Origin of the sequence: Candidatus Contendobacter odensis Run_B_J11 (assembly GCF_000531125.1) — a bacterium.
Lineage (GTDB): Bacteria > Pseudomonadota > Gammaproteobacteria > Competibacterales > Competibacteraceae > Contendibacter > Contendibacter odensensis.
Window position 1 is genome coordinate 1 of record NZ_CBTK010000113.1, and the last position, 57671, is coordinate 57671.

Below are 57671 nucleotides of genomic sequence, written 5' to 3' on the forward strand. Positions count from 1 at the left end.
CGTGACTGGAGTTCAGACGTGTGCTCTTCCGATCTCAACTGGCCGGCGCTGGCGCAAGCCATTGAGTTCGGTGCGGGCTTCCTCGATGTCCTTGGCCGCCACGCTGCCGGCCAGTTGTTGCAACCGGTTCAGCCGCCGCGTGGCCAGATCAAGCTGGCTGTCCAGCTCGGCCAACAATGCTCTTTGGCCGGCAGTTTCGATACTCGCGGCCACCGGAATCACATAGCCGAGTACCTGATCGGCGTTCACCGCCTGCCCCAGATACGGTAAGCCATCGCTGGTCGGCGTGATGCGCCCGGTCTGCGTGGCTTGCACCCGACCGCTTTGGTTGGGATCAGCGACGAGATGCCCATTCAATTCCACGGTGCGCGGCAGTTCCTGCCGCGTGGTCAAGGTGGTGCGCAAACCGAGCACCCGTTGCACCGGCTTGGGGACGAACAGGCTGCCGTCGGGGAATCGTTGCGCCCGCTCGCCGCTGGTGGGCAGGATCGCCGCTGGCGGGTCGGCGCTGTGGTCTTCGCCGCCATGCGCCAACGCCGGTGGGCTGGGCAAGCTCAACCCCAGCAATAGGGGTAACAGCGCGACGGCAGTCGCCGGGCCGCCCCGCCCCAGCAGCAATCCGAGCAGCAGTCCGACCGCGCCTGCGCCGAGCCATTCCAACCATCGTCGCCACCCGCCGGAGATCGATGCTGGAGCAATGGCAGGCGGGGATGGGATCACCAGATTGCCGATGAGAATATCGCTAACGCCTTCCGCGTCCACGGTCACGATCAGCTCGTGAGCGCCCGGCGTGGTCCAGGCGGCGATATCGTGCACTCGATACGCGCCGTCGGCACTCGCAACAGCAGGCCGCGATTGTCCATCGCTTTCTACCGTGATTCGGGCGTTGAGAACCGGTTCATTGGTAGCGTAGCGGTCGAGATAGAGATCCAAGGTTCGATCATGCAGGATCGCGACGATTTGAAAGTCCGGGCTGCTGGCTTCCAAACGGGGGCGAGCGGAGGGCGCGGCAGCAGCGATCTTGGCGTCGCCGTGATCCTCCCCACCATGCGCGAAGACCAGCCCTGGCAATACCCACAACAGTCCGAGCAATCCAAACAGTCCGAGCAGACGCTGATAGCGCTTCATGGCAAGACTCCTTGCGCTTGGTTCAGGCGAGCGCGGGCGCGAGCGACGCGCAACTGCTGGCGGGTAAAGTCGAGTTCGGCAGCGGCGGCGCTGCTGCGGGTTCTGAGCAGGGTCGGCAAATCGAGAAAGCCCAGATCAAAGCTTTTCTGGAGGAGTTCCAAATGTTCACGGGCGATGGCTTGCCGTTCGCGGGCGGCGGCCAAGCGTTCGGTTTCATGGGTCAACTGGGTCTGCGCGGTGGCGACGGCCAGCGGGAGCCGGTCATCGGCCAGCGCCTGGGTGGCGGCGGCTTCATTCAGTTCGGCCTGGGCCGCAGCTACCTCGGGCCGTCGGAACCGGTCTCCGCCCAACGGGATGGCGATGCCGATGCGCAGGGATGTCTCGCCGTCCTGGCCGTATTCGGCGCGGTCGTATTTAGCGCCCAGGAGCAGCGCCGGTCGTTCGTTCAGGGCTTTGCCCGCCAGCCGCACCTTGCCTTCGGCGGCGGCAGCAGCGGCGTGCGCCGCTTGGCGTTCGGGATGTTCGTCGGGCGCGCTGGCGACAGCTTCTTCCAGCGGCGAGGGGAGTTCGTCGGTGCCGGTGAGTTGGCGATACGCCAATCGGGCCTCCTGCAATTCAATCGCTTTTTCCAGGGTTGCCTGACGAGCAGTAACCGCTTCATCGCGAGCCAGCAGCGCATCGGCGCTGCCGAGTGCGCCCGCCTTGACCCGTCGGCTCACATCCTGCTTGAGTCGTGCGGCGTCGCTTTCCTGCTGCTGCGCCAACCGGTGTTCCGCTTCAGCGAGCTTGACCGCCCAGGCGGCTTCGCGCAGCTTGCCGGCCAGTTCCAACCGTAATGCCTGACTGGCTGCCGTCACACTTTCGCTTTCCCGATGAGCCAGCGCGGTGCGCGCCGTCCGCTCGCCCGGCCACCACAGCGGCAACGCCAGTTCCGCCTCCAGTTCCTGAAACCCCCGGTTCTCGGTCAATCGATCCGAGGTGACCTGGGCGCCGAGGACTGGCGGCGCCGCCAGCCAACCGGAGGCGATGGCGCCTTTGGCCGCCGCTTCGTCCTGCCGCGCCGCGACCGCTTGGGATGAGGGATAACGGAGCCAGGTTTGCTCCAGAATGTCCTTGAAACTGGCTGCGTTCGCCGCAACGGCAACGCAACCGGCTAACAGGCTAATCAATAAGCGCATGACACCCTCACGCTGACGTGAACGTTACGGATTACCTACCGCTGGCGGATGCTATCGGCATCGCCACGGCGAATAACCACGGGACGGCAATCGGGTGGGGATTCAGGCGCGGGGAGGGCGCTGGGGCGGATCAGGGGTGAGAGGAGGCAGAAGAAATACGACTTGGCCGGGCGGTTCGGCCTGCGGATCATAAGCCAGCATGGGCGGTACGCCGGATAGCGCGTAGACCATACCCCAATCGCCGTTACTCTCGTCGAGCAGCGTGCCGTTAGAGTCGGCAGGGGTGGTATCGGGCGAGTGAGGGGCGACCACCACGACCGAATGTACCTTCACCCCATCCGGGTGCAGGTGCATCAAATGATCATGAGCGGGGACGGTGACCGATGAAGAGGCATGACTGTGCGGCAACCAGGAAGGCATCAACGCCGCCAGTGCCTGGAACGGCACAGCGAACATCAACGCGACCAGTAGCCAGTTACGACGTTGCGCGGCAGTCAAGTCAACGGCTTCCTTGGAAATTTATAACAGATTTTGCGGCGGTATTTTTTCAACCTACCGAAAAGCTATGGTACTTGTCAACCAAGCTGTTTTTCAGAACCCGACCACGCCTGGATCTCCCCCGTTGCTTGCGGGGGGAGAATTAGAAACTCCCGTCATGACTCCCGCCGGCAGCTAGAGTGCCGCTGTTTCGCCAAACCGTTAGTGCGGGTTTGAGAGCGCTGCCACCAAAAACATCGCCCCGGCGCTTTCCCATCACAGGGAAAGCGTCGGGGCGAGGGAAGTCATGCCCGGATCAGGCAATTTCGTCGAGTACGGCTTGCACCCGCTGCCCGATTTCCTCGACGGTACCCGTGCCCTTGATGTTGCGTAGCAGGCCCTTGCGGGTGTAGTACTCAATCAGCGGCGCGGTTTTCTCCTCGAACACCCGTAGTCGGTTACGAATTGTCGCTTCGTTATCATCAGCGCGACCGCGTCCCAGCAGCCGTTTGACGATCTCCTCGTAATCCACCTCGAAAAACAGCACCAGATCGAGCGGCTGGCTGATCCGATCCAGAATTTCGTCCAGAGCTTCAGCCTGCGCCAGATCGCGCGGGAATCCGTCCATCATGAAACCCTTGGGATTCGTCTTGGCAAGGGTTTGCAGCCCATGTTCGATCATACCCAGCACGATGTCGAACGGCACCAGATTGCCGGCGTCCATGTGCGGTTTGGCCCGCAGGCCCAGCTCGGTGCCAGCAGCCACTTCGGCGCGCAATAGATCACCGGTGGCGACCGTAGTGACCCCATAACGGGCAATGATGGCATCGGTTTGGGTTCCCTTGCCGGAGCCAGGGGCGCCTAGCAGAACGATTCTCATAGTGACTTCACTCTCGTAATTTTGGCAGGAACAACAATAGGGAGTTCGGCTGGAAATCCGGTGAGGGTCGAATCTGTCTTGTTCATCCACTGGATCCGCGCCGGGAAGCGATCCCGGTGGGAGGATACCCACTCGCGACTCGCGACTGTGGCTGTCAAGCATTCGGCCTTGTTGTAGTATAGGCATTCTTTCATCCATCAACCGCCGCACGAAAGGTCAACACCATGATTCTGGACAGAGTGGACGCCGGTCACAATCTCCCCGATGAATTCAATGCCATCATCGAAATCCCGGCGCATTCGGATCCGGTCAAGTACGAAGTGGATAAGGAGACCGGTGCGTTGTTCGTGGATCGCTTTATGACCGCCGCGATGCACTATCCTTGCAACTATGGCTATATCCCGCACACTCTGGGTGAGGACGGCGATCCATTGGATGTGATGGTGGTGGCTCCGCTGCCGGTCATCAGCGGCTGCGTGGTGCGCTGTCGGCCTCTGGGCGTACTGAGGATGACTGACGAGCAGGGCGGCGACGCCAAGGTGCTGGCGGTGCCAATCAAGAAGGAGTGCCCCCTGTACGATCAGATCGAGTCGGTCGAGCAGATGCCGCAGTCACAACTGAACCAGATCGCCCATTTTTTCCAGCATTACAAGGATCTCGATTCCGGCACCTGGGTTCAGCTTGACGGCTGGGGTGGCCTGGAGGAAGCCAAGACCGAGATCTTGCTGAGCGTGGAGCGCCATAACAACAGCCGTTCGTGAACCAAACGGTTATTTTCAGACCTTGCCGATGTCTCCAGACATTCGATTTGACGACCGAGATTGTCTTGGCGCTAGCATCGCCTATCCTTTAGGAACGTGCGGCACGCCAGATCCAAATCTTTCCCGCAGGATCTCCGGCATGGCGCGTTGCTGCCCATCAGTGTGCGCCACGTCCGCCGAGCAAACCCGTCTTTATCAACGACAACGAGCAGAACGAGGAGGAACTATGCAGTCCATTGATCTACTCTCGGGAGGGTTCACGCCATGGTAGCGATCAGCTTGATCATCGCGTTACTTTGCGCCGTGGGCGCCCTGGTTTACGGGGTCCAGTCAATCCAGTGGGTGTTATCCAAAGACGCTGGCAATGCCCGGATGCAGGAAATCGCTGCCGCCATTCAGGAGGGTGCCCGCGCCTACCTGAACCGGCAGTACACCACTATTGCAGTGGTAGGTGTCATCATCGGCGTGGTGATCTTTTTCACCTTGGGCGCGCTGTCCGCCATCGGCTTCGTAGTCGGTGCAATCTGTTCAGGTGCCGCCGGCTATATCGGCATGTACGTCTCAGTGCGCGCTAACGTCCGTACCGCTCAAGCTGCCCATAACGGTTTGAATGCGGCGCTGGAAGTCGCTTTTCGCGGCGGCGCCATTACCGGGATGCTGGTAGTCGGCCTCGGTTTGCTCGGCGTAGCTGGCTACTACATACTGCTGTACCTGTTTGCCGGCGCCGCTCCCGATCTCGGCCCACTGGTTGGACTGGCCTTTGGCAGCTCGCTGATCTCGATCTTTGCCCGTCTCGGCGGCGGTATCTTCACCAAGGGCGCGGATGTCGGCGCTGATTTGGTCGGTAAGGTCGAAGCGGGTATTCCTGAGGACGACCCGCGCAACCCGGCGGTGATCGCCGATAACGTCGGTGACAACGTCGGCGACTGCGCCGGAATGGCGGCGGATCTGTTCGAGACCTACGCGGTTACCATCATTGCCACCATGCTGGTGGGCAGTCTGAGCGTGCAAGTGTTTGGCGCAGACCTCGTCCAGAACGCTATTGTCCTGCCGCTGCTGATGGGCGGCGTGTCGATCATCGCCTCGATCATCGGCTGTAGTTTCGTCAAGGCCCGGGAAGGCGAAAAAATCATGAACGCGCTGTATCGCGGTCTGGCGGTGGCTGGGGGAATTTCCGCCGTGGCCTTTCTACCGGTTATCTTCGTGCTGATGGGTAGCCAGCATTTTTGGGGTCTTTGGGGTTCGGCGCTGGTGGGACTGGGTTTGACCGCAGCGATGGTGGTCGTCACCGAGTACTACACCGCCACCGAGTTCAGCCCGGTGCAAAAACTCGCGGAAGCCTGCACCACCGGTCACGCCACCAACATCATTGCCGGGCTGGCCGTCTCGATGAAGGCGACGGCATTGCCGGTACTGGCGGTCTGCCTGAGCATCGGTCTGTCCTTTCACTGGGCTGGGCTGTACGGCATCGCTATCGCGGCTACCTCCATGCTGTCGATGGCCGGCATTATCGTCGCCCTGGACGCCTACGGCCCGATTACCGACAATGCCGGCGGCATTGCGGAAATGGCGGAGATGGACGAGAAAATTCGCCGTATCACCGACCCGCTGGATGCAGTAGGCAACACCACCAAGGCGGTTACCAAGGGCTACGCCATCGGTTCAGCGGCGCTCGCGGCGTTGGTGCTGTTCGCCGATTTCGAACACAAGCTGAAAGTCGCCAATGTCAACGTCGATTTTTCCCTGACGGACCCGGTGGTGATCATCGGCCTGTTTATCGGCGGCATGATCCCGTTTTTGTTCGGGGCGATGGCGATGGAAGCGGTTGGTCGCGCTGCGGGCAGCGTGGTGGTCGAGGTGCGCCGGCAGTTCCGGGAAATCCCCGGGATCATGGAAGGGACTACCAAGCCCGACTATTCACTGGCGGTGGACCTGCTGACCAAATCGGCGATCAAGGAAATGATTGTGCCGTCGCTGTTGCCGGTGCTGGCGCCTATCGTGGTGGCGTTCGGCATGGCGTGGCTGCTGCCGGGTGAAAACGCCGGGCCGAAGGCGTTGGGTGGCCTGCTGATGGGCACCATTGTCACCGGTCTGTTCGTGGCTATTTCCATGACCGCTGGCGGCGGCGCCTGGGATAACGCCAAGAAGTATATTGAGGATGGTAATTTTGGCGGCAAGGGTTCCGAGGCGCACAAGGCCGCAGTCACCGGCGACACGGTCGGCGACCCCTACAAGGACACCGCTGGCCCAGCGGTCAACCCGCTGATTAAAATCATCAACATCGTCGCCCTGCTGATCGTGCCGCTGTTGGTGGCGATGAAGTAGGGGCTGTGGCTGAACTAAGCCACTTCAACGCCGCCGGCGAGGTCCACATGGTGGATGTGGGTGACAAGGAAGTCACTCACCGGGTGGCAGTCGCCGAAGGTTGGATTCAGATGCAGCCGGCCACGCTCGAACGGATCGTGGCCGGTTTGCATTTCAAGGGCGACGTTCTCGGCGTGGCGCGCATCGCCGGCATCATGGGCGCCAAGTGCACCGCCGACCTTATTCCTCTTTGTCATCCGCTGGCATTGACCCGGATCGCGGTCGATTTGCAACCGCTGCCGGAACAGAGCGCGGTCCGCTGTCGGGCTACGGTGGAAACTTTTGGCCGCACCGGGGTGGAAATGGAAGCGCTGACCGCCGTGCAGGTGGCGCTGCTGACCGTCTACGACATGTGCAAATCGGTGGATCGCGGCATGATTCTGACCAATATTGGCTTGCTGGAGAAATCGGGGGGTCAGTCTGGCGTCTGGCGGCGCGAGTGAGCGATCTCTACATCTTGGATCAACCGGCGCTGGTGGCTTTCTGTACCAGTCTGCAAGGCACACCGTGGCTGGCGCTGGATACTGAATTCATCCGCGAACAAACCTACTATCCGCAACCCGGCCTGATCCAGGTCGCCAGCGCCGACCGGGTGGCGAACATCGATCTGATGGCGCTGCCGTCGCTGGACCCATTGCTGGAACGGCTCTACGACCCGACGATAACCAAGCTGCTGCACGCTGGGCAACAGGATCTGGAAATCTTCTTTCATCTGCGCGGTGCGGTGCCGGCACCGGTGTTCGATACGCAACTGGCGGCGCTGGTGCTGGGGCAGGGAGATCAAATCGGCTATGCCTCTCTGGTCCGGCGAATGCTCGGCGTGGAGTTGGACAAGGCCCATACCCGTGCTGACTGGCGCCGCCGGCCATTGGAGCCGGAATGGCTGCGTTATGCGGCCGATGATGTGCGCTATCTGCCGGAACTGTACCGACAGCAGCGTACAGCGCTGGAGGAGCGCGGCTGGCTGGATGCGCTGGCTGAGGATTTCCAGAGGCTTTGCCATCCTGACCGTTATCGCTTGCAACCCTGGGAGAGCTGGCGGCGAATTCGGCAGCATTCCCGGTTGCATGGCGTACAGCGGGCGGTATTGCGGGAATTGGCGGCTTGGCGTGAGGAACAGGCCAGCACCCATGACCGGCCACGCCGCTGGATTTTGGACGACGCTGTTCTCATCGAACTGACCCGGCAGATGCCGAAAACGATGGAGGATCTGCAACGCATTCGTGGGTTGCCGTCGGCAACGGTACAACGAAAGGGCGAAATGCTGCTGGCGCGGATTGCTGCTGCCCGCGCCGAACCGCCGGAGCAATGGCCAACTTCGTCGCGCCGGCCAATTCTCACCTCGGATCAGGCGGCGCAAGTGGATGTTCTACTGACACTGATCGCAGCGCGGGCGAATCAATACAACATTCCACTTCGGTCGGTCGCAAATCGAGAAGATGTGGAACGGCTACTGATCGGTGAGGATTCGCCGCTGCGTCATGGCTGGCGAGCGGCGCTGGTTGGGCGGGAATTACAGGCCGGGTTAGACGACGATTTCAGCCACTGACCGCATTCGCCGCGCCTGACAGTGAACGGCAGCAAAATTCAGAATATCCGAAGCGCTGCCGCCCAGTGAAAGGGTCGCCACCGGAGGTTGCCGGTGGCGGAAGTGCGGTTTACAGATTGGCCGAACGCCACCACTGATTATGTTCCCGACGCAGCACTTCGTGCGAAGGCATCGGATAGAACGCCAGGTCGGGGCCATTACCCATGTAAAAACCCCTCTTGACCATCCGGTACGGGAATTCCAGTGAATGCACCCGATGCACCAGCTTGCTTTGCTTGGAATTGGGGTCCACTTCCAGCAGAGCCTCGCGCAGGTGGTGGATAAACGAGTAGGGGAGATCACCCAGCGCCCCGTTTTCGGGGTCCGTCGCCAGCGCACCCAAACCCAATTCGACGAAACAGAGACCGGGGAAGCGGATGAATTTGGCCGGCTGCTCGGTGACGCCGGTATAGTAGTCCACTGCATCGAGCGCACTGACCACCAGGCTGTTCACCGGGGCCAGATCCTGATACATGTGCAGGCCCGGCCCTTCCCGTGGCGTAATCTTGCCCGGCTCAAGACCCAGGGTATGGCCGTAGGCGGTGGTCAGGTAAAGCTTGCCCAATGCGCTGACCGGAATGTGTTCCAGCACCCGGTAGACCGAAATGTAGACCGAGTTTTTTGGCGTCCCATCCGGGTGTGCGGTGCAACGGGTCAGTCCCTCATCGATATTGAAAAATTCGTGACGGAACGCGGGATCAACCTCGAAAAAGATCGCTTGTCCCTTGGACTTGTATTTGTGGCCGGTGGCGTAGTACTGACCGAATTGTTCCGGGGTGAGCATGGACGCGATCAGCGCTTCGGGGATGAGCGAGAAGTAAAGATGCATGGTCATGGTGGTATTGCCCTCTCCAGGGTTTGGGAATGGTTTGACAGAAAACCTTTGCTTTAGGACAGCGAATTGTCGCAGGGGCGTCAAGGTAGAGTGTTCGCGCACGGATGGGGAAGGTCTCCTTTCACCCTGAGCAACAGGCCCCGGTTCGTTGCGAACGGCGTCGCTAAACTTAATTATGGTAGTTCATTGCGTGGATACGGTGAAGCAATCCTTAAATGGACACGATCCAAACCTACCGCATCAATCCTTCGATTTCAGCCTGAGTCTCCATCCCGTCCTCTCGGTTCAGGGAATGGTCGCCCCGGATCGAGCCAGTTCAGCGTCCAGATCGGCCAGTGTCGTGATCGGCGGCAGACATTTTAACCCGCTACAGAGATAAGCCGTCACCGGCGCAGCACTCACTCGTCGCTCGGCCAGCAGTCCAGTTGGCACGCGGGCATCGGTGGGAATGGCCAATGTCAGTCGGTGCGGCGCGTAGGATCTGGCGCAACGATCCCGCCATGCTTCCAGCGCTGCCGCCTCACTGCCTCGCAGCACGATGATCTGCACGGGATCCAGGTAGTCTTCCAGCGCCATCAACAGCGAGTTACAGGCGGTGGGAATCTGCTGGAGCGCCGGCCAGGCCCAGCGCAGGGTTCGTTCCGCCGCTTCCAGATACGCCATCCGCCCGGTGAGATGCCCCAGTTTTAACAGCACTTGCGCCGCGACGCCATTGCCGGACGGCAGGGCGTCGTCGTGTACCGGTTTGGGCCGCTGAATCAGCGCTTCATGATCGCTGGTGGTGAAATAAAAGCCGCCCGCCTCGCGATCCTCGAATTGATCGAGCAACACCTCGGCCAGCGTCAGGGCGAAATCCAGATCACCATCCCGCCAGCGACATTGCAGCAGTTCCAGAATGCCGTCTATCAGGAAAGCGTAGTCATCCAGATAGGCATTCAGCCGCGACTGCCCGTCCTTGTAAACCGCCAGCAAACGGCCATTTTTCCATAACTGGGCGCGGATAAAATCGAGGGCGCGTTCCGCCGAAGCCACCAAGTCCGCTCGGTCCAGATGGCGGCCCGCTATCGCCATGCCTCGAATCATCAGCCCATTCCAGGCAGTGAGAATCTTCTCGTCGCGACCCGGCCAGATCCGTTGCGAGCGAGCCTCGAACAGCCTCTGCCGAGCCGATCTCAGCCACTCGGCGACTTGCACCGGGGGGACACTCAACCGGCGAGCCAGTTCGGAAGCCTCGGCAGTGACCCGCAAATGCCAGGCGTGGTTTTCAAAATTGGGCGGCTGTTCCAGTCCGTAACAGACGGCGAAGGCGAGATATTCCTCAGTGCTGTTCAATAGTGCGCGGACCTGATCGGGGGTCCACAGGTAGAACGTGCCTTCCTTGCCTTCGGAGTCGGCGTCCAGCGTGGCGTAATAGCCACCGTCCGGCGCTTGCATCTCTCGCACCGTCCAGTCGCCGGTTTCCGCTGCGACCGTGTGGAACAGCGGTTCCTGAGTCAGTTGCCCGATCTGGCTGTAAAGCGCCAGCAGCGGGCCGTTGTCGTACAGCATTTTCTCGAAGTGGGGAATCTGCCATTCGGCATCCACCGAGTAGCGGCAAAAGCCGCCGCCCAGATGGTCGTAAATTCCGCCCAGCGCCATTTTGCGCAGAGTGAGCGACACTGCGGTTTCAGCCTGCGGGTCCGGTTCACCGCGCTGGATGCTACCAGCCCAATGCCGCAGCAGCCGTTCCAGATTGACGGGATGCGGGAATTTGGGGGCGCCGCCGAAACCGCCATGCACCGGATCGAAGCTGCGGATGAGTTGCTGGTATCCGACCTGGAGCGGCGCTGCGGTCAGCACCGTATCGGCGGCGGCGGATGGGGTGGCGACTTCGGCGCGCAGGGCCTCCAACAACGCCCGATTCTGCTGGCGGAGTTCGGGCGCGTGCTGGTGGTAATGGTGATTGACCCGTTGCAGGATTTCGACGAAAGCCGGCATTCCGTAGCGGGGCGTTTTGGGAAAATAAGTGCCACCAACGAAGGGAATCTGATCGTCGTGGGTCAGAAACAGGGTGAGCGGCCAGCCACCGGATCGCTGATGCAGCATGTGGAAAGCAGTCTGGTAAATTTTGTCGAGGTCGGGCCGTTCCTCGCGATCCACCTTGATGTTGATGAACAGCTTGTTCATGACTTGGGCGGTAGCTTCGTCCTCAAACGACTCATGCGCCATGACGTGGCACCAGTGGCAGGCTGAGTAACCGATGGACAGCAGGATTGGTTTGCCTTCGCAGTGGGCTTTTTCCAGCGCTTCCGCACCCCAGGGATACCAGTCCACCGGGTTGTGCGCATGTTGGCGCAGATAGGGACTGGTCTGGTGAATCAAGCGGTTGGTGTGCGAGTGTTCGGACATGGCGGGTTTCCAGTGGGCGGCGCGGCAGAGGGAACGCAACGGTTTCCATGAGTCCGTGCGGGGTGGCGGATGGTTCCTTGTCTAAGTGCCATCGGTGTCAGCGGAAGTTGCTAATGTTTGCTAGTCCAAAGCTGGCGGCGATGCCGCTTTCGACTGTAAAAAATTCTGACGATTAAGTATAAACCCGTATGTCAACGCACACCTTGCGTTCGTGGTATCGTTCCCAAACCTTTAGCACTACGGGTATCCCCAGAAATAGCAGGTATTATTGCGGGTATAAACCGCTGTAACTGGAAATAGATTTTAATGACAGGACTTTCGCCCGGCAGGCATCCTGTGTCATACCAGTGGAAACCGGTAGCCACGGTTTTTAACCGATTACTGGATTCCTGCTTTCGCCGGAATGACGGAAAGCGAAAGTCCTGAATTAAAAAAATGAGGTAGCCGCGCCATGCTGCTGATGATCGATAACTACGATTCCTTCACCTACAACCTGGTGCAATATCTCGGTGAGCTGGGCGAAGACGTACAGGTGGTCCGCAATGACCAAATCACCCCTGCTGAAATTGCCGAAATGCGCCCGGAGCGCATTGTGTTATCTCCCGGTCCCTGCACCCCCACTGAAGCGGGCATATCGCTGGCCGCGATTGCACGCTTCGCCGGTGAAATTCCATTGTTCGGTGTCTGCCTCGGTCACCAGAGTATCGGCCAAGCCTTCGGCGGCCACATCGTTCGCGCCGGTCAGGTGATGCACGGCAAGACCTCTGCGGTTTACCATCACGGCCAAGGGGTGTTTACCGGGCTGCCCAACCCGTTTACCGTGGTGCGCTATCATTCGCTGGTGATTGAGAAAGCCACCGCGCCGGACTGTCTGGAGATCACCGCCTGGACCCAGACCCCGAACGGCGAGATCGACGCAATCATGGGGGTGCGTCATAAAACCCTACCGGTCGAAGGAGTGCAGTTTCATCCTGAATCGATCCTGACGGAACACGGCCATGCCCTGCTGCGCAATTTCCTCACCCGGCATTGAACGCTCTGGAGAACCGCCTGATGTCCATCACTCCGCAGGAAGCCCTGCAACGCGCTATCGAACACCGCGAGATTTTCTACGATGAAATGCTGTCGCTGATGCGGCAGATCATGGCGGGCGAGATTTCCCCAGTGATGACCGCCGCGATTCTTGCCGGCCTGCGGGTCAAGAAAGAAACCATCGGCGAGATTACCGCCGCCGCGACGGTGATGCGTGAATTGTCCACCAAGGTTCAGGTTCCGCCGCCACATGAGCATTTCGTAGATATTGTCGGCACCGGCGGCGATGGCTCGCACACTTTTAATATCTCCACCGCCGCCATGTTTGTCGTCGCCGCTGCCGGCGCTCGCGTCGCCAAGCATGGCAATCGCGGCGTTTCATCCAAATCCGGCAGCGCCGACGTGCTGGAAGCGCTGGGCGCACGGATCGATCTCCAAGCCGAACAGGTGGCTGAGTGCATTCAAGCCACTGGCCTCGGCTTCATGTTCGCGCCCAACCATCATTCGGCGATGAAAAACGTCGCGCCGGTTCGCCGCGAGATGGGAATACGCACTATTTTTAACATCCTCGGCCCGTTGACCAATCCGGCAGGTGCGCCCAATCAGTTGATGGGGGTCTTTCATCCCGATCTGGTCGGTATCCAAGTGCGGGTGATGCAGCGGCTCGGCGCGCATCATGTGCTGGTAGTGTGGGGCAAGGACGGCATGGATGAAATCTCGCTGGGCGCGGCGACGCTGGTGGGCGAACTCAAAAACGGCGAGATTGTGGAGTACGAGATTCACCCGGAAGATTTCGGGTTGGCGATGATGTCCAATCGCGGCCTCAAGGTCGAAACCGCCGAACAATCAAAAGCGATGTTATTGACGGCATTGAATAACGAACCCGGCACGCCCCGCGATATTGTGGCGCTCAACGCTGGCGCGGCGCTGTATGCGGCTAACCTCAGCGACTCGATTGGCGAGGGTATTCGGCTGGCGCAGGAAACGCTCGCCAGCGGCGCGGCGCGAGCCAAGCTGGACGACTTCGTGCGCTGCACTCAGAAACTGGCGTCATGAGCGACGCGCCCGATATTCTGAAAAAGATCCTTGCGCGCAAGGTTGAAGAAATCGCCGAGCGCAGCAACCGGTTGAGCTTGCAAGAGTTAATCCGACGGGTTGAGAAGCTGCCGCCGCCGCGTCCTTTGCTGGATCGACTGGAACAGACGATTGCTCTAGGTCGACCAGCGGTCATTGCTGAAATCAAGCGAGCCTCGCCGAGCAAGGGCTTGTTGCGCGATCCATTTCTGCCGGCGGAAATTGCGCGAAGCTACGCCGCCGCCGGTGCGGCGTGCCTGTCGGTACTCACCGACCGCGATTTTTTCCAAGGTCATGAGGATTATTTGCAGGAAGCGCGGGCGGCTTGCGAACTGCCGGCGCTGCGCAAGGATTTCATCATCGATCCGTATCAAGTCTATGAAGCGCGACGGATCGGAGCCGATGGCATCCTGCTCATTGTCGCGGCGCTGGAGGACGCGGCGCTGCGGGACTTGGCGCGACTGGCGGCGGATTTGAAAATGGATGTGCTGGTGGAAATCCACGATGCTGATGAGCTGGAACGGGCGCTGGCGATTGACGCGCCGCTCATCGGCATCAACAACCGCAACTTGCGCACCTTTGCAACCCGGCTGGACGTGACGCTGAATCTGTTGTCCCGGATTCCGCCGGATCGCGTCGTGGTCACTGAAAGCGGCATTCATACCCCAGCGGATGTGGCGCTGATGCGCGCACATGGCGTTCATGCTTTTCTGGTGGGCGAGGCGTTCATGCGGGCGGATGACCCCGGCGCGAAACTGGCGGAATTATTTGGCGTTTGAAGGCGTCCCTTCATCATTTTCAGGAGCGACCCTGATGAAAACCCGCGTCACCTGGCTGGAAGATATGACCTATGTGGCCCAATCTCCGAGTGGACATGCCGTGGTGCTGGATGGCCCGCCGGAATTGGGCGGGCATAATCTTGGGCCACGCCCGATGGAAATGCTGCTGATGGGAATGGGCGGCTGCACTGCGATTGATGTCGTCAACATCCTGCGCAAAGCACGGCAGGATCTACGCGGCTGTGAAGTGCAACTCGAAGCCGAACGGGCTGATAGCGATCCCAAGGTGTTTACCGCTATCCATGTCCATTTCATCCTGACGGGCAAAAACCTGAGCGCCAAGCACGTCGAACGCGCCATTCAACTGTCGGCGGAAAAGTACTGCTCGGCCTCGATCATGCTCGGCCAAACCGCCAAAATCACCCACACTTCTGAAGTCCACGACGCCTGAGCGCCTCCGCTGCAAAATCTTGGTACTCAGAGGTGGCTCCGAAAATTTGGACCGGCTGATAAGTGCAATTCATCAGCGATTACGTCCAGTAAACTCGGGGCCATGCGGCGACATTCCTGCTACTGGCCCTCTTCCTCGCCCTGCGGCAAATTGCGTTGTTCCCATCCCCATGTCCACGAGAGGTTTTGAAAGTGGCCGCGCAGCCCGTTGTTGAATCGGACGACCGTCCACATCAATCGCCCGGTAGGGTCGGGTGGGACAGGCATTCTCGCAAGCGCCGCAGCCAATGCAGAGCGCCTCCCGTACTTCCGGGATACTCAGGCCATCGTGATATGGAACCCTGTGAACAGCCTGAGTAGGACAGGCTTCTTCGCAGACACCGCAAGCGATGTGGTCAGTATGGACCATGCAATTGATGCGGATGAAGTGGGCCACGCCGAGTTGAACCGTTTGCTTGACGGTTAGATCCAGCGGACGGATCGCGCCGGTCGGGCAAATCTGGCCGCAACGATTGCATTCGTAGCTGCAATAGCCGGCGGCAAAATCCAGGCGAGGTTGTAGCAACCCGGACAGGCCGTATTCCAGCAGCGCCGGCTGCAATACACCATAGGGACAGGCGCTCACGCACAAATGACAGGCGATGCATAGATCGTTGAAGCGGGCCAGATTTCCAGCACCGGGTGGTGCAACCGGCCAAGTCTTGCGATTGGCCTGCACGGTCGGAATCCGGTTATACGGTGTCGCTTCGCCGCTGCCGGATCGGGACAGCCCCGCCAGTCCAACCAGCGCTGTCGCACCCACCCGCAGCAACGCTCGCCGCGAAACTCTCCTCTCCTTGTGAGAGGTTGGGATGAGTGAAGGTGAGGGGTGAGATAGCACCGGCGTTGAACGGGCATAGCCGATGCCCTGGGCCTCACACACTGCGATGCAGTCGAAACAGGCTACGCAACGGCTGAAATCCACTTCCTTGGTTTTCAAGTGAATGCAACCGGCTTTGCAATGGATCGAACATTGGGCGCAAAGGATGCAGGCATCTTTGGGAATGCGGATTTTGAATACCGCGAAGCGCGATACCAGACCCAGCAGCGTACCCACAGGACAGAGTGTGTTGCAGAACAGTCGGCCCTTGGCCGCACTCAACCAGACCAGCCCGATCAGGAACAACACTGGAAAAACCAGCGTCGTCAGTAGCGGCGCTTTCCAATGCAATGGAAACGGCCCGCGCAGTCCCACTGCTTCCAGCAGCGATCCCACGCCATTGTGGGCGAAAATATAGAGCGGTCGCAGCAGATCGCCGACGATCCGGCCAAAATTGCTAAAAGGATCCAGCAGAACGACCGCCAGAATGCTGCCGCTCAGGAACAGTCCTACCGTCAGCGCCAGCACTGCGTAGCGCAGCGCGTCGTGCGGCTTCTGGTATTTGAACTTGATCTTGCGCGGCTTGCGAAGCTTGTCGGCAATGCGGATCACGATGTCCTGAAGCACACCGAGCGGACAGAGCGCTGAACAATATACGCGGCCAAATAACAAAGTTAGCGCCAGCACCGCCAGAAAACCGGTTCCCGCCCACGCCAAAGTCTGGCTGAATTTCAGCAGCGACGGCACAAATTGCGGGTACAGCACTACGTTAGCCCCCGGCGCTTCTCCGATTTGCGCGAAATCCATAAACAGTAGCGTAGTCAACACCAGGAACGTCAGCGCCACGATGACCCGGATTCGTTTTAGCTTTATCTGCTTCATGGTGATCCGCTCTCCGTTGCATCAACCATAGACAAATAATCCATGCGTGATTTCTTGCTTCAACGAGGCCGGTTTCGCCGGGGTCTTGCGACCGACGCCAGCGCCTTCCTCTCCACAGGCGTGACTTCCCGTCCAACTGACGGTAGCCAGCGCTTCACGCTGGATATTCAACGCCGCGTTCACGTCGCGGTCGTGTTCCGCGTCGCAGTGGGCGCAGGTCCATTCACGAACGGACAGCGGCATGGATTCGTGATAACCGCCGCACGCCGAGCACGTTTTGCTACTCGGAAACCAGCGATCCACCACCACGACCGTGCCGCCCGACAACGCGGTTTTGTACTCCAACTGGCGGCGAAACTCGTAAAAGCCGATATCACTGATCGCGCGAGACCGTGTGGCGTTCGCCATCATCCCTTTGACGTTCAGGTCTTCGATGCCGATCAGACCGAAGCGCTGCGTCAACTCGGTGGTCGTTTTGTGCAAGAAGTCCTGCCGGACATGGGCGATGCGGGCGTGGATCTTCGCCAGTTGGACCGCCGATTTGCGCCGGTTGGCGCTGCCTTTTTGCGTGCGGGAATGCTGCCGGGAACGCCGTTTCATCCGCTGGAGATGCTTTTTCAGCGGTTTAGGACTGTCGATCTTTTCTCCGGTAGACAAGGTGATGGCCGTGGAAATGCCGAGATCAATCCCGACCGTCGCTTGGCTTTCGCCGACGGGTTCGGGACGGTCCATCTCGACGGGAATGGAAATGAACCAGCGGTCGGCTTCGCGGCTCAAGGTGGCCGACAACGGCTTACCGTCCAATCGCAATTCTTCACGCAGCCGCACCCCACCGATTTTCGGTAATCGAATCCGTTGACCGTCAAAAGCGAAGGTGCCAGGGCCGTTGTCCAGCCGGGCGGAATCGTGAATGCCGCGTTTTTTGAAGCGCGGGAATTGGGATTGTTTTTGAAAGAAGCGCTGATAGGCGCGGCCCACATTCTTGATGGCTTGCTGCGGGACGGATTTGGGCAGATCGAGAATCCAGGGAAACTCGACCGGCTTGATCGCGTTGAATTGGCGACGCAAGGCCGCTTCATTGGGTTTTTCGCCCGCCTCAAACTGCCGTTGCCATTCCGCCAGCACCCAGTTGTAGGCCAACCGGGATGCGCCGACGCACTGCCGGAACCGCGCCTCTTGAAGTTTATTGGGCTTGAGTTCAATCCGGTGGGTCAGGACGGTTCGCATTGCATCGCCTCCAGCGCCCGTTTCGCCCGGCTTTCTGCCGCTCGCCGCCCATATAACCGAGCGCACATCGAGGTCAACACCTCGGTCAGGTCGCGCACGAGGTCATCCGTGACTTCAGCGGCATCAACAACAATCAGCCTCCGACCTTGCGCTGCGAGTGCGGATTCGACGTATTCAAACCCAAACCGCATCAGCCGGTCGCGGTGCTCGACCACCACGGTCGTCACGGTGGGCGTCCGCAACAGCCGCATTAAACCGCGCCGGTGGCCGTTCAGACCCGAACCCACTTCCTTGACCATTTCGGTCACACGCCAGCGGTTTTCGGCAGCGTAGACCGCCAGCCGGGCTATCTGGCGTTCCAGGTCGGCCTTTTGGTCGGCGCTGGAGACGCGGGCGTACAGCGCCACACCGCTCTCGGTCGCCGTCACCGGCGGATGCACGATGACCGTCCCGGTCAGTAGTTGTTCCGATGGAATCGGCAGCTTGCCGTCTCGCCACAACCGCCAAGCGGTTTTGTACGACAATCCTTGCGATTTAGCCCATACACTGAGTTTCATAGCGGCTATTCTGCCATGAGTATCAATGTATGTCTATATTTCCTTCAACTGTCGCTAACCCTGCTAGGGCTTTCGTTTGGAGTTGCGCAACCTCAATAATCTGACAGGACTTCTGCCCGGCAGCTATTTTGCGTTATACCTGCGGAAGCCGGTATCCAAGTTCCTTAACTGATCACTGGATTCCCGCTGATGCCGGAATGACGGAAAGTGAAAGCCCTGATTTTGTGTAACTACCCCGGAAGATGCCAGAGCCTAACGTTTCATTGACATCCTCCCCGCCTCCCGCCTACGCGGGGGCAGGCTCTAAAGGACGGGGATTCCTGATTCACTTCAGAGCCAGCGATTGATGCCCCAATCGGAGAATGTTCAGTGCCGCGTTGACATCGCGATCATGGACCGCGTGGCATTCGCCGCACACCCATTCTCTGACCCCAAGACCCTTTCGACCTTTGGGGCCGCCCATCGAACCGCAACCGGAACAGGTTTGGGTTGAGAGATGTTCCGACACCTCTCGATACACCACTTTCCGCGCAATCGCTTTATAGTCAAGAAAGTGCCGAAACATAGACCAACCGGCGTCGTTTACCGATTTCGCCAAGTTCGCTTTCGTCAATTTGGAACTGCTGATATTTCCAATCACGATCAACTCGCATTCCTGAGTCAACCGATGCGATTCCTTATGCAGAAAATCTTTGCGTCGATTCGCAATTTTGGCGTGAAGATTCCGGGCGTGGCGCGAACGCCGCTTGCGTTGATGCTCCGCAATGCGTTTCTGCTGACGGCGATACCACTGGGGCGCTTCAATCTTGTGTCCATCAGAACACGTCGCCAGCGTTTTCAGCCCCAAGTCAATGCCAATATGCTTTGTTCCAGTAGTCGCTTCGGCTTCTGGGACTTCGCAGACGAAATTGACGTACCAGCGTTGGCGGGAATCCTGACTGAAACTGCCACATTTAACCGGGCCGGGGAGTTCGCGACGGTTCCAAAATCGGAACGTGTGACCGGCATAACGCACGGTATCGTCAATCACTTGAACGCCAACCGCCTTGAACGGAATCCAGCCCGGCGACCGCTTCCCACGCCAGCGCAATTTGCGCTTCTTGAATTGCTTACGGCGGGTTTCGTACTGTTCGCAGACCGCCTGCACCGTTTGCGAATGCAGACCCAGTTCCTTGCTGCTGCCCGTGGTGAGTTTGCACAGGTCTTGATACGTCGGCCAGCGCTGATTCCAGCGCAGCGCGTGGTCTTGCGACTCGTTGCAGAAATTCCACACCTGATTGCACGCCCGTGCCAAAGCCGTGAGTTCGGCGGCGCAACCGGAATCTTTGATGCGGTACTGGAACGTCTTGATCATGAGCAACATTTTAACCAAAAAGTGGGTGCTCTACGAGCGCCGCGCGCTCCATCCCCGGCCTAAAGGCCGAGGCTTTTCGCGCAAATCCGGGTAAAACACGGCCAGCCAGACGGCGGGGCGCGAGGTGAACGTCACCCGGTGGCGGGTGTGCGCTGGCAGGTTGAGCGTATCGCCTTGGCGCAGACGAACCCGTTCGCCGTCGGCAAATTCGATTTCTCCTTCGCCGACGAGCAGCAACACCCATTCATTCTCGTCCTGGTCATACCAGAAGTCGGCGGGGGAAACGTGGCCGTTCGATCCGCACCGCGCCCTGCCGGATCAGTTCAGTGAACACTTCATCGGTGAGGTCGTTGGGGAGTGGATGGAGCAGGTTAGTTGTGGGCGACATCAGCGCCCTTCCGCACGAGCCAGGTTCAGTTCCAACAGCCGCCGTAGTACTTCCTCATCACTCAAATCGGTCGGCCAGCCGTAAGCCGCCACGACGGCTTCGTCCAAATCCCGATGGGCGTTCGCCAGCCAAGTGGGACGTTCGTTGTAGAGATTGGTCAAAGTGCGCTTCTTGAGCAGGGCGGCGGCTTCATCGTTCACCGGCAACAGTCGGTCGGGATAACCGGGCACGATTTCCGGCACGCGCCGAATCCACTCCGGGGGATTAAGCCAGTTTTCCCGAAGCTCGTTTAATTGGTGGGTGGCTTGGGCAACCTTGGGAAAGCAGGCGTCCGGGTCTGGATCAGTCAAGACACCTTCCGGGAACGGGAAGGTCTCGAAGCAGGTAGTGGGCGTATAGCGAGGATCGTTGCCCGCACCATGCCAAGTGCAGCAGGCCAGTGACCAGAGTTGGTGAATCTGCGAATGCAGAATTCCAAATGTGGTGTCGTCATCGCGGGCAACAACAATGAGTTTCTTATCGGGCAAAACGCTGGTCGGCAACCAGACGAAAACACGATATTTGGCGACTTCTGGCGTGGCGATACAACGCGCCAGCGGCATCAGGGCGGCGCGCATTGCAACTCTCGGTTCGCCATGCCGCCACCAGAACCGGCGATAAGCCTCTCGATTATTTTGTTCCCGCTCCGGTTTAACCAACCTTAAAACGTACTCAAACGGCGCTTCATACAGCATCGCCTCGTGCTCGGTCGCCGCAGTGCCAAAATCAACGATCCAGCCGTCGCGGAGCCGGCGAGTCACATCCAGCCCATTCCAACTGGGCTTGAGCACATCGCTATTCGGGCGTCCGTGTGGATTGGGTAACCGTAGCCATTGCCGCGCCAAGTCGCCGGGAATGTCGAATGCGCCGATTTTCTGCGAGCCTTGGAACGATACGCCCGCATTTTCCCTGAGTGGTTTGGTTTGGGTTAAATCCGTACCACTTCCAACCGTCAGCACTCGCCCGGTCAGGTCGGCATAAATCTCCGCGACGGGTTGCCCGTCAAGAATCGCCGCCTCCGCTATCCGCCCGAACGCCACCAGCGACACCCGCACCGCTGCACCTTCGTTGATCCACGGCTCATCACTCCAAGCGTGAGTGATTGCACCGGTTCGCTGAATCCGTTCCAGCACCTTGCGATTGGTCCCGCCGCGAATGGAGTTGGTCGCCACCAGTCCCACTTGTTGCGCGTGCCCATTTTCCAATTGAGCGCGGGCTTTCTCGAACCAGTAGCACACCAGATCAGCGCCGCCGGGCACTCGTCCGGCATAGGTCTGGCGCAATTGCGCGGCGTAGTCATCGCCCAATTCCCGCAACAGCTTGGAACCGCCCAAAAACGGCGGGTTGCCGACGATAAATTCCGCCTCCGGCCAAGCGGCTTCGCTGCCGTCCGGGTTTAACACCGCGTCCCGGCACTCGATGGTGTCCAGAGGCCGCAAAATCGGCTGGCGGGACACATCGAAACCGTTGCGGCGCATCCATTGGATTTCCCCGATCCAAATCGTGGTTCGGGTCAGTTCGGCGGCGTAGAGATTGATCTCGATCCCCTTGACGCACTCCGGCCCAACCGAAGGAAACTGCCGATCCAGACCGAGCGCTTCAGCATCGACGTTGATGTGATGTTCAAAATCCTTGAGGGTTTGCAGCGCCAGATACAGAAAATTCCCCGACCCGCAGGCGGGATCCAGGATTCGCACCTGCCGCAGCCGTTCGAGAAAGCCGTTATGCAAATCCTGGGCGGATTTACGCAGCCTGGTCGCGGTCGCTGGACTTTTGGCAGCGCGGGCTTTATCCATCTGCTCGGTGATTTGAGCCTTGACCCCTTCCCATTCCGCTTGCAGGGGCCGGACGATCACCGGCTCCACCAGCAACATGATTTTGTAGCGGTCGGTGTAGTGCGCCCCCAATTGGCTGCGCTTGTCCGGATCCAGGCCGCGCTCAAATAACGTGCCGAAAATGGACGGGTCGATTTCGCTCCAATCCAGCCGGGCGGCCTTCAACACCTCCAGAACAGCGGGACTATCCAGCGGTAGCGCCTCGTCGCTATCGAACAGCCCGCCGTTGAACCACTCGACATCCTCGAAACCAATTCGGCCTCCCGACCGCATCCCTCGGAACAAATCTCGCGCCATGTCCGCCGACTCGGCGGGGTGGGTGTGCGCGTAGCGCAGCATCCGGGTGAACATCTGGTTGGGCAGCAATCCGACATCTTCCGCGAACATGCAGAACACCAGCCGATTGATGAAATGGGCCACGGCCTGCGGATCGTGCCCTTTGGCGCGTAAACCTTGCGCCAGATTGGAAAATCGCTCGGCGGCTTCCTCGGTGAGCGCCTGGCGGGTCACGCCCGGTTTCAGCCGTTCCGGGTCGCTGAACACCCATTTAAGCATCTGCCGCTTGTTGGCGTCGTGCAGATCATCCAGCGCAATCTGATAAATCCGCTGTACGGTGTTGGTCCAGTGGGTGTAAATGCAGAATCGTTCCAGATCGCATACCACCAGCAACGGCGGGTTTTCCAGGGCTGTCGCATATTGTTGCAACTGCACATAAGCGGCTTTCAGGTCATGGCGCTTGCCCTTGTACTCCCAGCCGAAACAGCCGCGCTTCCACACATCCGCCCAGCCTTTGCCGCCGCTCAGTTTGGAGACGCCTTTCTCGAAACAATAGCTCTCGCCGGTGGGATCGGCTTCGGCGGGGGTCGGTTCGCCGAGCAAGTGGCATAGATCAAGAAAATGCTCTTGGGCGGCTGACCGCTCCTTGAGATCGGCGGCTTGCCACTTGCTGATAAATTCCTTGGGAGTCATCACTATTTCTCATGCTGCAACAGCAGATGCCGGGGCCGAATTCCTACCGCCAAAATCGCCAGCAGATAACTTCCGCCGCCCGCCATCACCAGCCAGAACAGATGCCATAACCGTTCCCTGGCGCTGGCGTGAATCCAGATGTCCAAATCGCCGACTCCCCACCACAGCAACAGTCCCATCGCCAGATTGGCCGCGCCCAGTTGCCACAAAAAACGCGGCCAGCCACGGGCCGGCTGGTAAACCCCGTTATGGCGCAGATTGCGGAACAGCATTCCCGCGTTCAGAAATGACGCCAGCGACGTGGATAACGCCAGCCCGGCATGAGCCAGCGGCCAGATCAACATCAGGGTCATGGCGGTATTGGCGCCCATGGCGATCAGACCGTAGCGCACCGGGGTTCGGGTGTCCTGCCGGGCATAGAAACCGGGCGCCAGCACCTTGACCAGCATAAAGGCCAGCAAGCCCAGCGCCAACGCCATCAGACTGCGGGTTGTCATGCGCACGTCCTCCGGGCCGAACTTGCCATATTGAAACAACGCCGCCAGCATCGGCCCGGCCAGAATCACCAGCGCCACCGTCGCCGGTAGACCGATCAGCAAGGTCCAACGTAAACCCCAGTCCAGCGTTTGCGAAAAGCGCTCCGGGGAATCGGCGGCGTGGTGGCGCGACAGATTCGGCAGGATCACCGTGCCCAGCGCCACCCCGAACAGACCAAGCGGAAATTCGACCAGCCGGTCGGAGTAATACAGCCAGCTCACGCTGCCGGTGACCAGAAACGAGGCCAGCAGGGTATCAATCAACAGATTGACCTGCGCCACCGAGGAGCCGAACAACGCTGGCAGCATCAGCTTCAACACCTGCTGGACGCCGGGCGCACGCCAGGCCCAGCGCGGACGAGGCAACAATTTGAGCTGTTTGAGATACGGAATCTGAAACAGCAGTTGGGTAACGCCCGCCGCGAACACGCCCCAAGCCAGCGCCATTGCCGGTTGCTCGAAATGCGGCGCGACCCACACCGCCGCGATAATCATGCACACATTCAGCAACACCGGGGTTAGCGCCGGAATGGCGAACTTGCCGCAACTGTTCAGCACCCCTCCGGCGAGGGCCGTTAGGGAAATAAACAGCAGATAGGGAAAAGTCACCCGCAACATCGCCGTGGTCAATGCCTGTTTATCGGGTGCTTCGGCGAAACCGGGCGCGAAAATCCACACCAGCACTGGCGCAGCCAGCACCCCAATAGCGGTGATTCCAAACAGGATCAGGCCGAGGGTGCCCGCAACCTGATCCACCAGTTCATGCAGTTCCTCGTGCGGACGCTGGGTTTGATACTGGGAAAATACCGGCACGAACGCCTGGGAAAAAGCGCCCTCGGCAAACAGCCGCCGCATGAAATTAGGGATGCGGAAGGCCACGAAGAAGGCGTCGGTGCCTGCACCCGCACCGAACAACTGGGCGTAGATCATATCGCGGACGAAACCCAGCACCCGCGAAATCAGGGTCATACCGCTGACAATGCCAGTGGATTTAAGGAGGGCCTTGCTCATGGCGGGTGCAATCCTGCGGCGCAGTTCGGAAGGCGCGGATGATAGCCGGGATGGGCTTGGACTGTCAGCGGACCTGACTGCCAGGGATTGACAGCACAGTGGAAAATACTAATATTACTGACCTTTTTTGAAACCCAAATGCAGCCACACTTATCCTATTGTGTTGTTTGCAAGGAGTATTGATATTGGCCAACACCGTTCAAGCAAAGAAGCGCGCCCGTCAGGCGGAAACCCACCGTCAACACAACGCCAGCATGCGTTCCATGCTGCGCACCTATATTAAGCGGGTGATCAAGGCGATCCAGACCGGCGACAAATCGAAAGCCGAGTCTGAATACCAGACCGCAGTGCCCATCATTGATCGCATGGCGCGCAAGGGCGTGATTCACATGAATAAAGCGGCCCGTCACAAGAGCCGCCTGACCCATCACATTCGCGATCTTCAAGCCTGAGTTCAGACGCCGCCACGCCTGCTTTTCCATAGGAAAAAGGGAAAGGCTTGGAGAAAACTCCAAGCCTTTTTTCTATGGTTCAAGGACTTTTTCTATCTGTCATTCCGGCGAAAGTCGAATTAAAAAACCGGGAATTTGCTACGCCAGTCCGACCGGCACATTGTCAATCAGCCGCGCCCGACCAAGCCAGGCTGCGGCGAAAATTCGCAGTTCGGTATCTTCCAGCGTAGGGTGTTGCAAATCGCGGGCGCGACGGAACTCGAAATAATCGGGCCGAAATCCAGCCGCCGCCAGTCGCGCCTTGGCTTCGTGTTCCAGCATCGCATAATCCCGCTCACCCGCCCGCCATCGTTCCACCATCGCTTGCAAGGTCGCATACAGCGTCGGCGCCACCGCCCGCTCTTCAACCGACAGATAGCCATTGCGCGAACTCATGGCCAACCCGTCGCTCTCCCGCACCGTCGGTATCCCGATAATTTCAATCGGCATATCCAAATCAGCCGCCATCCGCTGGATGATCACCAACTGCTGCCAATCCTTTTCGCCAAACAGCGCCACGTCGGGCTGCACCAGATTCAACAGCTTGCTCACTACGGTGGCGACCCCGCCAAAATGAATCGGGCGGCTGGCTCCGCAGAGAACCTGGGACAGAACCGGCACCCTGACTTGGGTCATTTCCTCCAGCGGGCGCGGATAAATAACAGTGACGCTGGGCACAAACAGCAGATCCAGTCCCGCCGCTTCCAACTGGCGACAGTCCGCATCGAGGGTGCGCGGATAGCCCGCATAATCTTCGTTGGGGCCGAACTGCGTTGGGTTGACAAAGATACTGGCGACGGTGCGCGGTGCTTGCTCGCGGGCGCGTTCGACCAAGTGGATATGGCCGCGATGGAGATTACCCATGGTCGGCACCAGGGCTACCCGCTCACCGGCGCGGCGCCACGCCATGACTTGAGTGCGCAATTCGGCAATCCCGTGGACGGTTTGCATCAGGCATTCTCCTCGGAAATCAGGCGATGCAGTGTTCGGGACCGGGAAATTCACCGCTCTTGACGGCGCGGACATAGGCTTCCACTGCGGCTTGCAGGCTGTCGTGACCACTCAGGAAATTCTTGGAGAACTTCGGGCGGTGACCGGGGGTGATCCCCAGCATGTCGTAACTGACCAATACCTGGGCATCGCAGCCCGCGCCCGCGCCAATCCCGATCAACGGAATGGTCAACGCTGCGGTCAAGCGCGCCGCCAGTTCCGCCGGAATACATTCCACCAGCGCTACGTCGGCGCCCGCTTCCTGTAACGCCAGCGCCTCATCCATAATCTGGCGGGCTGCGGTTTCCTCGCGACCCTGCACCTTGTAGCCGCCCAGCTTGTGAACCGATTGCGGCAGCAACCCCAGATGGGCGCAAACCGGAATCCCATGACGGCTCAGTTGATACACGGTTTCGGCAAGCCAGCCGCCGCCTTCCAGCTTGACGATATGAGCGCCCCCGTCCTGCATCAATCGGGCAGCGCTGTAGATCGCTTGATCCACCGTGGTGTAGCTGGCAAACGGCATATCGGCCATCAGCAGCGCGGTACCACAGCCCCGCGCCACCATGCGGGTGTGATAGATCATGTCCTCCAGAGTGACCGGCACGGTGGTGCGCTGGCCCTGGATCACCATGCCCAGCGAATCGCCCACCAGAATCACCTCCACACCTGCTGCTTCCAGCAGCGCCGCGAAGCTGGCGTCGTAGGCGGTCAGGACTGCGAATTTTTCCCCGGCGCGCTTCATCTTCGCCAAGGTGGTCACCGTGATCGGCTTTCGGATCGGTTGTTCTTGATACATGGTGTACTCTGCCTGGGGCCGGGTCACTCAGCCAGAGTGAGGCGGCGGGGTCAAGGAAGGAGATCGGGGATGAACCGACAGGATTATCGTAGTGCGTGTGTTTGACTGTCCAGACGGGCCATGTTCAGTGGTGGGCATTGCGCCAGCCACTGGGTCAATGGACCACGACCGGGAATCATCAGCATCGGAGCAATGTCGTGCAACGGATAGAGTACGAACGCCCGCTGGTGCAACCAGGGATGCGGCAGCGTCAGCTCTGGATCAGCGCGGGTGATCTGATCGTACAGAAGCAGATCCAGATCCAGAGTGCGCGGCCCCCAAGGCACGGTTCGGACCCGACCCTGCGCGGTTTCAATCGCCTGCAACGCGGTGAGCAGATCCTCTGGCGCGAGCGCCGTCTCCAAGGCTGCGACCGCGTTGAGGTAATCCGGCTGGTTGGGCGGCCCACCTACCGCTGCAGTGCGATACAGCGGAGATTGCGCGACGCACCGGCTGGCGGGAATGGCGTTCAGCGCCGCGAACGCCCGCCGTACTTGATCCACTGGGTGATCCAGATTGCTGCCGATACCGATGTAAGCCCGTGCGGGGGGTTGCATCCACTCGTTCCTGAATTCAGGTTTTGGGCGACGGCGGAGCCGCCGGATCGGTCTTGCGCGAGCGTGGTTTGCGACGGCGGCGGGCTTTGCCCTTCTTGGCTTTGACTTCCGGTTGCGTGGCTTGAATGCGTCCAGCATCGTCCAGCGCCAGAAACCGGGTCCACCAGTCGGCCAGTTCCGCCGCCTGCTCATCGGTATCAGCGCGCAGCAGCAGAAAATCATAGCCGGCGCGAAACCGAGGATGGGTCAACAAGCGCTGCGGGTGTTTGCCGGTGATCACCATCAAGCGCTGCTGCAAAGCCCAAATTTCCCGCATTGGCAGGCTGTAGCGACGCGGCAGGGCAGCGTGACGGATTTGAGTCTGGACTACGATTTCGGCAGCCGTTTGCAAAAGGTCATGTTCATTCAAATCGTCTGCCGCTTGCAGTTGACGCATCTGCTCCCGCAGCGGTTCCCACAGCAGCGCAGCAAACAGGAACGCCGGGTTGATCGGCTGGCCTTTCGCCAGACGGGCGTCGGTGCTGGACAAGGCGCGGATCAGCAGCGTTTTTGGATAATGCTGCTGTTGATGACCCAAGCAGCGCTCAGTGGCGGGAAACAGCCAGCCGAACAACCGGTAATGGCGCAACAGCTCGAAAGTCTGGAGGGCGCTGCCACCCAAAAACAGCTTGAGGATTTCGTCGCACAGTCGGGCGGGTGGAATTTTATCCAGCAAGTGCCCCAGCCGATGCAGGGGTGCTTCCGTTTCTGGATCGAAGCGAAAACCCAGCTTTGCGGCGAAGCGTACCGCCCGCAATAGCCGCACCGGGTCTTCGTGATAGTGCTGCGCCGGGTCGCCGATCAGTCGGATCAATCCGGCCTTGAGGTCGGCCATCCCGCCGACGTAATCCAGCACCGCAAAATTGTTGATGTCGTAATAGAGCGCGTTGATAGTGAAATCGCGCCGCCAGGCGTCTTCCTCGATGCTGCCGTAAACATTGTCGCTGAGGATGCGGCCATCGTCGGCCCGTTCCACGCTGGGGCTGTCGCTATCTTCACTGTCTTCGCCGCTGTAGGCACGAAAGGTAGCAACCTCGATAATCTCCTGGCCGAACTGGACATGCGCCAGCCGGAACCGGCGACCGATCAGGCGACAGTTGCGGAATAATTTGTAAACCTGTTCGGGGCGGGCGTCGGTCGCGATGTCGAAGTCTTTCGGTTCACGACCCAGCAATAGATCGCGCACTCCGCCGCCGACCAGACAGGCCCGATAGCCAGCTTCGCGCAGCCGGTACAGAACCTTGACTGCGTTGGGGCTGATATTGACCCGTGAGATGTTGTGATCGGGGCGAGGGATAATAACGGGTGGGGTATTTAAGCTTCGGGATTCCAAGGAGCGTTCGCCAACTCTTGTACGTAGCGGAAGCGTGCGTATAATACATCTTTCCTTTCAAGACGCCAGCCATTCCGCTCCCTTCGTCTAGTGGCCCAGGACACCGCCCTCTCACGGCGGGAACAGGGGTTCGAAACCCCTAGGGAGCGCCAATCGAATCATTAGTTAGCATCGTTCAGGCTAATCCCTCCCAGAATCACCAAACAACTACCCAATAGACAGGGTTGGATAGGGGTTGGCAGCTATTGAAAACGTTGTTGACTTTCATGGTCTTTCATTGAAAAATTGTTGCCGTTCTCAGGAACCTACCGCCAGTTGGGCGGGAAGTAACGCTTGTGGAGAGGGCGTGCGCCTCATCGGCGTAAAGCTCCCCACCCGTGGGGAGTTGAGTGGCGAAAACCAAGCCGTACCCCTGGGCAGCCTCGATGAAGCAAGAAGTGAGTCATGGAATAAAAGACCATGATTTACGCAACGGTAGATGGGCGCTCGCCTTATTGCTTCCACGCACGAAAGGGTGGATTACTGTTATTAGCCGATGTTTCCGACTCGTCTACGTTGCGTAATGCTGTTTCAGCGCAACATGGGTCACGACAGCACGTTGACTTTGTAAGTCCTGATAAAAACTCCCGTTGTCATTTCTGCAGGGACGACGATTGCAGGTCGGGGAGGAGGTCAATGGATTTCCGCCTGCTAAACCGCCGCCTAGCGATCCAAGACGCGGGTTAGAGCGCGAACCTCATGGACGTCCTCGCCTTTTTGAATCCGCAACACCAGATTCCAATTACCAGCCAGCGGCAATTTCAGTTCCTTTTCATACACCCCGGGCGTACTTTCAACCAGAGCGAACGCGATATCCTGCTGGCTGCTCGAAGGCCGGAGAAATTGCCCAGCGACGGTTGCGCCGGATACCGGTTCGCCCTCACGAGTCTGAACCGCCACCCGGAATACCACAGCTTCGTTGACGACCGGTTCGTGTAACCAGCCTTTCTGCACCTGCCAGCCGCGTTCCCGCTGGCGTTCTACCTGCTGTAGATACTCGTTATACAATGCCTCCTTCTTCTGAAAATTGTGCGAGATCACGCCCGGAAATACCGATGTCACTTCGCGCTTAGCGCTCGTCTCCGGCAACAGCCAGCGCCCAAGCCATGGGGTCAGACCGCGTTCGGCGACCGAAACAAACACCGCGCCTAATACTGCTATGACGACGAAAAAGCCGCTGATGATCGCCGGCCCCCAGTGCAGGCTTTTACCGCCCGCCCGGGCATTCAGCAGCATTCCGCAAGCCAGCGAAGCCAGCAGGTAGATCGCCAGATGAATCGCGAAGACATCGCCACCCGGCCAACGGACAATGCTGTAGGGCACATAGAGACCCACGGTCGCCAGCGCTACTCCAGCGGCTGCCTGCTTGGCGCTCATGCGCGCGAAGCGGACCAGCCCAAGGTTGATAAACAGGATCAATCCAACACCCAACGCGAGGCCAAGCAACAGATCGTTCATCAATCGCTGTCCGGCACATAAAAGGGCACTTCCTGACGAATAGGCTTAGCTGTTATGCCTTCCAGGGCTTCAATGATGAAGGTCACTGTGCGCCGCCGATTACGATCCTTTTCATCCTTTTCATGCTCCCCGCTACTCTCTGGGTCTTTGGCATCAACGGGCGGAATTTGAACTCGTGCCAACAGCTTCAATCGCTCCTGCGGTTCCAGCACAACTCGCTCCATGCCATCCATATCCAAGGTCGCACCCGGCAGGTCTTCGATACGAATGCCAACCGTCATCGGCGCTGTCAGTTTGTTATTCAGCTTAATCTCATAACTATTGCGAATGCCGCCATCCGAGAGTTGGGTATAGAGCGGCTGGCGGATTTGCTCCACCGTGCCGTTATAGGGGGCACGGGTTACGACACTCCAGATCAGAGCAGCGGTCGCTGCGGTCAGAATCACCCCGTAGCCAATGGTCTTCGGCTTTAGCAACTGCGTTTTCTTCCCGTTCAGCGCCTTTTCGGAGGTATAGCGGATTAGGCCACGCGGCCATTGCAGGTTGTCCATAATCGTGTCGCAGGCATCAATGCACAGGGCGCAGGAGATGCATTGGTATTGCAGACCGTTACGAATATCAATGCCTACTGGGCAAACCTGTACGCAGTAGCCGCAATCAATGCAATCGCCCACGCCTTGCGTTTGCCGCTCGTCACGGGTTTTCAAACCCTTGCCCAGCTTGGTTCGACTTTGGGTGCCTTCACCGCGCCGCTCGTCATAGGAAATGATCAGGGTGTCATGGTCGAACATGGCGCTCTGAAAGCGAGCGTAGGGGCACATATAGGTGCAGACCTGCTCTCGCGCCAGTCCGGCCATGACGAAGGTGGTCGCGGTCAAGAATAAAGTGGTGAAATAGGCGGCGTGAGGCGCCCGCCCCAACAGCATGTCTACCACCAAGGTCGGCGCATCAGCCCAGTACAGGGTGAAGCTCAACCCGGTCCAGAACGCCGCTAGTAGCCACAGCCCGTAAGTCATCCCTTTCTTAATTAGTTTCTCACGGTTCCATGGCGCTTTATCCAATCGCATCCGTGCGGGCCGTTCACCCTGCACCCAGTGTTCGATCATCATGTACAAATCCGTCCACAAAGTCTGGAAGCAGAAATAACCGCACCAGACTCGACCCGCCAGACCAGTCACGAAAAACAGCAGGATCGCTGCAATCATCAACATGCCGGCCAGCCAAAACAGATCTTGCACCTGAATGGTCAGGTTAAAAATATAGAAGTGTCGCCCCGGCAGATCGTACAGCACCGCCTGATCTGGTGCGTTGGGTCGCTCCCAGCGTAGCCAGGGCAATAAAAAGTAAACGGCATAGGCTAGAGCCAGGAGGCCGGTCTTGAGATTGCGGAAGCGCCCCTTGACCGAACGTGGATAGATTTGAATGCGCTTCTGATAAAGCGGATTGCTGTCTTCGGACATAGCCCACCCGGTTGGCATGAAACGGCACGAACGATCTTGTTACCCGTCTGTAAAATCCCGTGGTACTGCAATTGGTCAAACGGACCCTTTGCCGGGGTTTGAAGCAAGATCGAGGCACCAAGGAATAAACACTATGGATATAAATGCTTCACCCCCCTGCACGGGGGGTGAGAGACCGGCAACCAGTCGTCTATAACCCGAACAATGCCCTACTTGGCGCCACCCAACTGATGGACATAAACCGCCAGTAGCTTGATGTCGGTTGGCGACAAGCGATCCTTCCAGGCCGGCATAATGCGGGTGTTGTTCACACCGTTGGTAATAAAAGCCGTGAGTACCGCCTTCTTATCCTGAAGGGTTTTTTGCGCGGGTACATTGGCAATCGCCCAGATTTTATCGGTCAGATTGGCTGCGCCTTGTGACTGAACACCCTTGGCATCGGCACCGTGGCAGTAATAGCAACCACCGACCTGGCCCTGAAAAATAGCCTTGCCGCGCTCGGAGGCTTCACTGGACTTGGCCTCGTCCGACAGGGTCAGTACATACTCGGCTACGTCATCCAGTTGCTCCGGCTTGAGCACCGCGCCAAAGGCCGGCATGAAGCCTTTGCGACCGTTCACCAGCGTTTCCTGAATCTTATCCATGCCGCCGCCCCACAACCAGTCATCGTCGGTCAGGTTGGGATACAGACCGGCTACGCCGCCACCGCCGCTGCCATGACAGGCGGCGCAGTTATCGCCAAACAAGCCCTTCCCGACCGAGCGCACGAAAGCCATCATCTTGGGATCCTTGATAATCTGGTCGTAGCTGGCTGTCTGCACCTTGGCCAGCATCGCCTTGCGCTGTGGGTCGTTGGCGGCATCTCCCAGATCTTCCAGCAGCAGGGCGCGAGTGTTCCAGCGGGATTCCCTCTCCTGCGCTTTGCCAGTGGCTTTGTCGGTAATGGTGTAGCTCACCGTACCGAAGCCCTTGATCCAGCTATTGCCCACTGGCCAGGAAGGGTAGAAGAACCAGTACAGAACCGAGAATATTGCAGTTCCATAAAAACACCACAGCCACCAGCGCGGCAGCGGATTATTGTATTCCTGAAGATCACTGTCCCAAGCATGGCCGGTGGTCTGAACCGCACCGGATTGTTGTTGTGTATTCAGCGTATTGTCACTCATTATCCATCACCTTGCGGGTTTGGGAATGGTCGCTCGCCGACCCGGTATCGGGTTGCCGTAGGTGATCATCCAGCAATGGAATGTATTTGTAGGATTCCAAGCGTTCGCTGCGGCGCTTGCCGGAGAACACATAAATCAGGATGCCGCAGAAGGCGCCAAAGAACAGCGCCAGCGCCAGCGGCTTGGAATTATCCATGCGGGTGAACCACATCAACCAGTCGAACATCGGGCAGAAGCTCCATCCAGTCCCCCAGGCGGGGGACACGGTTCGGATTGTTAGCGGAACGTGGTGAAGTAACCTTCGTCGTACTTGGTGAAATCGACCAAGGTACCGAGCATCTGCAAGTACGCAACCAGCGCTTCCATTTCGGTGACCCGGCTGGGAATGCCATCAAAATTCTGGTCACGAGCCTGCTTCAGCAGATTATCAGTAGCTTGAGTGATGTCGAGCTGATCGGCGACAACCTTGCCGAATTTCTTGACGTTGGCATCGTATTCCTGCTGGGTTACGGAATACGGTACGCCGGTGGCCCGTAGAGCGCGCATCCGGTCGGCCACATCCGAGGTGTCCAGATCGGTTGCCAGTAACCACGGATAGTTGGGCATGATCGATTGCGGCACCACCGATCGTGGAGATGTCAGGTGCTGTACATGCCACTGGTTGGAATACTTGCCACCCACCCGCGCCAGATCGGGGCCGGTGCGCTTGGAACCCCACTGGAACGGATGGTCGTATTGCGACTCCGCTGCCAATGAATAGTGGCCGTAGCGCAGCCACTCGTCGCGGAATGGACGGATCTGTTGGGAATGGCAGAGATAGCAACCCTCGCGGATGTAGATGTCACGGCCACGGAGTTCCAGCGGAGTGTAGGGGCGGACGCCGTCCACTTTCTCGACCGTCTCGTTGATGTAAAACAGCGGGACGATTTCCACCAGACCGCCGATGCTGATGACCACCAGGATCAGCAGCAGCATCAGCGCGGAGTTGGTTTCGATTTGTTCGTGTCGCATGGCTAGGGTTCTCCGCTCACGCTTTCGCCAGCTTGGCGGTCAACTTGGCTTCTACAGCCGCCTGCTCATATCGAGCTGCCCGCACCGTCATCACCATGTTGTACACCATGACCAGAACGCCGCTCACGAAAAAAGCGCCGCCCAGCGCCCGCCAGATATACGGAGTGTGCATGAACTCGACGGTCTCGATGAAGGTGTAGGCCAGGTTGCCGTAGTCGTCGAAGCTGCGCAGCATCAGTCCTTGGCCGATGCCAGCGACCCACAACGCCGTGATGTACAGCACGATACCGATAGTGGCGAGCCAGAAGTGGACATAGATCAAGGCCTGGCTGTACATCTTGGTGTCGTACAGCCGTGGTATCAGGTGATAGAAGGAACCGAAGCTGACCAGCGCCACCCAGCCCAGCGCGCCGGAATGGACATGACCAATCGTCCAGTCGGTGTAGTGCGAAAGGGCGTTGACGCTCTTCAGCGACATCAACGGACCCTCAAAAGTAGACATGCCGTAGAACGACAGCGAGGTGATCAGAAACAGCATGATCGGGTCGGAACGCAGTTTGTCCCAGGCACCGGACAGGGTCATGATGCCGTTGATCATCCCACCCCAGGAAGGCATCAGCAGCAGGATCGAGAAGGTCGCGGCCAAGGTAGACACCCAATCAGGCAGCGAGGTCCAGTGCAGGTGATGACCACCGGCCCACATATAAAGGAAGATCAGCGCCCAGAAGTGAATGATGGACAGTCGATAGGAATAGACCGGTCGGCCCGCCTGCTTGGGCACGAAGTAGTACATCATGCCGAGAAAGGCGGCAGTCAGGAAGAAGCCTACCGCATTATGGCCATACCACCACTGGGTCATTGCGTCCTGCACCCCAGCGAACAAACTATAGGATTTGGTCAGGCTGACCGGCACCGCCAGATTGTTGAAGATGTGCAACAGCGCGACGGCCACGATAAACGCCAGGAAAAACCAGTTGGCGACATAGATATGGGGCTGACTGCGGCGGCGCAGAGTTTCCACATACACCGCGAAATAGGAGACCCAGACCAAAGTAATCGCAATGTCCAGCGGCCATTCAAACTCGGCGTATTCTCGACCTTGGGATAAGCCCAGCATGTAGGTGATGGCACCCAGCGCCACGCCGCCGCTCCAACCCCAGAAGGTGAACTCCGCCACCCAAGGGAACGCCAGCCGGGCTTGGCTCGTGCGCTGCACAATATAGTACGAGGTGGCGAACAGTGCGCTGCCGCCGAAGCCGAAGATCACCAATGTAGTGTGAACTGGGCGCAGCCGTCCGAAAGTCAGAGCGGCAATATCGAAATTCAGGAACGGCCAAGCCAGTTCGCAGGCAATGTAGACGCCAACGGACATACCGACAACCGCCCACACCATCGCCATGATCGTAAATTTGCGGACGATGTCGTAATTGTACTGCTCGGCGGGCAACGCTGAGCTTTGGGCCATATCCAAGTCTCCTTAGTACAAGCCATGGGGTTAGGAGTTTTTGAGTGTTTTCCAATGGTTACACATAGAACTGGAAAACACGCCGGGGCTGGATGATGGCGTATTCTACTAATATTCTCCGGGTTTTCTCAATCAGGATTAGCTAATAGATCGAAAAAAATAGTGATTTACTTGGGAATGCCTTCGCAGGTATCAGGACATGCGGTGCCACAGGTACGCAAGCGGGCCGCTGGTGTAATGATCGAGCATGAGCGCGGCGAACAGCCCGAACAGATACACGATGGAAAAGCTGAAGGCAGGCATCGCCAGTCGGTCATCGCCAGTCGCATACAACCGGGTGGCGTAGCTCAGGAAACGCAGACCCAGGCCGACCGCGCCGATCAGATAAATCCAGCCGCTCATGCCGGTCAAAAATGGCAGCAACGTAATCAGGAACAACAGGATGGTGTACAGCAGGATATGCAGGCGGGTGAAAGCGACGCCGTGGGTGACCGGCAACATCGGGATGTTGGCATTAGCGTAATCGTGGCGGCGGTGGATAGCCAGCGCCCAGAAATGCGGCGGGGTCCACACATAGATAATAAGAAACAGCAGCAGCGCTCCGGGATCGATGTGACCGGTGACTGCGATCCAGCCCAGTAATGGTGGCGCCGCGCCGGCTGCCCCACCGATCACAATATTTTGCGGCGTTGCCCGTTTGAGGAACAGGGTGTAAACCACCGCATAACCGATCAGCGCGGTGAAAGTCAGTATGGCGGTCAGTGGGTTAGTAAAAGTCAGTAGCAAAACAAAGCCCAGTCCCCCGATCACCAGCGCAAAGCCCAGCACTTGCCCGGTTTCCAGGTGACCACTGGGCAACGGCCGGCGGCAGGTACGTGCCATCAGGGCGTCCACCCGCTGATCCACCAGATGATTAATGGCAGCGGCGGAACCGGCCATCAGCGCGATGCCCAGTGAGCCGAACAGCAAAATTTCCCACGGCACCATTCCCGGCGTCGCCAGCAACATACCCACAATAGCCGTGAAGGTAATCAGGGCAACCACCTTGGGTTTGGTCAGTTCCAGATAGTCGCGCCAACGACGGCGGAAACGGTCATGCAAGGTCTGCATCGTGGCAGTCATCATACGGTGGCTTCGGGTCGGAGCAGGTGGTTAAGCGTTACCAGCGATAGTAGCAGCAACGCTGCACCGCCGGTATGGGCGACTGCTACCGGCAGTGGCAAGTGCAGCATAACATTGGCGATACCCAAGCCGAGTTGGACGATCAGTAGAACAGCAATAGCGCCACCGGCCAGTTGCAGGGTGCGATTGCGGGTTGTCGCAACCAGCCGCCAGCTCAGCCAGCCCAGATACAGCGCTACGATGAGCGCGCCGATGCGGTGCATGATATGGATGGTCACCCGGGCGTCGTTGGCCAACACTCCGCCTTCATAAGACCTTCCCAACCCTCGCCACGGCGTGAATGCTTCCCGGAAGTCCAGCGGCGGCCACCATTGACTCTGGCATGTGGGGAAGTCCGGGCAGGCCAGTGCGGCATAATTGGCGCTGGTCCAGCCACCCAAAGCGATCTGGCCGACCAGTAGCGCCAGTCCAAGCAGCGCATAAGAGCGCAATGCCCGGCTCTCGACGGTGACCAGCAATTTTCTATTGTTATGCTGACCGAGCAGCAGCCAGACCAGCAAGCTCAAGGTGGTCAACCCGCCCAGCAGATGCGCCATTACCACCACTGGCTTCAATTGCCAAGTCACCGTCCACATCCCCAGCATGGATTGAAAAATAATCAGCCCCAGTAGCACCAGCGGCAGAGTAACCGGCTGATCAGTTTGGCGTCGGCCGCGCCAGGCCAGGACCGCCAGCGCGAGAATCAACAGACCGAGCGTCCCGGCGCAATAGCGGTGAATCATTTCCTTCCACGCCTTGGCGGGTTCAACGGGCCGGTGTGGATAGGCGGAATTGGCCTCGGCGATCTGAGCGGCTTGGTCGGGCACATCCAGCAGTTGCCCATAACAGCCGGGCCAATCCGGGCAACCCAGACCCGCATCCGACAACCGTACATAAGCACCCAGAATCACCACCACAAAGGTCAGCGCCAACGCGGCCCAAGCCACCCGGTAAAAAGTTGTCGTCTGCATTCGGTTCATCTCATCCAATTTTGGACAGGCGTAGTAATCGTTGCAGGTCTTTCAGCATCCCGCGTGGCTCGACTGTAACCGGGTAGCGCATCAACAGATTACCCAGCGGATCAAGCAGATAAATCCATGCTCCTATCGCTCCTGGTGAATGAAATGCACCACTGAGTTCGGCTTGGGTTGCGACATCAGCCATACTAGCGGTGAGCGCCGGGTGTTCAGTCGCCAGCCATTGGCGCAAGCCAGCGTCCGGTGAACCATTGAGGAGAAAAAGCGTTTTTACCCGGCCCATGTCTTTGCCCAAGGCGAGCCGCACCTGCCGCATGTCGTACAGGGCAGTGCGGCAAGGTGCAGCGCATTCCGTAGTCGAAACGGCGTAAATCATCGTCCAGTAACCCGCGAATACCGAACGATCCAAGAGTTGATCGTCGAGTGTGGTCAACCGAAAATTGGCTAGTGGTCGCGCCGGATTCAGTAATTCGCCGTGCTGAACCGAACTGCCGGGTTGCCAGCGACCGATCAATAACCAAGCTGCTGCCAGCGGAACCGCGAAACAGGCGATGATGAACAACAGCAACAGGCGTTGTCGCCAAATCACCGGCATGGCCTCGGTCTTGCCAAAATCGAATGAACGTTCATCAAATCCTCATTCTGGGCGCGGTAACCGGTGCATGTTGGTAGTGAGATAAAGGATCACGAGCGCCACCGCCAGGGAAAACCATTGAACGGCATAGCCTTGATGACGTTCCGGACCAAACCCACCGAATCGGGGTTGCCAGTCGCGCCAATAGCCCCCAGCCGCTTCCGGCTCCAACAGCACCACTGCCGGTTGCAGTGGATAACCAATGATGGTGGACAGCACGTCGTAATCCACATACGGCACCACTCGCGGCCAGCGCCGATCACTGCCGGCGGCATCACCCAGGCGCAAGCCGGGTTGCGCCGGTTGCGCCAACCGGCCGGTTATCGTCACCGGTTCCGGAGGTGCAGCAAGGACGGGTAACACTTGACGCGATTCACCTAGCGCTACCCAACCTCGATTAATCAGAATGGCGCTGCCATCGGATGAGCGCAACGGGGTTAAAACGTGATAGCCCGGTTGGCCATTGCGCAATTGATTGTCCAGCAATACTTGATGGGCATCATCGTAACGCCCGGAAGCGACGACTCGCCGATAGCGGCCGGCAGAATCAGAGAGGGTGACTTCAGCCAGGGTGACCGGCGGTTGATTGGACTGATCAGCGAAAGCGGCTTGCCATTCAGCCTTCTGTCGCCCCCGATCCAACTGCCAGAATCCCAGCGAGAGCAGGATAGGCAGAAACAACAGCAGAGCGATGGTGGACGACCAACCCGGACGGAAAATCCAGCCACCGATCTGCATTCAGTATTGAACCGTGCGGGTTATACTAACGACGACTGTTTGTTCCCACCGGAGTCTGCTCATGTTAATCAAAGCCATTGTCGCTATTATCCTGCTGCTCATTCTCGCCAGTCTAGGTTCCGGGTTGGTATTCATGATCCGTGACCAAGGGCATGGCTCCCGCGCCGTCAAAGCGCTTACCGTGCGCATCGCGCTATCGGTAGGTTTATTCCTCTTATTGCTGCTGGCTTACGCTGCCGGATTGATCAACCCGCACGGCCTCTGACCGTGTACTGCTCTCACATCCAGTAGACGAAGATGAACAGCCCTAGCCACACTACGTCCACGAAATGCCAGTACCACGCCGCCGCCTCAAAGGCAAAATGGCGCTCCGGCGTGAAATGACCGGCCAAGCCGCGTAGCAGAATGATTGCCAGAATGATCGCGCCGATAGTGACGTGCAGACCGTGGAAACCGGTCAACATAAAAAAGGTAGAACCGTAGATGCCGCTGCTCAAGGTCAAATTCAGATCTTGGTATGCTTCATGATATTCGAGAGCCTGGAGGCTCAGGAACAGCGCGCCAAGCGCAACCGTAGCAGCAAGACCCTTCAAAAATTGAGTACGCTGACCCTCGACCAGTCCCCAGTGTGCCCAAGTGATGGTCACACCGCTGCTGAGCAGAATCAGGGTATTGATAGCGGGCAATCCCCATGCATGCATGGGAGCAAAAAAGCCGCCGATTTCGGCAGGGCCGTTAGTGGGCCAAGCGGCTTCGTATTGGGGCCAAAGCAGATTTTGGGTCAATACCCCATGTGCAGTCTCCCCTCCCAGCCAAGGCACTGAATATTGGCGGGTGTAGAACAGCGCGCCAAAGAACGCCGCGAAAAACATCACCTCGGAAAAGATAAACCAGCCCATACCCCAGCGGAACGAACGATCCATCTGGTCGCTGTAGAGACCCTTCTGGCTCTCGTGGATGACGGTGCCAAACCAGCCAAACATCATCAGAAAAATCATAGCGATACCGACCAGCAACAGGGTGCTTTTACCCCCGTTCAGCACGGTCGCTCCACCCAGCATCAGGGTGAATAAGCCGATGGTAGCGATGATCGGCCAGTAGCTTTGGTGCGGCACATAGTAATGATCAGCGCTGTGATCGTTAAGACCCTGCGGGTGTGCGTGTGCGTGAGCCATCTCTATCAATCCTCCCTCGACAGTCGTTATCGTGATGATCAGCGGTTGCGATCTCAGCCGCCTGCGTCATCCACTCTAAAAAAGGTATAGGACAGTGTGACTGTGTGTACATCCGGCGGCAGATTGGGGTCAATGCGGAACACGACCGGCATCTCCCGCCCCTCCTCCGGCTGAAAGATTTGGCGGGTGAAGCAGAAACATTCGATCTTCTGAAAATGCTGGGCCGCCAAGCCCGGCGCCACACTTGGAATGGCTTGCCCAACCAGCGCATGGCCGGTCAGGTTACGAGCCAGATAATGGGTTTGGTAATACTGTCCAGGATGAACCTGCATCCGGTTGACTTGGGGGGTGAATTCCCACGGTGCGCCGACATTCAGACTGGCGATGAATTCCACCGTGATTGTGCGCGCCTCGTCCACTGCGCTCGACTCCACCGCTGCAACGCGACCACCGGTTTTCCCATTCAGGCCGGTGATCGCGCACAGCACGTCGTATATCGGCACCATCGCGAAACCAAAACCGAACATCGCTACTGTGATGAGCAGCAAGCGTTTGACCAGCCGACGGTTGGCAACGCTTATACTTATCGGAGTCGTTTCCTGGATTTCCACGGGTGTTCTCCAGCCCCTTCGTTACTTCACTTCAGGTGCAGTGGTGAAGGTGTGATAAGGCGGTGGCGATGGTAGCGTCCATTCCAGACCATGTGCGCCTTCCCATACTTGATCAGTGGCTTTTGCGCCGCCGCGAATGGTCTGGACCACGTTGTACAGGAACAGCAGTTGCGAGAAGCCAAACAGGAACGCGCCCACGGTAGAGATCATGTTGAACTCAGTGAACTGCAAGGCATAATCAGGAATGCGGCGCGGCATCCCGGCCAAACCGAGAAAGTGCTGCGGGAAGAACAGCACGTTGACCCCAACCACCGACAGCCAGAAGTGAATTTTGCCCAGCCGCTCGTTGTACATGTGGCCGGTCCACTTCGGCAGCCAGTAGTAAACTGCCGCCATGATCGAGAACACTGCGCCCGGCACCAGCACATAGTGGAAATGCGCCACTACGAAGTAAGTGTCCTGATACTGAAAGTCAGCCGGCGCAATGGCCAGCATCAATCCGGAGAAACCGCCGATGGTGAATAGAATCACGAAGGCAATGGCGAACAGCATCGGCGTCTCGAAGGTCATCGCGCCGCGCCACATGGTTGAGACCCAGTTGAACACCTTCACCCCGGTCGGCACCGCGATCAGCATGGTGGCGTACATGTAGAACAGCTCGCCGGCCAGCGGCATCCCCACGGTGAACATGTGGTGGCCCCAAACAATAAAGGACAGGAACGCAATGGATGAGGTGGCATAAACCATTGAGGCATAACCGAATAGCGGCTTGCGAGCGAAGGTCGGGATGATCTGGGAAACAACCCCGAACGCCGGCAGGATCATGATGTACACCTCAGGATGGCCGAAGAACCAGAAGATATGCTGGAACATCACCGGATCGCCGCCGCCGCCGGCATTGAAAAAGCTGGTGCCGAAATACTTGTCGGTGAGCAACATAGTGACCGATCCGGCCAGCACTGGCATCACCGCGATCAGCAAAAATGCCGTGATCAGCCACGTCCATACGAACAGCGGCATTTTCATCAGCGTCATGCCGGGCGCACGCAGGTTGAGAATGGTGGCAATGACGTTGATTGCACCCATGATTGAGGAAATTCCCATCATGTGGATAGCCAGGATTACGAAGGGGAATGCATTACCGGTTTGTAACGCCAACGGCGGGTACAGGGTCCAACCGCCAGCCGGTCCGCCGCCCGCCTGGAACAGGGTGGACAACAGCAAGGTGAAAGCAAACGGCATGATCCAGAAGGACCAGTTGTTCATCCGTGGCAGCGCCATGTCCGGTGCGCCGATCATCATCGGCAGCAGCCAGTTGGCCAGCCCGACAAAGGCGGGCATAACCGCGCCGAAGATCATCACCAGCGCATGCAAGGTGGTCATCTGGTTGAAGAAGTGCGGGTTGACGATCTGCAAACCCGGTTGGAACAACTCAGCGCGGATGACCAGCGCCATCGCCCCGCCAACAAAGAACATCGTCAGCGAAAACAGCAGGTACAAGGTACCAATGTCTTTATGATTGGTGGTGACCAGCCAGCGAATCAGACCAGGGGACGGTCCGGCATGGTGGTCGTGATCGTGATCATCAAGTGCAGGTGCGGCTGCGGTACTCATAGGGTTTTACCTCCGCTGGCGGTCAGAGTATTCAATTTACTTGCCTTCATCGTTGCGACCCATTGCTGGAATTCAGCCTCGGGCACAGCTTCGACCACAATCGGCATAAAGCCGTGATCCTTACCGCAGAGTTCAGCACACTGGCCACGATAGATACCGGGCTTGTCAATCAGTGTCCAGGACTCGTTGATGAAGCCGGGAATGGCATCTTTCTTCAAAGCCAGTGCCGGCACCCACCAGGAATGGATCACGTCGGAAGCGGTGGTCAGCACCCGGATCTTCTTGCCGACCGGCACTACCAACCGCTGATCCACTTCCAGCAGATAGTGCTCACCCTTGGCGGCATCGTTGTGGATTTGTGCCTGCGGCGTGGACAAGGTGCTAAAGAAGCCGAGATTTTCATTCAAATACTGGTAATGCCAGCGCCATTGGTAACCGGTCACCTTGATGGTCAGTTCAGCATCGCGAGCGTCGGCCATGCGAATCAGGGTCTTGGTCGCTGGAACCGCCATTATGATCAGAATCAACATCGGCACCACGGTCCAGAGTATTTCGATCAGGGTGCTTTCATGGAACTGGGCCGGCACCACACCGCGTGATTTGCGGTGATGGTAAATAGACCAGAACATCACCCCGAACACCACTACGCCGATGACCACGCAGATCCAGAAAATCAGCATGTGCAGGCCGTAGACTTCGTGGCTGATGGCGGTGGCGCCCGGCGTCATGTTCAAGGCGAAATCAGCGTGGGCAACGGCGCTCCACGCCAGTAGCGCTCCGCCGGTGGCGATAGCGCCTGCCTGCGCGATGCGACTGGTGGTCATAGTGTTCCTCCTGATTGTTATCTAGGAATACCAACGCTATGTTGGCTATCACATTAGATTTAACGCAAAAAGCACAAAGTACACGAAAGACAAAAAACCAGAAAACTTTTCAACTAATTGGTTTTACTTATATCTTTTGTGTTTTTCGTGATTAGGCGATCTTCGGGATGTGCGCTATGCAGCAGGGCGCAACCTCTAAAATCTACTCATAATTTTAGAAAAAAATAGACTGCCCATGAAGTTTTGTCAATATCCGAGGATTACACCGGGAATTTGCAGCACAACAGATCGATACGGCCCATAGTACGAGTCAACGGTTCTCCCGGCCATGGCGGTGCAGTTGCTCTAGCGGAAATACCGCCGCACCGTCTCCGCGTAGACGGGACCGATTCTGGATCGATCCCCAAGCATGGCCGTAGACCACCTCGCAACTGACGGGCAGCAGACCATCCGGGCGACGGAACAGTTCGTAGGCGGCCTGCATGGCCCGCAACCGGCCTTTGCCGGTCAGACCACGGGCGCGGCCAAAAGTGAAGTTGCCGGCACCCAGCGCTTTGAGATCGCGCATCAGTCCGCCTACATTCGAATAGGTCAGGGTCAACCGCTCGACATCCATCACCGGCTCGGCCAATCGCGCCCGCATCAATGCATCGCCGATGTCATGCATATCAAGGAAGGCGTTGATGTGATTGTAACCGTCGGCTGCTGCCCAACTGCGCCGTAACTCGATCAGGGTATCCGGTCCCAGCGTACTGAACAGCAACCCCCCCCCCGGCTTGAGTACCCGCTGAAATTCGGCAAACACCCGGTCAAGATCCAGGCACCAGGGCAGGGCGAAATGGGAAAAGACCAGATCGCAACTGGCCGACGGCAACGGCAGTGCTTCCGGCTCGGCCACTGCACCATGCAAAGTGCGCAGCCAGGGTGCCTGCTTGCAAGCCTTTTTCACCAGTGCTGGCGCTAAATCCAGCCCGATCACCCGTGCTTTCCGGTATTTTTTCATCAGCGCCGCAGTGATAGCACCGGTTCCGCAGCCGACATCCACAATCGTCTCTGGCTGACGTTTAATCAGGTTCAATCGCTCCAGCAGGCGGTTGCCGACCTCGCGATGCAGGAATGCGGCTTTGTCATAGCCGAGTGCCGCCCGTTCCAAAGCCCGCCGCAATAGTTTCCGATCCAAATCGAAGGGTGCTGCTTCATGATCATCACGCATCAAGAAATGCCCTGAGTTCGGCCAGAAATTCCGGCAAGTGGGAAAAGAACGGCGCATGACCGGCGCGGGGAAAAATGTGCAGGCGCGCATTCGGTAGCCATTGCTGGATCGCGGCGCCGGCAGCAGCAGGAACCAGTTGATCACGCTGCCCCATCAGCAGCAGGGTCGAGCAGACGATACGCGACAGTTCAGCACGCAGATCGGCCTGTTCCAGGATCGCCAGCCCGTCTTCCAACGCCGAGACATCCGGTTCGCCGTGCTGGAATAGCATCGTCTTGAGTTGATGTAACTGGGCGGTGGCGTGTTCGCTGCCATGGACTTCCAGCGCGATAAAACGCTTGAGCGTAGCCCGGTAGTTCTGGCGCAGTTCCTCGGCGAAGCGACGCAGCACCAGAGGAGCGATGCCGTGCGGCCAGTCCGGGCGCTGCATGAAGCAGGGCGTGCTATTGACCAGTACCAGTCGGTTGACGCGCTCCGGCGCGGTGATCGCGACCTGCTGAGCCACCAGCCCTCCCAGCGACCAGCCCACCCAAGTCGCCTGGGGCGGCGTGACCGCGCTCACGGCGGCGCATAAATCGGCCAGGGTATGACCGGTTTCCGACAGACGGCTGTAGCCGTGACCCGGCAGATCCAGCACCGTAACCCGGTAGTCCTCCAGCAGCGATTTCGCTACATCTTCCCAAACGCCAGCGTGCATGCCCCAGCCATGCAGCAGTACTATCTCCGGCCCGGAACCGACGGTGTGGCGATAAAGGGATGTTGGAGCAAGGCGGTCGCTGGAATCGTGGCACATGGCGGATTTAAGCAGGATTCAGGAACAACGGTTTCGGTTTCTAAGTCGGGTTGGCCGCTGGTTTTACCGCCGGCTCCGGGGCCACATCCACCGATACATCCAGCGAGTGGGTACCGCCCCCGGTCATCACCCCTTTCAATGGCGCGACATCACCGTAATCTCGCCCCCACGCCAAAGTGACGTGCTTTTCTCCCGGCATACAACCATTGGTCGGATCGAATTCCGCCCAGGCGGCGCCCGGTACATACACCGCCAGCCAGGCATGAGACGCATCGGCCCCCACCAGCCGGGGTTGGCCGGGTGGCGGCAAAGTTTCCAGATAACCGCTGACATAGCGCGCCGCCAATCCCAACGCCCGCAGACAAGCAATCGCCAGATGAGCAAAATCCTGACAGACGCCGCGCCGCTCGATCAGAACCTTGTTGAGCGGAGTAGCGACCGTGGTGAAATGCGGGTCGTAGGTAAATTCACGATTGATCCGCCGGTTCAAATCCGCAACCGCTTCCAGCAGAGGGCGGCCCGGCGGAAAACTCGGCTCGGCGTATTGCCGGAACTTGGCCTGAGCCACCACAAACGGTGAATCGAGTACGAATTGCCGAGCCTCGATAATGTCGGGGTCTTGCGCGTTCTGCAACACCCCGATCACCTGCTCCCACGATGGCGATGGACTGGAGGCGTTGAACGGGCGCGACTTCAATATCTCCACCTCGGTGGCAACCGTCACCACCAAGCGCTGATGAATATCCTGGATGGCGAAGTACAGCGCCCGGTTGCCGAAAAAATCCCACCGTTCGACGGAGAGCGCCGGGCGCGGTCGAATCTCGATCCGGCTGGGCTGGCAAAATTGCCAGGGAGTTTCCCGTGGCAACAACCGCGCTTCGTTGTGACACAACGCTACACCACTGCTGTAGCGGTACAGGGTGCGATGGGTGATGGTGTACTTCATGGCCGCATCGTGATCAGTTGCCGGGGGACTTCGGCATGACTGAAATGGCTATGGATCAGCGCATCGGATAGCGCCAGCAGCGGGCGGTTGAGCGCTTCCAGCAGCCGGGCCAGTTCGACACTGGAATGAGTGCTGTCCTGGGACAGGGTTGCCAGTGCCTCGATGTCGGCCAGTTGCAAAATAGTGGTGGCCTCCAGGATCAGCCGTTCCTCGGCGCTGCGATAGGGCGAACTGTTATTGGGTCGCTGCAAGCGCCTGATGTTGCGTTGCAGCCGCTGCAACTGATAGCCGATGGCGCGGGGATTGCCCTCATCAAAGAGCAGCAAATCGATGATTGCACGCGGATGCAGTGCGGAGCGGTAGCGACGCCGATAGGCGGTCAGATTATCGGTGATGGTGAGTACCACTTCCCACAGGGGCAACCCAGGATTACGGGCGGTGATGAAAGCAAGATTAAACAGGGTCATGGTGTGCAACACCCGCTCCAGATAACGCCCGATATCGAAGAACAGCCAGCCTTGATGGTGCGGCATGGTCTCGTTATTCAGACCGCAAAACGCCGTCACCAGCATCAAATCTTCTTCGAGCAATTCCCGCGCCTGCCGGGCACCCAACCCTGGCACCGGTTGCTGAATTTGCTGTTGAATCCGGTTCAGCAAGCGCCAGCCATCATCGCCCAGATGGTTGCGCACTGCCCGCCCGGTGCGCAACATATCACCAAAAATCGTATGCAGGCTGCCGGAATGATCCGATTCCACCACCAGGTTCAACAGCTTTTGCCGCAGGGTGAAAAAACGGGCGCGCGGTGATTCCGCCACCGGGGGCACTGGAATTTCCAGAGCTTCCAGCAGGTCGTCCAGACAGCGTTCATCGGTGTTGTCCTGCTCCCATTCCAGCAGTCGCCCGAACGCTTCCCGCAACAGCCGTGCGGTACTGTCCAGCCGCTCGCTGTAGCGACCCAGCCAGAACAGATTATCCGCCACCCGGCTAGGCAAGTCGCCCCCATCGCGGGTGACAAAGATGGGGCCGTAGCTTTGCCGTAGCAAGCTGACGTGTTTCTGTGGCGTCGGCGCGAGTACCCACCAGTCCTTGCTGATCCCGCCCTGTTGCAGTGCGGTTTGCAGGGTATCCAGTCCCGAAGAGACTCGCGCCAGGCCACCCGGCATCACCCGATAACCCTCTCCGTCAGCGACCGTAAAACCGCGCAGCATCACCGGTCGCGGTGTCAGCCGCCCATCTTCGAGTACTGGCGCGGTAGAAAGCGGTAACGATTCCTGGCCGACGAACAGGTGAGGGGTGGCCTGAATCCGATTCACCAGTTGGGCGCGAGCCGCCGCGTCCAGTCGGGCGACTTCCCAATGGGGTTGACCGGGCAGGATCGAACGAACTACCAATTGATCGAGGTTGTTCAACACATAACCACGCGCATCTGAAGCACCGCACCACCAGGTGGGTAGTGATGGCAGCATTAACGTCTCGCCTAGTAACTGCTGGCACAGCAGGGGCAGGAAAGCCGCCAGTCCGGGGTTTTCGGCGAGACCGCTGCCAATGGCATTAGCGATAGCGACATGGCCGCCCCGTGCTGCCTGCAACAGGCCGGGGATGCCCAGCAGCGAGTCGCCGCGCAGTTCCAGCGGATCGCAAAAGGCGTCAAACACCAGCCGCAGGATTACATCCACTGGTCGCAATCCCCCCAGCGTCTTCAGCCAGACCCGGCCATCGCGCACGACTAAGTCCTCGCCTTCCACCAGGCTGAGTGACAAATAATTTGCTAGATAGGCGTGCTCGAAATAAACCGGGCTGTTGGGGCCAGGCGTCAGCAATACCACATGCGGATCTTCAGGGTTATGACGGGCTAACCCCGCTAGAGTGGCGCGTTCGGTCTCCAGGAAGCTCGCCAATCGGCGCAGCGGCGCATCGCGATAAAGCATCGGCAATGCCCGAGCCAGGATGATGCGGTTCTCCAGCGTGTATCCGGCGCCAGAGGGCGACTGGCTGCGGTCGCAGTACACCCGAAATACCCCGTCTGGGCCGCGTGCGAGATCCACGCCGTGAAAAATCAGCCAGCGACTGCCGGTCGGAAGCGATTGGTGACAGGCATGGAGAAAGCCAGGGTAAGCGTAGATCAATTCTGGCGGCAACCAGCCTTGGCGAATCGTGGTGCGGGGTCCGTACAAATCCACCATCAGCGCATTCAACAACCGGGATCGTTGTTCCATCCCGGCAGCGAGACCGCTCCATTCCTCACCGGTCATCAACAGTGGGATAGGATCGACCAGCCAGTGTCGCTGAGCGTTACGCGAGTCGTCATAGGCGTTGTAAGTGACGCCGTCTTCCTGCAACAACCGCTGGACTTCGCTGTGACGACGATCCAGTTCCTCACCGCCGGTTTCGTCCAGGAATTGCATTAAATCCTGCCAGTGGGGGCGTAGCATTCCGGGCGACGAACACATCTCGTCGTAGCCATCGGTGGCGACGGGGTAGTCGCTCAATAGCGAGGCGCTAGGTAGGTTCAGAATGTTTTGACGGGCAACAGAAGTTTCGATCATGCATGTTTTCCTGGAGGCAGCCACTGCAACGCGAGTTGCCAAGCCGCACGGCCCGATCCGAAGCGTCTCTTGCCCGGTGAGGGACGGCGGGCTGCATCAAACCAGCAGTTCCACATGAGAAGTACGCGAATCCGGGTTCTGGGGGAACCGGGTGGACGCTAGTCTTGGAGGCGGGCATTGGCGCGACGCAGCCGGTCGGCCATTACTCGCATGACCTGGAGGGCGAACAGCGGAGTTCGCTGGATGAGAGTCAGGAAGTGTTGGCGGCTGACCCGTGTGAGCAGGCAGTCAGTGCGAGCGATGGCAGTGGCGCTGCGCGGTTTGTCATCGATCAGTGCAAACTCACCCAACATGCCGCCTGATCCCACCGTTTCGAGGGTTTGTCCACTCATCACAATATCCACTTGACCTTCAGCGACAATGTACAGGCTGTCGCCGAGGTCGCCTTCGTGGAAAATGATTTGGCCGACAGAGAAGGATTGGTATTCTTCAGGCTTGCTGAACAAATCCGGATTGTTCATGGAGCGGTTCCTCGTCGTGCCGGAGCAGTGTTCGCGTCCAGGTACACTCCCCGGTAGCTGTGGTGCTTTTTCGGCAGTTTAGCCCACTTTGCGAGGCCGTGATAGCGGCACTGCCCAAGCTCCCCCACCCGGTACTACCGGGGTATGCCACTCTCTTTTGCGTCGCCTTTTGCAATCCGGGTCAATCCTGAAGCCTTCTATTATTCCGTCTATTCCGTCAAATTGACCCTTCTTCCATAGCACTGGCCAAGGGATTGGGCGCTGGCTTAGCGTTCGCAGAGTTGGTGCCGCCAACAATGTTCAGCGGGGGGCCGGCGATGTAGGCTAGGGCGAATGCGCCCGGCCCGACATTGATTCCGCCGGCAGTACTCATGACCGAGAGCAGCACTTCGATTTTATGATCTCTGGCGTAGCGCTCGAAATCAATGAAGGCCCGCTTGTGGCGGATAATCTCAAGATCGCCGGCATAACTGGTATTGATGATCGGGGTTGCGAGACCTTGTTGGATAGCGTGGCGAACGATGTCGAACAGTTTGATCAGAGTGCGGTCGAAGCCTCGCTCCTTGTCAATCACCTGACTTTCACCCCGGTGAAAGTGGATGATGGGTTTGATGTCGAACAAGGCGCCGAAATGATACTTCAGCAGGCCGATGGTTTTCTCGCCCTTTTTACTGGCACGGTAGCGGATATAAAACAAGTCTTCTGGAACCAGATAGCCGTGAACGTGTTGGCTCAGTTGCTCGATATGAGGGCGCAGCGTGCCGAACAGAATGTCTTCTTCTTCGAGCAGGCGCATAGCTTCGTGAACCAGCACTCCTTCTCCGGTAAACAGGGTTTTGCTATCCAGCACCGATAGTTGAAACGATCCCGTCATGCCGGCTTGCTGTCGTTGTTCCCGATACTGGGTGCGGATGATCCGGGACGCCGCTTCGGCGTTTTCGTAGATTGGGCTGCGCGTCTGGGCGATGGTGATGACGAGAACCCGGTCGTATTTCAGCACCAGCTCTTCCATGAATAACGTCTTGATCTGCTCCACTGAAAACGGAGCGGTTTCGATATCCAGCGTCTTTTCGGCGAGGTACTTGCGATAGAAGGCTTGGGTGGCTTCCGGGTCGCGAGTATCCCGGAACAGGTCATAGCCGAAATGCAGGCTAATCGGCATGATGTGGAGGTTGTGATTCTGAATATAGGATTGCGGCAGGTCGCAAGCTGAGTCAATGACAACGCCGGTTCGCACAATAGTTTTACTCCTTAACGGTTTTCCTTGTTAAAGCGTAGCAAGCCCGGCGCGAAATGTTGGATTGCTTAACCGTAGAGTCATGGCTAATGCAGTCACGCGCTTTGAGCCTGGCGTATCAGTGCATCTCCCGCGTTAGCATGGATTCAGGTTTTTGCTAAAACGGAGGTGGCTGATCTGACATTGGTAATCATGAAACATCCAGGTAGTCCAGAATCCCCTCCGCAGCTTCCCGGCCCTCAAATACGGCGGTCACTACCAAATCGGAACCGCGCACCATATCGCCGCCAGCGAACACTTTGGGATTGCCGGTCTGGAATTTAAGCCGGTCGGTGGGTGAGGCTTTGACTCGGCCAGCAGCGTCCACGGCGATGCCAAATGCGGCGAACCACGGCGCTGGGTTGGGCCGGAACCCAAAGGCAATGATCACCCGGTCGGCGGGTAGAATCTCCTCGGAATCCGGCACGATTTCCGGGCTGCGCCGCCCACGGGCATCGGGCGCGCCGAGTTGAGTAGCGCACACTTTGACGCCTTCTACTCGACCATCACCCACAATCGCAACCGGCTGACGGTTCCAGACAAACTGTACTCCCTCTTCCTTGGCGTTAGCGACTTCACGCCGTGAGCCGGGCATGTTGGCCTCGTCGCGGCGGTAGGCGCAGGTCACGCTGGCCGCGCCTTGCCGAATCGCGGTGCGGTTGCAATCCATTGCGGTATCGCCGCCGCCCAGGATCACCACCCGCTGACCCTTCATATCAATAAAATCGTGCGGGTCACGCTCCAACCCCAGCAAGCGATTGACGTTGGCAATCAGATAAGGCAGCGCCTCGTACACGCTGGGCAAATCCTCACCGGGGAAATCGCCCTTCATTGCGGCATAGGTTCCCATGCCGAGAAACACCGCGTCGTAATCGTCCAGCAGGCTTTGAAAGGAAAGATCGCGGCCAATCTCGGTGTTCAGCACAAACTCAACGCCCATGCCTTCCATAATTTCGCGCCGGGTTTGCACGACTTCCTTTTCCAGCTTGAACGGTGGAATGCCAAAGGTCAGCAGCCCGCCAATCTGCGGATAGCGGTCAAATACCACTGGCTTGACGCCGTTACGCGCCAGGATGTCAGCGCAGCCCAAACCCGCCGGTCCGGCGCCAATGATCGCCACCCGCTTGCCAGTCGGGGTGACATGAGAAAGATCAGGACGCCAGCCTGCTCTTAGCGCCTCGTCGGTAATGTATTTTTCTATAGCTCCAATCGTCACTGCGCCGAAGCCGTCGTTCAGGGTACAGGCTTCTTCGCACAAGCGATCCTGTGGACAAATCCGCCCGCACACTTCCGGCAATGAATTGGTGCGATGGGATAACTCGGCGGCTTCAAACAGGTTGCCTTCGTCAATTAACTGCAACCAGTTGGGAATGTAGTTGTGAACCGGGCATTTCCATTCGCAATAGGGATTGCCGCAATGCAGACAGCGGCCCGATTGCACCGCAGCGGATGGGGCGTCGAACTGCCCATAAATTTCCTTGAACTGGATAACCCGCTCGCGGGCCGGGGTTTTTTCCGGGTCTTGGCGCGGCGTATCGAGAAACAACAGCGGTTTGGCTTTCGACATGGTTAAGACTCAATGGCTGGCTGGAGCAATCAAAAAAGGGCTGACGAAGCCGGATTTATGGCTTTGGAGGCTGATCATGCTGCTTCGCGTAACGCGACCAGCAGCGACTTGAGATCAGCCGCCTTCGGCTTCACCAGCCAGAACCGGCTGGCGTAATAGCGAAAATCGTCCAGAATCTCCTGGCCCCAGACGCTGCCGGTTTCGGCCACGTAGTCCTCCAGCAAATCCAGCAGATAGTTGCGTTGCAGCTCCATGTTTTCAGTGGCGATGCGGTGAATATCGATGAGTTCGTGGTTGTAGCGATCCACGAAGGCATTGTTTTCATCCAGCACGAAGGCAAAGCCGCCGGTCATGCCCGCGCCGAAGTTGACCCCGGTTTCACCGAGTACCACCACCACGCCGCCGGTCATGTATTCGCAGCCGTGATCGCCGACGCCTTCCACAATGGTTAAGGCCCCGGAGTTGCGTACTGCAAACCGTTCGCCTGCGGTGCCCGCTGCATACAAGGTGCCGCCGGTCGCGCCGTACAGGCAGGTATTGCCAATGATCGCGGTGCGATGGCCGTCAAACCGGCTGTTTTTCGGCGGGTAAACCACCAGCTTGCCGCCGGCCATGCCCTTGCCGACGTAATCGTTAGCGTCGCCTTCCAGATAAAGATGCAGCCCGCCTGCGTTCCACACCCCAAAGCTCTGACCTGCGGTGCCGGTCAGCCGCAGTTTGATCGGCGCGGTTTCCATCCCCAGATCGCCGTGGCGGCGGGCGATTTCGCCGGACAGTCGCGCCCCGATGGAACGATGGATATTTTTGACCGCGTACTGAAATTCGCCGCCGGTTTTAGCGGTGATCGCGGGGAGGGCGTCGCGCACCATCTGTTCAGCCAGATCGCCCTTGTCGAACGGCTCGTTACGCGGCTCGATGCAGAACTGTGGCCGTTCCAGCAGCAGGCCGGCGTCGGAAAGAATCGGCGTCAGGTCCAGACCGCCGTGTTTGCCGGTCGCGCCGGGCAGGATTTCCAGCAGGTCGGTGCGCCCGATCAAGTCCTCGAACTTGCGAACACCTAAACTCGCCATGATCTCCCGCGTTTCCTGGGCAACGAAACGGAAATAGTTCATCACTTTCTCGGCGGTGCCCTTGAAGTGATTCAGCCGCAGCACGTTGTTTTGGGTGGCGACGCCGGTGGCGCAGTTGTTGAGGTGACAGATCCGCAGATATTTACAACCCAACGCCACCATCGGCGCGGTGCCAAAGCCGAAGCTCTCCGCGCCCAGCATCGCCGCCTTGACCACATCCAGGCCGGTTTTCAACCCGCCGTCGGTCTGCAATCGCACCTTGTCGCGCAAGTTATTGATCCGCAGGGTCTGATGAGTTTCACTGAGACCTAATTCCCACGGACTGCCGGCGTATTTGACCGAGGTGAGCGGCGACGCGCCGGTGCCGCCGTCATAGCCAGAAATCGTGATCAGGTCGGCATACGCTTTAGCGACGCCCGCCGCAATCGTGCCCACGCCCGCTTCGGCCACCAGTTTGACCGACACCAGCGCCTGTGGATTGATCTGTTTCAAGTCGAAAATCAGTTGCGCCAGGTCTTCAATCGAATAAATGTCGTGATGCGGCGGCGGCGAGATCAGCGCTACACCCGGCTTGGAATAGCGCAACCGGGCGATCATGGCATTGACCTTGTCGCCGGGCAACTGCCCCCCTTCGCCGGGCTTAGCGCCTTGGGCGACTTTGATCTGCAACACTTCGGCGTTGACCAGATAAGCCGGGGTCACGCCAAAGCGACCGGAGGCCACTTGCTTAATCTTGGAACTCTTTTCGGTGCCGTAACGCACCGGGTCTTCGCCGCCCTCGCCGGAGTTAGAGCGTCCGCCCAATCGGTTCATGGCAGTCGCCAGCGCTTCATGCGCTTCCGGCGACAGTGCGCCCAACGACATTCCAGCCGAATCGAAACGCGGCAGAATGGCGGCCATCGGCTCTACTTCATCCAGCGGAATCGGCCCGCTCGCTGGTTTGAATCGGAACAGATCGCGCAAGGTCGCCACCGGGCGTTCGTTCACCTGCTTGGCGTAAATCTGATAGTCGCGGTATTCACCGCTGTTGACCGCCTGTTGCAGCGTCGCCACCACGTCGGGGTTATAGGCGTGGTATTCGCCGCCATGGATATATTTGAGCAGGCCACCGGTTTCAATCGGCCGCCGCCGTCGCCAGGCGCGCTCGGCTAATTGCACCTGTTCCGCTTCCAGATCGCTGAAGCGCGCGCCCTGAATTCGGCTTACAGTGTCCTTGAAGCAGAGCTTCACTACCTCGTCATGCAGACCGACAATCTCGAACAGTTGCGCGCCGCGATAACTGTTGATGGTGGAGATGCCCATCTTGGAGATGATTTTGTACAGCCCCTTATCAATGCCCTTGCGATAGTTCTCGACCAGCTTTGGGTAATCCTGGCGGGTGATTTCGCCGCTACGAATCAAGTCGTGCAGGCAGTCATAAGCCAGATAGGGATGAATCAGGGTTGCGCCGTAGCCCAGCAACACCGCGAAATGATGCGGATCGCGGGCGGTGGCGGTCTCGATGATCAGATTGGTTTCACAGCGCAAACCGTCGCGCACCAGCCGATGATGCACCGCACCCACCGCCAGCAGGGCGTGAATCGGCAGGGTATCGGGAGTAATAGCGCGGTCGGATAGCACCAGTACGGTCACACCGCCCCGCACTGCGGCCACCGCTTCATCGCACACCCACTCGATTGCGGTTTGCAAACCGTCGCTGACCGGGTAATGCAGTTCGATCCGGCGGTGCGGATAACGGCCGTCGGGATTGCTCAGCAACGCCCGCAAGCGACCCTCGGTCAACACCGGCGAGTTGACGGTCAGACGCGGCGCGTAGTCGGAACTTTCCTCGAACAGGCTGCATTCCGCGCCCAGACAGGTTTCCAGCGACATCACCACCGCCTCGCGCAGGGGATCAATCGGCGGGTTGGTGACCTGGGCGAACTGCTGACGGAAATAGTCATACAGCGAGCGCGGCTGACCGGACAACACCGCAAACGGGGTATCGTCGCCCATCGAGCCAATCGCTTCCTGTCCAGCCTCGGCCAGCACCCGCAACACCTGATCGCGCTCCTCAAACGTCACCCCGAACAGCTTTTGATAAGCGTTCAGGGCATCGGCGGACAGCGGTTCAGCGCTCGGCTCGTCCTTGTACAGCGAGCGCAAGCGCTGGACATGGCCGCGCAGCCAGCGCCGGTAGGGATGGCGGCTCTTGAGGTCATTGTCAATATCTGTCGGGGTGAGCAGGCGCCCGGTTTCGACATCCACCGCCAGCATTTCGCCTGGCCTCATCCGACCCTTGGCAACCACTTGATCAGGCGCGTAGTCGTAAACGCCGATTTCCGATGCAATGGTGAAATGGCGGTCGGCAGTGATAACGTAGCGTGCCGGGCGTAAGCCGTTACGATCCAGTACACAGCCAGCGTAGCGGCCATCGGTCAGCACGATGCCGGCCGGCCCATCCCACGGCTCCATGTGCATCGAGTTGTATTCATAAAAAGCCCGTAAATCCGGGTCCATGTGTTCAATATTCTGCCAAGCGGGCGGAATCAGCAGACGCATGGCGCGAAACAGATCCATGCCGCCCATGGTCAGCACTTCCAGCATGTTATCCAGCGAGCTGGAATCAGAGCCGGTCATATTCACCAGCGGGCGGAGTTGCGCCATATCCGGCAGCAGCCGGGTCGAAAACTTGTGGCTGCGCGCTTCGGTCCAGTTGCGGTTGCCGCGAATGGTGTTGATCTCGCCGTTGTGCGCCAGATAGCGAAATGGCTGCGCCAGCCACCACTGCGGCAGGGTATTGGTGGAAAAACGCTGATGGAACAGGCAGATGGAGGATTCCAGTCGCTGGTCATTCAGATCGCGGTAGAACACCGGCAGGTGAGCCGGCATCACCAGCCCTTTGTAGGAAATGACCCGGCTCGACAGCGACAGCACGTAATAGATCGGATCGCGCTCGCGGATGCGCAGGTTAGCGCGCCGGCGCGCCACGAACAGATGGCGTTCCAGCGCTTCCGGCAACAGGTTGGCCGGGGAGTTGACGAAGATTTGTTCAATGTGCGGCAGCGTTTTGCGCGATTCGCCGCCACACGCATCGGGATCAATCGGGACCACCCGCCAGCCCGCAACCGTCAGCCCTTCTTTTTCCAGTTCAGTGCGCAGATCAGCGCGGGCGGCATCGGCCAGCACCGTATTGCGGTTGAGAAACACCATACCGACCCCGTAATGCGCACCGAGCTTGATCTTGGCATCGGTGGCGACCCGGCGCAGGAAGGCATCGGGCTTGCGCATCAGCAGGCCACAACCATCGCCGGATTTGCCGTCGGCAGCGACTGCACCCCGGTGCGTCAGGCGCGCCAGAGCGTTGATGGAAGTTTGAACCAGCCAGTGGCTGGGGCGATTGTCCATCTGGGCGATCAAGCCAAAACCACAGCTATCCTTTTCAAATTCAGGGCGGTACAAGCCCTGCGAGGGAGGGGTTGGGTGCATCGGTCGCTCCGCTAAGGCAGGCAAACAACAAAGTTGGGCAGATCAGAGGGCTTTCAACGGATTTTCAAAATTGAGTATAACGCTGCAAGCGGGGAACGGGCAAACCTAAGATGATGATTACCGATTGAATTACAATGTTTTTCTGGACGTAAAATTGAACCACTCTGGTGCAGTCGATCCTGTTTTCGCAGGTAAATGATGCATGGACTACTACAGGACTCCACGACGAATCACTGAGATCGGCCTAAAATTACTGAAAATCGTGCAACAACCGCCCCCTTGGCGGCTCGTCTTTTTCTGACTGGAGATTAATGTTAATGAATGCGGACAGTTTGTCAGGTTCGAGTGCGCGGCATCCCGATCTGGACTGGAGCCAGATTCGGGAGACCATTCTCATGCTGGCGCTGGGCGTGGCTCAGATTGAGATTTCGATGCGCGACAGCGATGGGTCGGTGGAGGTGCTGAGCAATTCATTCACCTCCATGATTGGGCAAGTCAAAATGATCGAAAAAATCGCTGCTGCTCTGCCGGAAACAACGGACGTTGCGGACGCGAAAATGGCTATTGTCGGGAGTTGCGGCACCATTGGCGAGATGATGCGCGCCGCCATTATCGCTTTTCAGTTCTATGACAAACTGACTCAGCGCCTGAGCCACGTCAGCTCCAGCTTGGGGACGCTGGCGGATTTGGTCTCCGATTCGCGGCGGCTGTACAACCCTTACGAATGGCTGGGGATGCAGGAGAAAATCAAGTCCCGCTACACGATGGAAGAGGAACGCTTGATGTTCGAGGCGGTCATGCAGGGCAAGACCGTCAAGCAGGCACTGGCGATTTATATTCAGGCCATCGAGGATAAAAAGCAGAAGGCGACTAATAGCGGTGTTGCTGCTGCTGATGATGATGACATCGAGATGTTTTGAACCCATTCAGCGGTTCAGAATCAGTTTATTGCAGCAGTATTGGAGTGGCGGAGAGGGTGGGATTCGAACCCACGGACCCTTACGGATCAACGGTTTTCAAGACCGTCGCAATCGACCACTCTGCCACCTCTCCAGCGGGCTGGCATTGTAGCTGGCCTTCACTGCCCATGCCAGTG

General features: G+C 58.6%; 50 protein-coding genes, 2 tRNA genes and 1 pseudogene. 12 read left to right on the plus strand and 41 right to left on the minus strand.

Annotated features, from left to right (window positions below):
- Positions 1–12: 12 nt before the first annotated feature.
- The 4 genes from BN874_RS08665 to BN874_RS08680 all read right to left on the minus strand — a co-directional run bounded on the left by BN874_RS08665 (position 13) and on the right by BN874_RS08680 (position 3663).
- Complete coding sequence (locus BN874_RS08665; protein WP_051497611.1) at positions 13–1128, minus strand: efflux RND transporter periplasmic adaptor subunit; 1116 nt, start codon at positions 1126–1128, stop codon at positions 13–15.
- The gene (locus tag BN874_RS08670) at positions 1125–2306 is read right to left on the minus strand and encodes a TolC family protein (RefSeq protein ID WP_034432120.1); all 1182 of its coding nucleotides are present in this window, start codon (positions 2304–2306) and stop codon (positions 1125–1127) included. The genes BN874_RS08665 and BN874_RS08670 overlap by 4 nt, the downstream gene beginning before the upstream one ends.
- Before the next feature lie 102 nt (positions 2307–2408).
- Positions 2409–2804, minus strand: a complete 396-nt coding sequence (locus tag BN874_RS08675; protein WP_034432121.1) for a hypothetical protein — start codon at positions 2802–2804, stop codon at positions 2409–2411.
- A 295-nt stretch (positions 2805–3099) separates the two neighbouring features.
- A complete protein-coding gene (locus BN874_RS08680) occupies positions 3100–3663 on the minus strand; it encodes an adenylate kinase (protein WP_034432122.1) in 564 nt (187 codons plus the stop codon).
- 224 nt (positions 3664–3887) lie between these two features.
- Here BN874_RS08680 and ppa point away from each other — a divergent pair, with 224 nt between their 5' ends.
- The 4 genes from ppa to rnd all read left to right on the plus strand — a co-directional run bounded on the left by ppa (position 3888) and on the right by rnd (position 8337).
- On the plus strand, positions 3888–4424 hold the full coding sequence (ppa, locus tag BN874_RS08685) for an inorganic diphosphatase (RefSeq protein ID WP_034432123.1): 537 nt from the start codon (positions 3888–3890) through the stop codon (positions 4422–4424).
- Positions 4425–4688: 264 nt separating this feature from the next.
- Positions 4689–6749, plus strand: coding sequence for a sodium-translocating pyrophosphatase (locus tag BN874_RS08690; protein ID WP_034432124.1), 2061 nt, complete (start codon positions 4689–4691; stop codon positions 6747–6749).
- 5 nt (positions 6750–6754) lie between these two features.
- Positions 6755–7231, plus strand: a complete 477-nt coding sequence (gene moaC / locus BN874_RS08695) for a cyclic pyranopterin monophosphate synthase MoaC (protein WP_034432125.1) — start codon at positions 6755–6757, stop codon at positions 7229–7231.
- Positions 7228–8337: a ribonuclease D gene (rnd, locus tag BN874_RS08700; protein ID WP_034432127.1), complete on the plus strand. Its 1110-nt coding sequence runs from the start codon at positions 7228–7230 to the stop codon at positions 8335–8337. The genes moaC and rnd overlap by 4 nt, the downstream gene beginning before the upstream one ends.
- A 109-nt stretch (positions 8338–8446) precedes the next feature.
- Here the strand turns inward: rnd and BN874_RS08705 are convergent, their stop codons facing one another.
- Positions 8447–9211, minus strand: a complete 765-nt coding sequence (locus BN874_RS08705) for a hypothetical protein (RefSeq protein ID WP_034432129.1) — start codon at positions 9209–9211, stop codon at positions 8447–8449.
- 285 nt (positions 9212–9496) lie between these two features.
- Entirely contained in the window at positions 9497–11599 is a 2103-nt protein-coding gene (locus BN874_RS08710) for a thioredoxin domain-containing protein (protein ID WP_034432130.1), read from the minus strand.
- A 451-nt stretch (positions 11600–12050) separates the two neighbouring features.
- Between BN874_RS08710 and BN874_RS08715 the strand changes: the two genes are divergently transcribed.
- Genes BN874_RS08715 through BN874_RS08730 form a run of 4 tightly spaced genes read left to right on the plus strand, consistent with a single transcriptional unit; the run spans position 12051 to position 14935 of the window.
- A complete protein-coding gene (locus BN874_RS08715) occupies positions 12051–12632 on the plus strand; it encodes an anthranilate synthase component II (RefSeq protein WP_195912144.1) in 582 nt (193 codons plus the stop codon).
- A gap of 20 nt (positions 12633–12652) precedes the next feature.
- On the plus strand, positions 12653–13687 hold the full coding sequence (trpD, locus tag BN874_RS08720; RefSeq protein WP_034432131.1) for an anthranilate phosphoribosyltransferase: 1035 nt from the start codon (positions 12653–12655) through the stop codon (positions 13685–13687).
- Positions 13684–14484 carry an indole-3-glycerol phosphate synthase TrpC gene (trpC, locus tag BN874_RS08725; protein ID WP_034432132.1) on the plus strand — a complete coding sequence of 267 codons (801 nt, stop codon included), beginning with the start codon at positions 13684–13686 and terminating at the stop codon, positions 14482–14484. Before trpD ends, trpC begins: the two co-directional genes overlap by 4 nt.
- A 34-nt stretch (positions 14485–14518) precedes the next feature.
- The gene (locus tag BN874_RS08730) at positions 14519–14935 is read left to right on the plus strand and encodes an OsmC family protein (protein WP_034432133.1); all 417 of its coding nucleotides are present in this window, start codon (positions 14519–14521) and stop codon (positions 14933–14935) included.
- Between the two features lie 72 nt (positions 14936–15007).
- On the opposite strand, the gene BN874_RS08735 is transcribed toward BN874_RS08730, so the two are convergent.
- The 8 genes from BN874_RS08735 to murJ all read right to left on the minus strand — a co-directional run bounded on the left by BN874_RS08735 (position 15008) and on the right by murJ (position 24591).
- Positions 15008–16675, minus strand: coding sequence for a 4Fe-4S binding protein (locus BN874_RS08735; protein ID WP_051497612.1), 1668 nt, complete (start codon positions 16673–16675; stop codon positions 15008–15010).
- Positions 16676–16696: 21 nt separating this feature from the next.
- Positions 16697–17902, minus strand: a complete 1206-nt coding sequence (locus tag BN874_RS08740; RefSeq protein ID WP_034432135.1) for an RNA-guided endonuclease InsQ/TnpB family protein — start codon at positions 17900–17902, stop codon at positions 16697–16699.
- On the minus strand, positions 17887–18459 hold the full coding sequence (locus tag BN874_RS08745; RefSeq protein WP_034432136.1) for an IS607 family transposase: 573 nt from the start codon (positions 18457–18459) through the stop codon (positions 17887–17889). Before BN874_RS08745 ends, BN874_RS08740 begins: the two co-directional genes overlap by 16 nt.
- Before the next feature lie 325 nt (positions 18460–18784).
- On the minus strand, positions 18785–19813 hold the full coding sequence (locus BN874_RS08750) for an RNA-guided endonuclease InsQ/TnpB family protein (RefSeq protein ID WP_034432266.1): 1029 nt from the start codon (positions 19811–19813) through the stop codon (positions 18785–18787).
- 30 nt (positions 19814–19843) lie between these two features.
- Positions 19844–20053, minus strand: coding sequence for a cupin domain-containing protein (locus BN874_RS26175; RefSeq protein ID WP_320411462.1), 210 nt, complete (start codon positions 20051–20053; stop codon positions 19844–19846).
- A gap of 19 nt (positions 20054–20072) precedes the next feature.
- Positions 20073–20201: a cupin domain-containing protein gene (locus BN874_RS26180; protein ID WP_320411463.1), complete on the minus strand. Its 129-nt coding sequence runs from the start codon at positions 20199–20201 to the stop codon at positions 20073–20075.
- Positions 20201–23044, minus strand: coding sequence for a class I SAM-dependent DNA methyltransferase (locus tag BN874_RS08760; protein ID WP_034432137.1), 2844 nt, complete (start codon positions 23042–23044; stop codon positions 20201–20203). The genes BN874_RS26180 and BN874_RS08760 overlap by 1 nt, the downstream gene beginning before the upstream one ends.
- Positions 23045–23046: 2 nt before the next feature.
- Positions 23047–24591 carry a murein biosynthesis integral membrane protein MurJ gene (gene murJ / locus BN874_RS08765; RefSeq protein WP_034432139.1) on the minus strand — a complete coding sequence of 515 codons (1545 nt, stop codon included), beginning with the start codon at positions 24589–24591 and terminating at the stop codon, positions 23047–23049.
- 185 nt (positions 24592–24776) lie between these two features.
- Here murJ and rpsT point away from each other — a divergent pair, with 185 nt between their 5' ends.
- On the plus strand, positions 24777–25043 hold the full coding sequence (gene rpsT / locus BN874_RS08770) for a 30S ribosomal protein S20 (RefSeq protein ID WP_034432140.1): 267 nt from the start codon (positions 24777–24779) through the stop codon (positions 25041–25043).
- Between the two features lie 138 nt (positions 25044–25181).
- On the opposite strand, the gene panC is transcribed toward rpsT, so the two are convergent.
- The 4 genes from panC to pcnB all read right to left on the minus strand — a co-directional run bounded on the left by panC (position 25182) and on the right by pcnB (position 28839).
- Entirely contained in the window at positions 25182–26033 is an 852-nt protein-coding gene (gene panC, locus BN874_RS08775) for a pantoate--beta-alanine ligase (protein WP_034432141.1), read from the minus strand.
- A gap of 19 nt (positions 26034–26052) precedes the next feature.
- The gene (gene panB / locus BN874_RS08780; protein WP_034432144.1) at positions 26053–26871 is read right to left on the minus strand and encodes a 3-methyl-2-oxobutanoate hydroxymethyltransferase; all 819 of its coding nucleotides are present in this window, start codon (positions 26869–26871) and stop codon (positions 26053–26055) included.
- Positions 26872–26954: 83 nt separating this feature from the next.
- Positions 26955–27467 carry a 2-amino-4-hydroxy-6-hydroxymethyldihydropteridine diphosphokinase gene (gene folK / locus BN874_RS08785; protein WP_034432146.1) on the minus strand — a complete coding sequence of 171 codons (513 nt, stop codon included), beginning with the start codon at positions 27465–27467 and terminating at the stop codon, positions 26955–26957.
- A gap of 16 nt (positions 27468–27483) precedes the next feature.
- Positions 27484–28839 (minus strand): polynucleotide adenylyltransferase PcnB, encoded by a 1356-nt coding sequence (gene pcnB / locus BN874_RS08790; RefSeq protein ID WP_034432149.1) that lies wholly within the window; start codon positions 28837–28839, stop codon positions 27484–27486.
- A 76-nt stretch (positions 28840–28915) separates the two neighbouring features.
- On the opposite strand from pcnB, the gene BN874_RS08795 reads away from it, so the two are divergent.
- Positions 28916–28991 (plus strand) — tRNA-Glu (locus BN874_RS08795).
- Positions 28992–29541: 550 nt separating this feature from the next.
- On the opposite strand, the gene BN874_RS08800 is transcribed toward BN874_RS08795, so the two are convergent.
- From BN874_RS08800 to BN874_RS08845, 10 genes are all read right to left on the minus strand, one after another.
- Positions 29542–30336 (minus strand): FixH family protein, encoded by a 795-nt coding sequence (locus BN874_RS08800; protein WP_034432150.1) that lies wholly within the window; start codon positions 30334–30336, stop codon positions 29542–29544.
- Positions 30336–31796 carry a cytochrome c oxidase accessory protein CcoG gene (ccoG, locus tag BN874_RS08805; protein WP_051497613.1) on the minus strand — a complete coding sequence of 487 codons (1461 nt, stop codon included), beginning with the start codon at positions 31794–31796 and terminating at the stop codon, positions 30336–30338. Before ccoG ends, BN874_RS08800 begins: the two co-directional genes overlap by 1 nt.
- 209 nt (positions 31797–32005) lie before the next feature.
- Positions 32006–32962 (minus strand): cytochrome-c oxidase, cbb3-type subunit III, encoded by a 957-nt coding sequence (gene ccoP / locus BN874_RS08810; protein ID WP_034432152.1) that lies wholly within the window; start codon positions 32960–32962, stop codon positions 32006–32008.
- Complete coding sequence (locus BN874_RS08815) at positions 32955–33188, minus strand: cbb3-type cytochrome c oxidase subunit 3 (protein WP_034432155.1); 234 nt, start codon at positions 33186–33188, stop codon at positions 32955–32957. Before BN874_RS08815 ends, ccoP begins: the two co-directional genes overlap by 8 nt.
- Positions 33189–33238: 50 nt before the next feature.
- The gene (gene ccoO, locus BN874_RS08820; RefSeq protein ID WP_034432156.1) at positions 33239–33973 is read right to left on the minus strand and encodes a cytochrome-c oxidase, cbb3-type subunit II; all 735 of its coding nucleotides are present in this window, start codon (positions 33971–33973) and stop codon (positions 33239–33241) included.
- A gap of 16 nt (positions 33974–33989) precedes the next feature.
- Positions 33990–35438, minus strand: coding sequence for a cytochrome-c oxidase, cbb3-type subunit I (gene ccoN / locus BN874_RS08825; protein WP_034432158.1), 1449 nt, complete (start codon positions 35436–35438; stop codon positions 33990–33992).
- 192 nt (positions 35439–35630) lie between these two features.
- Entirely contained in the window at positions 35631–36563 is a 933-nt protein-coding gene (gene cyoE / locus BN874_RS08830) for a heme o synthase (protein WP_081756256.1), read from the minus strand.
- Positions 36560–37570 carry a COX15/CtaA family protein gene (locus BN874_RS08835; RefSeq protein WP_034432160.1) on the minus strand — a complete coding sequence of 337 codons (1011 nt, stop codon included), beginning with the start codon at positions 37568–37570 and terminating at the stop codon, positions 36560–36562. Before BN874_RS08835 ends, cyoE begins: the two co-directional genes overlap by 4 nt.
- 10 nt (positions 37571–37580) lie before the next feature.
- Positions 37581–38171 carry an SCO family protein gene (locus BN874_RS08840; RefSeq protein WP_051497614.1) on the minus strand — a complete coding sequence of 197 codons (591 nt, stop codon included), beginning with the start codon at positions 38169–38171 and terminating at the stop codon, positions 37581–37583.
- Positions 38172–38213: 42 nt separating this feature from the next.
- A complete protein-coding gene (locus tag BN874_RS08845; protein ID WP_034432161.1) occupies positions 38214–38948 on the minus strand; it encodes an SURF1 family protein in 735 nt (244 codons plus the stop codon).
- A 61-nt stretch (positions 38949–39009) separates the two neighbouring features.
- Between BN874_RS08845 and BN874_RS08850 the strand changes: the two genes are divergently transcribed.
- Entirely contained in the window at positions 39010–39213 is a 204-nt protein-coding gene (locus BN874_RS08850; RefSeq protein WP_034432162.1) for a twin transmembrane helix small protein, read from the plus strand.
- A 13-nt stretch (positions 39214–39226) separates the two neighbouring features.
- On the opposite strand, the gene BN874_RS08855 is transcribed toward BN874_RS08850, so the two are convergent.
- From BN874_RS08855 to gltB, 12 genes and pseudogenes are all read right to left on the minus strand, one after another.
- On the minus strand, positions 39227–40123 hold the full coding sequence (locus BN874_RS08855) for a cytochrome c oxidase subunit 3 (RefSeq protein ID WP_051497615.1): 897 nt from the start codon (positions 40121–40123) through the stop codon (positions 39227–39229).
- Between the two features lie 53 nt (positions 40124–40176).
- Positions 40177–40734 (minus strand): cytochrome c oxidase assembly protein, encoded by a 558-nt coding sequence (locus BN874_RS08860; protein ID WP_230314377.1) that lies wholly within the window; start codon positions 40732–40734, stop codon positions 40177–40179.
- 21 nt (positions 40735–40755) lie between these two features.
- Positions 40756–42348: a cytochrome c oxidase subunit I gene (gene ctaD / locus BN874_RS08865; protein WP_034432165.1), complete on the minus strand. Its 1593-nt coding sequence runs from the start codon at positions 42346–42348 to the stop codon at positions 40756–40758.
- A 17-nt stretch (positions 42349–42365) separates the two neighbouring features.
- A pseudogene (coxB, locus tag BN874_RS08870) lies at positions 42366–43172 on the minus strand (cytochrome c oxidase subunit II); the annotation flags it as partial.
- Positions 43173–43482: 310 nt separating this feature from the next.
- On the minus strand, positions 43483–44385 hold the full coding sequence (bioC, locus tag BN874_RS08875; RefSeq protein ID WP_034432168.1) for a malonyl-ACP O-methyltransferase BioC: 903 nt from the start codon (positions 44383–44385) through the stop codon (positions 43483–43485).
- Positions 44378–45178, minus strand: coding sequence for a pimeloyl-ACP methyl ester esterase BioH (gene bioH / locus BN874_RS08880; RefSeq protein WP_051497617.1), 801 nt, complete (start codon positions 45176–45178; stop codon positions 44378–44380). The genes bioC and bioH overlap by 8 nt, the downstream gene beginning before the upstream one ends.
- A gap of 40 nt (positions 45179–45218) precedes the next feature.
- A complete protein-coding gene (locus tag BN874_RS08885) occupies positions 45219–46124 on the minus strand; it encodes a transglutaminase family protein (RefSeq protein ID WP_034432170.1) in 906 nt (301 codons plus the stop codon).
- Positions 46121–48673, minus strand: coding sequence for a circularly permuted type 2 ATP-grasp protein (locus tag BN874_RS08890; protein WP_051497618.1), 2553 nt, complete (start codon positions 48671–48673; stop codon positions 46121–46123). The genes BN874_RS08885 and BN874_RS08890 overlap by 4 nt, the downstream gene beginning before the upstream one ends.
- 158 nt (positions 48674–48831) lie before the next feature.
- Complete coding sequence (locus BN874_RS08895) at positions 48832–49194, minus strand: Crp/Fnr family transcriptional regulator (protein ID WP_034432171.1); 363 nt, start codon at positions 49192–49194, stop codon at positions 48832–48834.
- Positions 49195–49411: 217 nt separating this feature from the next.
- Positions 49412–50431 (minus strand): DegV family protein, encoded by a 1020-nt coding sequence (locus BN874_RS08900; RefSeq protein ID WP_051497619.1) that lies wholly within the window; start codon positions 50429–50431, stop codon positions 49412–49414.
- 190 nt (positions 50432–50621) lie between these two features.
- Positions 50622–52037, minus strand: a complete 1416-nt coding sequence (locus BN874_RS08905; protein ID WP_034432172.1) for an FAD-dependent oxidoreductase — start codon at positions 52035–52037, stop codon at positions 50622–50624.
- A gap of 74 nt (positions 52038–52111) precedes the next feature.
- Entirely contained in the window at positions 52112–56575 is a 4464-nt protein-coding gene (gltB, locus tag BN874_RS08910) for a glutamate synthase large subunit (RefSeq protein WP_034432175.1), read from the minus strand.
- A gap of 317 nt (positions 56576–56892) precedes the next feature.
- On the opposite strand from gltB, the gene BN874_RS08915 reads away from it, so the two are divergent.
- Positions 56893–57495 carry a hypothetical protein gene (locus BN874_RS08915; RefSeq protein ID WP_051497620.1) on the plus strand — a complete coding sequence of 201 codons (603 nt, stop codon included), beginning with the start codon at positions 56893–56895 and terminating at the stop codon, positions 57493–57495.
- 45 nt (positions 57496–57540) lie between these two features.
- Here the strand turns inward: BN874_RS08915 and BN874_RS08920 are convergent.
- Positions 57541–57628: transfer RNA gene (locus BN874_RS08920), tRNA-Ser, on the minus strand.
- Between the last annotated feature and the right edge of the window lie 43 nt (positions 57629–57671).

Coding starts and splice junctions, on each gene's coding strand:
- BN874_RS08665 (WP_051497611.1), bottom strand. CDS start 1,128: ATGAAGCGCTATCAGCGTCTGCTCGGACTGTTTGGATTGCTCGGACTG.
- BN874_RS08670 (WP_034432120.1), bottom strand. CDS start 2,306: ATGCGCTTATTGATTAGCCTGTTAGCCGGTTGCGTTGCCGTTGCGGCG.
- BN874_RS08680 (WP_034432122.1), bottom strand. CDS start 3,663: ATGAGAATCGTTCTGCTAGGCGCCCCTGGCTCCGGCAAGGGAACCCAA.
- ppa (WP_034432123.1), top strand. CDS start 3,888: ATGATTCTGGACAGAGTGGACGCCGGTCACAATCTCCCCGATGAATTC.
- BN874_RS08690 (WP_034432124.1), top strand. CDS start 4,689: ATGGTAGCGATCAGCTTGATCATCGCGTTACTTTGCGCCGTGGGCGCC.
- BN874_RS08705 (WP_034432129.1), bottom strand. CDS start 9,211: ATGACCATGCATCTTTACTTCTCGCTCATCCCCGAAGCGCTGATCGCG.
- BN874_RS08710 (WP_034432130.1), bottom strand. CDS start 11,599: ATGTCCGAACACTCGCACACCAACCGCTTGATTCACCAGACCAGTCCC.
- BN874_RS08715 (WP_195912144.1), top strand. CDS start 12,051: ATGCTGCTGATGATCGATAACTACGATTCCTTCACCTACAACCTGGTG.
- trpD (WP_034432131.1), top strand. CDS start 12,653: ATGTCCATCACTCCGCAGGAAGCCCTGCAACGCGCTATCGAACACCGC.
- trpC (WP_034432132.1), top strand. CDS start 13,684: ATGAGCGACGCGCCCGATATTCTGAAAAAGATCCTTGCGCGCAAGGTT.
- BN874_RS08730 (WP_034432133.1), top strand. CDS start 14,519: ATGAAAACCCGCGTCACCTGGCTGGAAGATATGACCTATGTGGCCCAA.
- BN874_RS08735 (WP_051497612.1), bottom strand. CDS start 16,675: ATGAAGCAGATAAAGCTAAAACGAATCCGGGTCATCGTGGCGCTGACG.
- BN874_RS08740 (WP_034432135.1), bottom strand. CDS start 17,902: ATGCGAACCGTCCTGACCCACCGGATTGAACTCAAGCCCAATAAACTT.
- BN874_RS08745 (WP_034432136.1), bottom strand. CDS start 18,459: ATGAAACTCAGTGTATGGGCTAAATCGCAAGGATTGTCGTACAAAACC.
- BN874_RS08750 (WP_034432266.1), bottom strand. CDS start 19,813: ATGATCAAGACGTTCCAGTACCGCATCAAAGATTCCGGTTGCGCCGCC.
- BN874_RS26180 (WP_320411463.1), bottom strand. CDS start 20,201: ATGTCGCCCACAACTAACCTGCTCCATCCACTCCCCAACGACCTCACC.
- BN874_RS08760 (WP_034432137.1), bottom strand. CDS start 23,044: ATGACTCCCAAGGAATTTATCAGCAAGTGGCAAGCCGCCGATCTCAAG.
- murJ (WP_034432139.1), bottom strand. CDS start 24,591: ATGAGCAAGGCCCTCCTTAAATCCACTGGCATTGTCAGCGGTATGACC.
- panC (WP_034432141.1), bottom strand. CDS start 26,033: ATGCAAACCGTCCACGGGATTGCCGAATTGCGCACTCAAGTCATGGCG.
- panB (WP_034432144.1), bottom strand. CDS start 26,871: ATGTATCAAGAACAACCGATCCGAAAGCCGATCACGGTGACCACCTTG.
- folK (WP_034432146.1), bottom strand. CDS start 27,467: ATGCAACCCCCCGCACGGGCTTACATCGGTATCGGCAGCAATCTGGAT.
- BN874_RS08800 (WP_034432150.1), bottom strand. CDS start 30,336: ATGAACGATCTGTTGCTTGGCCTCGCGTTGGGTGTTGGATTGATCCTG.
- ccoG (WP_051497613.1), bottom strand. CDS start 31,796: ATGTCCGAAGACAGCAATCCGCTTTATCAGAAGCGCATTCAAATCTAT.
- ccoP (WP_034432152.1), bottom strand. CDS start 32,962: ATGAGTGACAATACGCTGAATACACAACAACAATCCGGTGCGGTTCAG.
- BN874_RS08815 (WP_034432155.1), bottom strand. CDS start 33,188: ATGTTCGACTGGTTGATGTGGTTCACCCGCATGGATAATTCCAAGCCG.
- ccoO (WP_034432156.1), bottom strand. CDS start 33,973: ATGCGACACGAACAAATCGAAACCAACTCCGCGCTGATGCTGCTGCTG.
- ccoN (WP_034432158.1), bottom strand. CDS start 35,438: ATGGCCCAAAGCTCAGCGTTGCCCGCCGAGCAGTACAATTACGACATC.
- cyoE (WP_081756256.1), bottom strand. CDS start 36,563: ATGATGACTGCCACGATGCAGACCTTGCATGACCGTTTCCGCCGTCGT.
- BN874_RS08835 (WP_034432160.1), bottom strand. CDS start 37,570: ATGCAGACGACAACTTTTTACCGGGTGGCTTGGGCCGCGTTGGCGCTG.
- BN874_RS08840 (WP_051497614.1), bottom strand. CDS start 38,171: ATGCCGGTGATTTGGCGACAACGCCTGTTGCTGTTGTTCATCATCGCC.
- BN874_RS08845 (WP_034432161.1), bottom strand. CDS start 38,948: ATGCAGATCGGTGGCTGGATTTTCCGTCCGGGTTGGTCGTCCACCATC.
- BN874_RS08850 (WP_034432162.1), top strand. CDS start 39,010: ATGTTAATCAAAGCCATTGTCGCTATTATCCTGCTGCTCATTCTCGCC.
- BN874_RS08855 (WP_051497615.1), bottom strand. CDS start 40,123: ATGGCTCACGCACACGCACACCCGCAGGGTCTTAACGATCACAGCGCT.
- ctaD (WP_034432165.1), bottom strand. CDS start 42,348: ATGAGTACCGCAGCCGCACCTGCACTTGATGATCACGATCACGACCAC.
- bioC (WP_034432168.1), bottom strand. CDS start 44,385: ATGCGTGATGATCATGAAGCAGCACCCTTCGATTTGGATCGGAAACTA.
- bioH (WP_051497617.1), bottom strand. CDS start 45,178: ATGTGCCACGATTCCAGCGACCGCCTTGCTCCAACATCCCTTTATCGC.
- BN874_RS08885 (WP_034432170.1), bottom strand. CDS start 46,124: ATGAAGTACACCATCACCCATCGCACCCTGTACCGCTACAGCAGTGGT.
- BN874_RS08890 (WP_051497618.1), bottom strand. CDS start 48,673: ATGATCGAAACTTCTGTTGCCCGTCAAAACATTCTGAACCTACCTAGC.
- BN874_RS08895 (WP_034432171.1), bottom strand. CDS start 49,194: ATGAACAATCCGGATTTGTTCAGCAAGCCTGAAGAATACCAATCCTTC.
- BN874_RS08905 (WP_034432172.1), bottom strand. CDS start 52,037: ATGTCGAAAGCCAAACCGCTGTTGTTTCTCGATACGCCGCGCCAAGAC.
- gltB (WP_034432175.1), bottom strand. CDS start 56,575: ATGCACCCAACCCCTCCCTCGCAGGGCTTGTACCGCCCTGAATTTGAA.
- BN874_RS08915 (WP_051497620.1), top strand. CDS start 56,893: ATGAATGCGGACAGTTTGTCAGGTTCGAGTGCGCGGCATCCCGATCTG.